This window comes from Streptomyces sp. NPDC050423, from assembly GCF_040655445.1.
Taxonomy (GTDB): domain Bacteria; phylum Actinomycetota; class Actinomycetes; order Streptomycetales; family Streptomycetaceae; genus Streptomyces.
The window spans coordinates 113752-170049 of record NZ_JBFAJY010000007.1; the positions used below are offsets into that span (position 1 = coordinate 113752).

The window sequence follows — 56298 nt, forward strand, 5'->3', positions numbered from 1 at the left end:
CTCGGCGGCGAGGTGCCGCCTGCGCAGCACCCGGCAGTCGGTCGCCCGGCTCTCGTCCCTCTCGCCCCGGGCCACGGCTTCGGCCAGATCGAGTTTCTGGCACTGTCGGCACTCGGTAGTCCCGGGCGGCTCGGCGGTGCTGTGGTCGGTCATGCCACTTCCCCCCGGCTCCTGGCGTTCTCGTACGCGGTACGGGCGCCGAGGCGTTCGGCGGGGGTCGCGAGCCGGACGTGCTCGGGGAGGGATTCCCACTCGGGACCCCCGCCGATGGGCCGCAGCGACCAGTACGGGCCGGAGGCTCCTCGGAACTCCCCGACGCGGTCGTTACGGCTGCTGTCCACCATGAGCGTGTCGGCGGGCGGGAGTTGGGCGTGCTTCTGCTCAGACATCGCCGCTCCTCTCTGTAGTCGTTTCACTACCAAGGGCGTTCAGCGTGGCTTAGAGTCAGGAGCTGTTCAACGTGTCAGTCATGAACGAAAGACTGGTGATGTCCCCTTGAACCGCAAGGATTTGGACCCGGACAGCAGTCCCCAAGCCGCCTTCGGGGCGCGTATCCGCCGTGCACGTGAGGCTCGCGGGTGGAAACAGGAAGAACTCGGCGAGCGGATGGGGTACTCCGGTACGCACATCTCGGCCGTGGAAGTTGGTCGCAAGATGCCGACTCTCCGCTTTTCGCGCAGTGCGGACCAAGTGTTCGGCACCGGAGAAACCGCTGACACGTTCGAACGCCAGTGGCGCGAGATCCGGCACGGATCGCTCCTGGAGGGCTTCCCGCAGTACGTCGGCCACGAGGGCCGGGCCGTGGAGATCCGGCTGTACAACATTGGCATCATTCCGGGGTTGTTGCAGACGCCGGAGTACGCACGGGTGTTGGCGGACAGCGCTGTGCGGAGAGGTGCCATCACGCCCGAACAGGCCGAGGAACGCGTCTCGTTTCTGGCGGAGCGACAGGCGGCGCTTGTGCGGCCCCGGCCCCCCATGGTGTTCGTCACCCTGGACGAAAGCTGCATCCGTCGGCCCATTGGCGGGGCCGCCGTGATGGACGCCCAGTTGGCGCACCTCATCGAGTTCGCCGGACTGCCGAACACCCTTCTCCAGGTGGCACCGTACGAGATTGGCGAGCGCCGCACGTTCGACCTGCCCGTCAACCTGCTGACCCTGTCGGATCGGTCCGTGCTCTGCTACGCCGAGTCTCAGGCGCAGGGACACCTGGACCGGGAAACTGCGTCCGTGGTCCCCATGTTGACGGCCTACCATCAACTACAGGGCGAAGCGATGTCACAAGCGGCGTCCGTGGCCATGATCAGTGAGTTGCGAAAGGGCATCCCGTGACGACCGAATCCCCGCGTTGGTTCAAGTCCTCGTACAGCAACAACGGCGGCGACTGCATCGAGGTCGCCGCCAATCTCGTCGCCGCGCATGGCGTCGTGCCGGTCCGTGATTCGAAGAACGTGAGCGGCCCGGTCCTGAACGTCGCCCCCGCCTCGTTCGCCACGTTTGTGGCTGGCGTCAAGGGCGGAGAGTTCGGCAGCGTCTGAGGGTCCAGCCCGGCACGTACCGATTCGGAGTGGCCCCGTAGCGCGCTGCGCGGCGGGGCTTCTCGCTGTCCGCAGCGCGTCGGGTGAACTGGCTGAGACCACCCATCTTGCGGTTGAAGCAGTTGAGATCCCCTTCACGGTCAGCGGGATCTCCTCCAGCGCGTGCTCGCCCCGGCCCTCGGCGCTGAACTCGGGCCCGGTGCGGTCTTCGAAGGGCCAGGCCGCGATGCGGGTGAGGTAGAAGTCAGCGACCTCCTTGACCGGGCCGGTCTCGAACCACCAGCGGCCCATTGACGGCCGCCCAGTGCCGGTCGTAGTGGCCGAGGGGACCGGCCGAGGTGCGGCGGAGCCCATGCGGCGGGCGAGGATTCCGGTCTGTTTCAACGCCAACCCACGCCACCGTGACGTCCTGACCGCCGAATGCTGCCTACTTCTGGGGGCATGGGCGTCGCGAGTCCACGGCGAGCCCCGGCACGAGACCTGAACCGCAGCACCGTGCAAGCAGAAACAAGGAACCTTGCACGCATGACCAACGACGTAGCCGCATGGCAGCCGGAAGACTGGTGGCAGTGCGAACCGGCGAGCAGTAGTTGGGGGCGAAGGCACGGTCGAGACAGGCAGGGCACTCATTGATACGGCGCACCGGATGCCGACGGCTGTGTAACGGCGAAACTACGGCCCGCAACCAACCCGGCCGCGCCGATGTGTCCGGAGTAACCACCCGCCCTTGGCGCAGCCCATGTCATTCGGCGCGCTGCGCTGGAAAGCGCCGACAGCACCATCGTGCACATCCCGGATGAAATGACAGAGAGGCAACACCGTGGTGAAGCAAACACCTTTCAGATCAACGAGGTTAGGCAGAGTCCTCATCGCACTGGCGATGGCGTTCTTCGTGTCTGTGACAACAATGAGCGCGGCTAGCGCCTCCGTCGGCCCCGTCAGTGCTCGCCCGGACTTCGCAGCACAGGCAAGAGGCCTCGGCCTGACCAGCTCTCAGGCCGCGAGCCTTCAGTCCAGGGCCGACACATACCTCACCAAAATGGGAGGAACCCAGGTAGCCGTCAACAAGATTCACATCAAGGCCGGAGCTGATCTGTTCCTCGCCCTGCCCGGAGAGAAATACGCCCGAAATCTGGATGGAAAGGCCAGCACGCAGCTTACCCAGGGCTACGTCTGCCCGTACGGCAGCCTGTGCGCGTACAGCAAGACTTACTACGAGGGCGACGCCTTTGACCTTCGCTGCGTCTACATCAATATGCCCTGGTTCGGTAACGGGTCATGGCACAACAATCAGAGAACCGGCGCACGGGCGTTTTTCTACGACAGTAACTACAACCTCGGCTGGACCTCACCCGGCGCCAGTAGCTGGGACGCGGACGCACCCTGGGGTTGGGTCTACAGGCTCGCCGCCGCCGCCTGCTAGCGGCTCGAACCGGCTCAGCGGCCGGGCAATCGGCATGCTGCCCAAACACGGCTACTCGAGCCAAGGCGCTGGTGCCGGCTGTGGCCGCCGGCCGTTGAACCCACCGTGAAGGGCAGTGCACCGCGAACTCCCAGACCGTCACGGACCGGGAGTTCGTGCTGCCGGCCGCCGAGAGTCAGCCGTGCCTCGACCGGGTTGATCGAAGACCAACCAGGCGTGCTCGCCCACGCGTTGAGGCTTCGGACACCTCCTCGCCGGCCCGGGTGTCTCACGTGTCGCCCCCCGCCTCCGTCACCCCATCGGTGGCCACTTCGAACGCTCGGTGTCCCAGAACGTGGCGGGTGGCGACATTGCGCGACATGACGTGGCCCTGTCATTCTGACGTTCGCACCGATCTGTCTGAGAGGCGGCGTGGTGGGGGAGCGACACCATCGTGAAGTTGTCGGGCCTGGTGGATTGCACCGGCCCTGCCCGGCCTGTGTCGCAAGGCCGGAGCGTCACGATCGGCCGGGTCGGCACCTTCCCGGCCGGCCCCCTCATTCCATCCGGTCGGGCCACACGCCCGGCGCGGGGCGCGAGGCCCTGCCCGTATCGCCCGGAAGGAATACGACTGGGCCGCGCGGCCGAAGGCGGCGAAGGGGAGCCCCATGAGCGTGAGCGCGGCCCTGGACACCACGTCCGTGGCACCACGGGATCGGGAGGAAACGGTCCGGCAGGCCGTCTGGGAATCCGTCGTGCGGATCGACATCGACCACCATCTTCCACCCAAGGACATGTCGGTCCATATCGAGCTGAATACCATCGGGTACATCAGCGTGTGCACGGCGCGGGCGAGCGCACTGACGATACGCCGGACGCAACGGCTGGCACGGGAGGAATCCGAGCCGGCCGTCTTCCTCGGTCTCCAGATGACAGGCACCAGCATGGTGGTACAGAACGACCGCCAGGCGGTGCTGAGACCAGGAGACTTCGCGCTCTACGACACGACCGTTCCCTACACACTTCTTTTCGACACGGGTGTCGACCAGCACTTTCTGCGCTTCCCCCGCACGGCGCTCGCGCTGCCCAGCCGGTCGCTGAACGAGATCACGGCTGTGACCCTCGGATCAGACAACCCCATCGCCGTTCTCGCCTCCACGTACTTCTCCCGCATGTCCATCAGCGAAAGGATGCGTCAGGGCCGTTACGCCGACGCGGTCGTGGAGCCCAGCATCGAACTGCTCCGTGCGGTCGTGGCGTCCCAGCTCGGCGACTCGGACCTGGCCCGCGCACCGTTGGAGGCAACGCTGAGTCTGCGGATCATGCAGTACGTCCGAGCCCACCTGGCTGATCGCGACCTGTCAGCCGCACGGATCGCCGCTGCACACGGCATCTCGATCCGCCGTCTCTACGCAGTACTTGCCCAGTCCGGTGTCAGCCTGGGGGACTGGATCCGCTCACATCGCCTGGAGGAATGCCGCCGAGAGCTGACCGGCCCGGAGGGCCGGTTCCGGACCATCGCGGCGATAGGACGGGGCTGGGGCTTCGTGGACGCGACCCACTTCAGCAAGGTGTTCAAGCGGGCTTACGGCGTCTCGCCCAAGGCGTGGCGGGACCAGAGCCGACCCACGGCAGCGCCTTGAGCCAGCATGTACGTCGGCAACTCCCACGGAAACCAGGCCTGCTCACCCGCGCCCCTACCTCGGGCTCACCACGGAACCGTCCACGTCCTCCGCCGGGGCCTCGCCGAAGCGGGCCAGGGCCAGGGCGCCCGCCACGGCCACCGCGAAGCCGGTGATCGCCAGCCAGCCGAGGCCCTCGCGGGTGCGGTCCCCGAGCCAGATGACGCCCACCAGCGCGGGGCCGATCGTCTCGCCCAGGACCATTCCGGCGGTCGCCGTCGTCACCGATCCGCGTTGCAGCGCCGAGGTGAGCAGGAGGAACGCCGAACCGCCGCCGACCAGCAGCGCGTACACGGCGGGGTTGGTCAGCAGCGCGGACGGTGCGACGTCGTCGATGAGCCGGACGGCGACCTCCACCACGCCGAAACCGCAGCCCGCGCCGAGCCCCAGGACCAGGGCGCGGGCCCGCTCGGGCAGCCGGCCCGCCGTCGTACCGATCAGCAGGATGGCGACGGCGATGCCGAGCATCGACCAGCGCAGCGCGTCCGAGCCGGTCAGGTGGCCCTCGCCGCCGGAGGCGAGCCCCAGCATGCCCAGGCCCGCGCAGACCACGGCGACGGCCGTCCACTCGGTGGAGCTCAGCCGTACCTGGAGCAGGCGGGCGGCGACGACGGCGGTGACGGCGAGACTCGCGGCCAGGGCCGCGCCGACCGCGTAGATGGGCAGGGAGCGCAGGGCGATGATCTGGAAGACGAAGCCGAGGCCGTCGAGCGCGAGCCCGGCGACGTAGCGCCACTGCCGCAGTGCCCGCAGCAGCAGCGCCGGATCGACCCCCGCGCTGCCGGCCCCGGGCTCGGCAGCGGCCCGCGCGGCGACGGCCTGTAGGACGGAGGCCGTACCGAAGCAGACCGCTGAACCGAGCGCGCAGATCATCCCCAGGAGCACACGGGGACTCTACTGGGCGGGCGGGGCCGTCCCCGCCGGGGGCGCCGGGTACCGAAGCGGACGCGGTCAGCCGCGCAGGACCTCGCGGAGCTGCTCCAGGCCCCAGTCCAGGTCCTCCTTGCTGATCACCAGGGGCGGGGCGATGCGGATCGTGGAGCCGTGGGTGTCCTTCACCAGGACCCTGCGGTCCATCAGCTTCTCGGAGATCTCCCGGCCCGTGCCGTGGCCGGGGGCGATGTCGACACCGGCCCACAGCCCGCGCCCCCGTACGGTGTCCACCGCGCCCCCGCCCACCAGCAGCCCCAGCTCCTGGTGGAGGTGGTCGCCCAGCTCCGTCGCCCGCTCCTGGAACTCACCGGTGCGCAGCATCGCGATGACCTCCAGCGCGACCGCGCACGCCAGCGGATTCCCGCCGAACGTCGAACCGTGCTCCCCGGGCCGGTACACCCCCAGCACCGCGGCCGAGGACACCACGGCCGACACCGGCACGACGCCGCCGCCCAGCGCCTTGCCGAGCACGTACATGTCCGGCACGACGCCCTCGTGCTCGCACGCGAACGTCTTCCCGGTCCGGCCGAGACCCGACTGGATCTCGTCCGCGATGAACAGCACGTTCCGCTCGCGGGTCAGCTCCCGGACCCCCGGGAGATAGCCGGGCGGCGGCACCAGCACCCCCGCCTCGCCCTGGATCGGCTCCAGCAGCACCGCGACGGTGTTCTCCGTCATCGCGGCCCGCAGCGCGGTCAGGTCCCCGTACGGCACGATCTCGAACCCCGGCGTGTACGGGCCGAAGTCCGCGCGGGCCTCGTGGTCCGTGGAGAAGCTGATGATCGTCGTCGTCCGGCCGTGGAAGTTGTCCGAGGCGACGATGATCTTCGCCATGCCGTCCGGGACGCCCTTGACCCGGTAGCCCCACTTGCGGGCGGTCTTCACCGCGGTCTCCACGGCCTCCGCGCCGGTGTTCATCGGCAGGACCATCTCCATGCCGCACAACTCGGCGAGCTGTGTACAGAAGTCGGCGAACCGGTCGTGGTGGAAGGCCCGCGAGGTGAGGGTCACCCGCTCCAGCTGTGCCTTGGCAGCGTCGATCAGGCGGCGGTTGCCGTGACCGAAGTTGAGCGCCGAGTAACCGGCGAGCATGTCGAGATAGCGCCGCCCCTCGACGTCGGTCATCCAGGCACCGTCCGCCGTCGCGACGACGACGGGCAGCGGATGGTAGTTGTGCGCGCTGTGCGCCTCGGCGGAGGCGATGGCGTTTTCCGTGGTCGACACGGGATCTCCGTTCGTCGTGCGGCTCGGGTTGGTGTGCCCACTTTGTATCGTCGGTCGGATCACCCGCGAGGAAACCTTCACCGCACGGCGTGCCCGCGTTTTCCGCTGCCGGGGCCCGCGCCGGCCGTCCCGTCCTCCCGCGCGCTCGAACGCGTGTCCCGCACCCCCGGCACCGGCGGCGCGGCCCGCCTCCCGGCCCGGCCGCAGGGCCCCCTCCGCGTCCTCACACCTTTCATACACCGGCTGCCCGAGATCCGTTCGGTACCTGAGACAATGATTTCCATGGCCTCTGAACGTCCCCGTGTGCTCTCCGGAATCCAGCCCACCGCAGGCTCGTTCCACCTCGGCAACTACCTCGGCGCGGTCCGCCAGTGGGTGGCCCTGCAGGAGTCCCACGACGCCTTTTACATGGTCGTCGACCTGCACGCGATCACCGTCCCGCAGGACCCCGCGGAACTGCGCTCCAACACCCGGCTCGCCGTCGCCCAGCTGCTCGCCGCAGGGGTCGACCCGGATCGCTGCACGCTCTTCGTCCAGAGCCACGTTCCCGAGCACGCCCAGCTCGGCTGGGTCATGAACTGCCTGGCCGGCTTCGGTGAGGCGGCCAGGATGACGCAGTTCAAGGACAAGTCCGGCAAGCAGGGTGCCGACCGCACCACGGTCGGGCTCTTCACCTATCCGATGCTGATGGTCGCGGACATCCTGCTCTACCAGGCCGACCAGGTCCCGGTGGGCGAGGACCAGCGCCAGCACCTGGAGCTGACCCGCAACCTCGCGGAGCGGTTCAACGGCACCTACGGCGACACCTTCACCGTGCCGGACCCGTACATCCTCAAGGAGACGGGGAAGATCTACGACCTTCAGGACCCGTCCGCGAAGATGAGCAAGTCGACGGCGAATCCCAAGGGTCTGATCAACCTCCTCGACGAGCCGAAGGTCACCGCCAAGAAGGTGAAGAGCGCGGTCACCGACACCGACACGGTGATCCGTTTCGACCCGGCAGAGAAGCCCGGTGTCAGCAACCTGCTGAGCATCTATTCCACCCTTACCGATACTTCTGTCCCGGATCTGGAGCAGAAGTACGAGGGCAAGGGCTACGGTGCGTTGAAGACCGACCTCGCCGAGGTCATGGTCGATTTCGTCACACCGTTCCGGACCCGCACCCAGGAATATCTCGACGACACCGAGACGCTTGACTCCATCCTGGCCAAGGGAGCGGAGAAGGCCCGCGCCGTCGCCGCCGAGACCCTGGCGCGGACCTATGACCGTCTGGGTCTTCTGCCCGCCAAGCACTGAGTCCAAGGACCCTGGCGGTACCCCCTCCACAGGCGGCACACTGGCGGCGTGACGCTTGCGGCCGACAATGGCTGAAAACAGACCATCGAGGATTGAGGAGAACGACGTGGGGACCGTAACGCTCGGCGTTTCGATCGCGGTCCCGGAGCCCTACGGCAGCCTGCTCCAGCAGCGGCGCGCGAGCTTCGGGGACCCTGCCGCACATGGCATTCCCACCCACGTCACCCTTCTTCCGCCGACCGAGGCGGAGGCGGCCGACCTGCCCGCGGTCGAGGCGCACCTCGCCTCGATCGCGACCGGTGGCCGCCCCTTCCCGATGCGGCTGTCCGGCACGGGCACCTTCCGCCCGCTCTCGCCGGTCGTCTTCGTCCAGGTCGTCGAGGGCGCCTCGGCGTGCTCCTGGCTGCAGAAGCGCGTCCGGGACGCGTCAGGGCCGCTGGTGCGCGAGCTCCAGTTCCCGTACCACCCGCACGTGACCGTGGCGCACGACATCTCCGAAGAGGCGATGGACCGGGCGTACGCGGAGCTCGGCGACTACGAGGCCGCCTGGACCTGCGGTTCCTTCGCGCTGTACGAGCAGGGCCCGGACAGCGTCTGGCGCAAGATCAACGAGTTCCCGTTCGAGGCGGGCGGCGGCGCCCCCGCGCTCCCCGCGCAGGGCGGCAGCTCCGTGGACGCGCCCTCGCTCCACCCCTGACCCGATCCGGGGCCCGGCCCGGCATCAGACCGGCGTCAGACCGGCAGGCGCCGGAACAGCGGCCGCGGCACATGCCGCAGCGCCGACATCACGGCCCGCAGTGCCCCGGGCACCCACACCGTCTCCGAGCGCCGGCGCAGACCTGTCACGATCGCGGCTGCGACCGCGTCCGGCGTGGTCACCAGGGGCCTCCGGGTGAACGGAATCGTCGCGAGCGGGGCCTCGGCCGCCGTACCGGCCGGGCGTACGGGACCGGGGCGCACGACCATCACGTGCACGCCCGTACCGTGCAGCGCGTCCCCGAGCCCCTGGGCGAACGCGTCCAGGCCCGCCTTGCTCGACCCGTAGATGAAGTCCGCACGCCGGGCGCGCTCCCCTGCCACCGATGACAGCACCACCAGCGAGCCGTGCCCCTGCGCCTGAAGTGCGCCCGCGCACACCAGCCCGGCGGAGACGGCCCCCGTGTAGTTCGTCTGGGCGACCCGGACCGCGGCGAGCGGTTCCTCCTCGTCGCGTTCCTGGTCGCCGGGGATGCCGAAGGCGAGGAGCACCATGTCGATGTCGCCCTCGGTGAAGATCTTGCCGAGGACGGTCTCGTGGGACTCGGTGTCCAGGGCGTCGAAGTCGACGGTACGGACATAGGCCCCGCGCCCGCGCAGCTCGGCCGCGGCGGACTCCAGGGCGGGGGAGGGGCGCCCGGCCAGCCAGACCGTGCGGGTACGGCAGGCGATCAGGCGGCGTGCGGTGGCGAGCCCGATCTCCGATGTACCGCCGAGGACGAGCAGGGACTGCGGGGCACCGAAGGCATCCTTCACGGAAACGCTCCTTAGGGAAGGCGGAGGGCGGGGAGCTGGAGGGAGAGCTGCGGCCGGCAGTCGCAGCCAGGGTGTCGGTCAGAGCGACAGTCGGCGCGAGAGGTCCGACCTGAACGCCCCTTCCGGGTCCGACCCGGCGCGCAGCGACCGGAATTCACCCAGCCGCGGGTACATCGCGGCCAGCATGTCCGGGCGCAGCCGGGAGTCGTTCGTCAGGGAGACCCGGCCGCCCGCGGCCGCCACCTCCTCGTCCAGGCCGTCGAGGAAGCGGGCCAGCCCCGGGAGGGCGGCCGGCAGGTCGAGGGAGAGGGTCCAGCCGGGCGCCGGGAACGACAGCGGGCCGGGACCGCTCTCGCCGCACCGTCCGAGCGCGGCGAGGAACGACGGGCAGCGGCGCCGCGAGATCTGCCGGACGATCCGGTGCAGCGTCTCCTCCTGCCCGTGGCCGACGGCGAACTCGTAGTTCACGAAGCCGCCGCGCCCATGGATCCGGTTCCAGCGCGGCACGGCGTCCAGCGGGTGGAAGAAGGCGGAGACCCGCTGGAGCTCGCCGGTGCGGGACCTGGGCGCCCGGCGGTGGCGGAGTTCGGCCAGGACGGCCGCGGAGGTACGGCCGAGCAGCCGTCCGGGGACGAGGTCGACGAGGTCCGGTACGAGCGAGTGGGCGGCGGGGAGTTGGGCGGGGCGGAACGAGAGCGGTGCGCGCTGGGCGTGCGCCGGGAGCGCGTCCAGGGGTGCGTGCTCCCCCCGGGTCAGGACGCCCCGGCCCGTCGCCCGGCCGCGGGCCGTCAGGTCGATCCAGGCGGACTCGTAGCGGTGGTGGTGGCCGCCCGCGGCGAGACGGGCCATCAGGTCGTCCAGATCGGCGGCCCGTTCGGTGTCGACCGACATCAGGGACGTCGCGACGGGGTGGAGCCGGAGCGTGGCCGAGAGGATCACCCCGGTCAGGCCCATGCCGCCCGCGGTCGCGTCGAAGAGCGGGGTGCCGGGGCGGACCGTGCGGATCTCGCCCTCGGCGGTGAGCAGTTCGAACTCCGTGACGTGGCGGGAGAACGAGCCCGCGGTGCGGTGGTTGCCGCCGTGGACGTCGGCGCCGATCGCGCCGCCCACCGTGACGTACCGGCTGCCGGGCGTCACCGGCGGGAACCAGCCGAGCGGAAGCAGCACCTCCAACAGCTGGTGCAGGCTCACGCCCGCCTCGCACACCACCACACCGGTCCCGGCGTCGAAGGCGCGGATCCGGTTCAGCGCCGTCATGTCGAGGACGCAACCCCCCGCGTTCTGCGCCGCGTCGCCGTGTGCCCGGCCCAGGCCGCGGGCGATCGAGCCACGGGGCCCGCAGCCGCGTACCGTCGCCGCCGCCTCCTCGTGACTACGGGGGCGAAAGCGCAGCGCGGTCGTCGGGGCGGTACGGCCCCAGCCGGTCAGGGACACGGTGTCGACAGACATAGGAGTGACCGTATCGCCCGAGAAAACACCTTTGAGGGATTTGTTACAACACTCACCGAAATGGGTGATTGAGCAGGTGTCATCTCCTACGCTCCACAACAGGCATCGGTTTTCGGTGCCGGGGAGGGTAGTCGTACGTCATGGACTGGCTGAAAAAACTCCCTGTCATCGGGCCGCTCGTCTCCCGGCTGATGGAGACGCACGCCTGGCGCAGTTACGAAACGCTGGTACGGGTCCACTGGGCGAGGCTCGCCGCGGCGATCACCTTCATCAGCTTCCTGGCGCTCTTCCCGCTGATCGCGGTCGGCGCGGCGATCGGTGCGGCGCTGCTCTCCACCAAGCAGCTGGACAAGATCGAGAACAAGGTCGCCGAGCAGGTGCCCGGCATCTCCGATCAGCTGGGCATCGACAATCTGGTGGCCCACGCGGGCACGGTCGGGCTGGTGGCGGGCGCGCTGCTGCTCTTCACCGGTATCGGCTGGGTCGGCTCGATGCGGGACTGCCTGCGCGCGGTGTGGGAGATGGACGATCTGGATCAGGGCAACCCGGTCATCCGCAAACTCAAGGACGCCGGGGTGCTGTTCGGCCTGGGTGGTGCGGCCCTGGTGACGCTGGCGATCTCCTCGGTCGGCTCCGTCGCCGTCGGCCGGATCGCCGATCTGCTCAACATTCCGGAGAACGGCGCGGGCGGTGTGCTGCTGCGGATCGCGGCCCTGGTGGTGGCGGTGTGCGCCGATTTCCTGCTGCTGCTCTACCTGCTGACCCTGCTGCCCGGTGTGGAGCCGCCGCGGCACCGGCTGGTGGCCGCCGCCCTGCTCGGCGCGGTCGGCTTCGAGCTGCTGAAACTGGCGCTCGGCAGCTACATCCAGGGCGTCGCGTCGAAGAGCATGTACGGCGCGTTCGGCGTGCCGATCGCCCTGCTGCTGTGGATCAACTTCACCGCGAAGCTGCTGCTGTTCTGCGCCGCCTGGACGGCGACACCGAGCAAGGACGCCGAGGAGCCCCTGCCCGTCGAGGACGACGGGGCCGGGGACGACAGGGCCGACGACAGCGGGGCCGAGGGCGGCGGAGCCCGGGGCGGGAGTACCCGGAGCGACCTCGCCCGGGGCGGGAGTGTCCCGGGCGGCCGGGTCAGGGGCGAGGGCGGCGGCGCACCAGGTCCGGCAGCGGCCAGCGCCGGTTGACCAGGAACGCGGCTCCGGCCAGCAGCACCAGCACCCCGCCGACGATGCCCAGCGCGACCCCGACCCCGCCGGAACCGCCCGCGGCGGCGGCCTTCGTGGTCTTCGCCGGGCCGTTCTCGCCCTTGGCCGCGGCGGATCCGTCGGCCTGGGCGCCCTTGCCCGTGCCGTTGCCGGTCTCCGCGGACTTCGGGGGGACCAGCTCGCCGACCGGAGTGACCTTGCCGCCGGCGCTGAAGCCCCAGTCGAGCAGGCTCGCCGCCTCGTTGTAGACGGCGTGCGTCTCGTTGGACGACGGGTTCATGACGGTGACGAGCAGCACCTTGCCGTTGCGCTCGGCGACACCGGTGAAGGTGTTGCCCGCGTGCGTCGTGTAGCCGTTCTTGACGCCCGCGATGCCCTTGTACGGGGTGACGCCGTCGGCCCCGGTGAGCAGCCGGTTGGTGTTCTGGATGCCGAAGCTCTCGCGCTTCTTGCCCTTCTTCTGCTCTCCGGGGAACTGCGCCTCGGCGGTCGAGCAGTACTCGCGGAAGTCCGAGTTCTGCAGCCCGCTGCGGGCGAACAGCGTCAGGTCGTACGCGCTGGAAACCTGTTCGGGCGCGTCGTAGCCGTCGGGCGACACGACCGTGGTGTCGAGGGCCTGCAGCTCCTCGGCGTGTGTCTGCATGTCACGGACGGTCTTGGGCACGCCCCCGTACATCGCGGCCAGCACGTGTACCGCGTCGTTGCCCGAACGCAGGAAGACGCCGAGCCACAGATCGTGCACCGTGTAGCTGAGGTCCTCCTTGACGCCCACCAGGCTGCTGCCCTCGCCCATGTCGGCGAGATCCTCGTCCTTCACCGTGTACTTCCGGGTCTTCGGCTGGAGGGCCGGCGACGGCAGCACGGTGTCCGCGAAGAGCATCTTCAGGGTGGAGGCCGGGGGCAGCCGCCAGTGCGGATTGTGCGAGGCGAGCACCTCACCGCTCTCGGCGTCCGCGACCATCCAGGATCTGCCGGTCAGGTCCTTGGGGAGGACCGGGGCGTCGGGGCCGAGATTGACCTGGGTGCCGGAACGGCCCAGCTGTTCGCCACCGATCCTCGACATACCGGCGGGCGGCTTCGGCCCGTCGTCGGAGGTGTCCTTGGCGACCGCCGAGGCAGGACTGACGACAAAAGCGGACAGCAGGGCGGCAGAGGTGACCGCCAACACGGTCTTCTTGAGAGCTGGCACGGTCAAAAACGTACATGCAGTTGATGTGAAAATGGACACCGGCGGTATGACCCGCCGTGCGTACCGCCAGGACAGCCCACCCCGGGCGAGCCGGCCCGAGCGAGGCGGAGATACTGAGTCCATGAAGCTCAGCCGCCCCGTCTCCTGGTTCCTGCTCGCGTTCGGGGTGTGGAGCTGGTTCATCTGGATCACTTTCGTCAAGAACCTGTGGAAGGACGGCAGCGGTCTCGCCTTCGACGACGCGGGTGACCCTACTGCGTACTTCTGGGTGCATCTGCTGCTCGCCATCACGTCCTTTCTCCTGGGGACGGCGGTTGGCGTGATCGGGTTCCGTGGCGTCAGGGCATTGCGCGACCGGACCGCGTAGCCACTCGGCACCTCGTACGGACCGGATACGGACAAACAGGGCGGGACAGTACACGTGGCAGTCATGGGATTCGCTCTGGTGGCGATCGTGGTCCTCCCGCTGTTCGTCCTCGTGCACCGCTATGTGTGGCGCCGCTTCGTCGGTGACACGACGGCCGCGGGCAGCCCGCTGCGCCGGGCGGGCACGGTCGCGGCGTACGTCCTGCCGCTGCTGAGCGTCGGCGCGCTGGTCTCCGGCCGTACGGGTGCGCCCTTCTGGCTCCAGCGGGTACTGGCCTGGCCGGGCTATCTGTGGCTGGCGGCCCTGCTCTACCTGACGCTGGCTCTGCTGGTCGGTGAGGCGGTACGGCCACTGCTCCGCGGGCTGCTCGCGCGCCGGGCGGCGGGGACGGAGACGGCGACGACGGTGGGGCCTACCGAAGCGACGGCCGGCGCATCCACCGCATCCACCGCATCCGCCACCCCCGTCACATCCGGCGCGAACACCAGGACGGCCGCCCCGCCCACCGCCCCGCCCGCTCCCGCCGCGGCCCCTTCGCGCCGGCTCTTCGTCGCGCGGGCCGTCGGGGGCGCCGCGGCCGTCGCCGGACTGGGCACGGTCGGGTACGGCACCTACGGGGTGCTGCGCGGCCCGGGGGTCAAGCGCGTCACCATCCCGCTGGCCCGGCTGCCCCGCTCCGCGCACGGTTTCCGGATCGCCGTCGTCAGCGATATCCATCTCGGCCCGATCCTGGGCCGCGCGCACACCCAGCGGATCGTCGACACGGTCAACCGGACCCAGCCCGATCTGATCGCGGTCGTCGGGGACCTGGTCGACGGATCGGTCGCCGATCTCGGTCCGGCCGCCGAACCGCTCGCGGGACTCCGCTCCCGGCACGGTGCGTTCTTTGTCACCGGCAACCACGAGTACTACTCCGGCGCGGCCCAATGGGTGGATCATGTAAGGGAATTGGGGCTGCACCCGCTGGAGAATGCCCGGGTGGAGATCAACGGCTTCGATCTGGCCGGGGTCAATGACATCGGGGGCGAGAGCGAGGGGCAGGGCCCGGACTTCGACCGTGCGCTCGGCGACCGGGACCGGTCACGGGCCGCCGTCCTCATGGCCCATCAGCCCGTCGTCATCGACGAGGCCGTCGCGCACGGCGTGGACCTGCAGCTCTCCGGGCACACCCACGGCGGACAGCTCTGGCCGGGCAACTACATCGCGGAGCTGTCCAACCCCACGGTCGCCGGGCTCGAACGCTACGGCGACACCCAGCTGTACGTCACGCGCGGCGCGGGTGCCTGGGGTCCGCCGGTGCGGGTCGGGGCCCCCTCGGACATCACTGTCGTCGAACTCGCCTCCAAGCGGGCGTAGCCCTTCCGGCCGGGCTCCCGGGGCCGTGTCGGGTGAATTCGGTGACCGGTTACCAACCCTCTGTATTCGGCCTATCCGCCCAAGGTTTCAAGTAACGAACAAAAGGCTATGTGTCTCCGATTTCCTCTTCCAGATGTGAAAATCGTGTGATTGGCTGAGCCCGAACGTGCGGTGATCTGCGTATCTGAGCGCGACGCCGAGGTGGGGCTGTTAAGGGAGAGCACGGCAATGCGGTCGATCCGACTACGGATTCTCGCGATTCTCGCGGTTTTGGTCATCGCAGGCGTCGGCGCCTGGCAGTTGCTTCCGTCGAACGGAGCGAAAGAGGACCCCGTCACCGTCGGTACGAGCGACGTGGTGACCTCGCTCGACCCGGCCGGAGCGTACGACGCCGGCTCCTGGGCGATGTACAGCAACATCTACCAGTCGCTGATGACGTTCAAGTCCGGGGCGATCGTCCCCGAGCCGGACGCGGCCGAGAGCTGCGGCTTCATCGGCGGGAAGCTCCAGACGTACCAGTGCAAGCTCCGTGACGACGTGTCGTTCTCCAACGGTCGGAAGATGACCGCCAAGGACGTCAAGTACTCCTTCGAGCGCATGATCAACATCAAGACGGACGTCGGTCCGGCGGTGCTGTTCCCGAGCCTCAAGAACGTGGTGACCGAGGGCCGGACGATCACGTTCAACCTCTCCTCGCGCGATGCGACCTTCCCGCAGAAGCTCGCCACCGGGGCCGGGTCGATCGTCGACAGCGAGGCGTACTCGGAGCGCAAGCTGCGGGACGACGGTCAGGTCAGCGGCTCGGGGCCGTACGTGCTCAAGTCGTACAAGCCGGGCGTCAGCGCCGAACTGGTGCCGAACACCAGGTACAAGGGTGCGCTGAACAAGACCGGCGGGCCGGTCACCGTGCGCTACTACAAGCAGTCGGAAGACCTGCTGGCGGCCTGGAAGTCGGGGAAGACCGACGTCACGCACCGGCAGCTCCCGCCGTCCACGCTCGCCGAGCTGAACCCCGGTGACGCCGACCAGCGGATCACCGAGGCGGACAGTGCCGAGATCCGCAACCTAGTCTTCAACGTCCGCAGCGGGTCCCCGCTCGCCGACAAGCGGGTCCGGCAGGCCATCGCGTCGATCATCGACCGCGCGCCGCTGGTGACCGACGTCTACAAGGGCACCGTCGAACCGCTCTACTCGCTGATCCCGCAGGGCTACATCGGGCACAGCACCCCGTTCTTCGACGAGTACCCCGCGCCCGATCCCAAGCGCGCCAAGAAGCTGTTGCAGGAAGCGGGCGTCCAGTTGCCGCTGCCCATCAACTTCGCCTACCGGTCCGGCGACTCGTACACGCCGGAGAGCAAGGAGATCCAGCGTCAGCTGAACGCGGACGGGCTGTTCAAGGTCACGATCAAGTCCGTGGAGTGGACGGCGTTCCAGAAGGGGTACGCGGCCGGTGACTACGACATGTACACCGTTGGCTGGCTCCCCGACTACCCGGACCCCGACACCTTCAGCCAGCCGCTCGTCGGCCGCGACACCAGCCTCCACAACGGCTACAGCAGCAAGAAGATGGACCAGCTGATCAGCGACACGCTGCAGTTCAGCGACCGCAGCCGCACCTCGGCCGACTTCAAGGAGCTCCAGAAGCTGGTGGGCGAGGACGTGCCGCTGGTGCCGCTGTGGCAGAAGAAGGACTACGTCGTCGCCAAGCCCGACGTGGCCGGTTCGCAGTACCTCTCGGACGGCACCGGCATCTGGCGGCTGTGGGAACTCGGCTGGATCTGACCGGCCGCCACTGACCAGTGGCGCGGAACACCACGGAGCGGCCGTCCCGGCGTCAACGGGGCGGCCGCTCCTCGGTGTACGCCGTCACCCGGCCGTGTACGCCGTCACTCGGTGGGGCGGGGGCCGACCGGCCGGTCCGCCGCCCGCCCCGCCGCTCCGGGCAGGAACTCCTCCAGCACCTCGTGGACCTGGCGCACGAGCGGCCGCAGCACCCGGAACCGGGACAGGGCGATGGCCCGCGCGACGATCGGGGCGGTGCGCTCGACGAGGCGGCGGCTGCGTTCGGCATCGTCCGTCCGGTCGTACACCCAGTACAGCACCAGGCCCATCTGGTTCAGCCACATCAACTGCGGCAGCAACTCGGCCAGTTCGGGGTCGACCTTGGTGCCCGCGCCCGCCAGGCAGCGTTCGTGGATGGAGATCGCCGCGTCGCGGGCCGCGACGGAGTCCTTCGAGAAGGGGCTGAGCGGGCTCTCCGGATCGGCGGCGTTCTTGAAGAACTGGGCGGCGAAGCGGTGGTACGGCTCCGCCACGTCCAGCCAGCAGAGCAGGACCCCGCGGATGCGTACCGCGAGGTCCTTGTCGCCGGCCAGAACCGGCTGGACCGCCGCCTCGTGCTCGGCGGCGATCCGGTCGTAGAAGCCCTGGACGAGGTGTTCCTTGGAAGAGAAGTAGTAGTACGCGTTCCCTACGGAGACCCCGGCCTCCTGGGCGATGGCCCGCATCGTCGTCTTGTCGTAACCGCGTTCCTGGAAGAGCCGGAGCGCGGTTTCGAGGATGAGTGTGCGGGTCTGCTCGCTCTTGGGAGCCCTGACTTCCTTCACGTCCTTCTCTTCCTTCACCACGTTCCCGAGGGTATCCGGGATCACTACGTGCCGGGCTCCGGCCCCCGCACCGCACATGCCCCGTCCCCGTCCGCCCGGCAGGGTGCTGCCGTCAGCGAGCGGTACTTCGCGGCGGCGAGGACGGTCGCCCTGGCGAACGGGCGGCCGGCCGGAGTCGTCAGCCAGTGGGACCTGGGCCGGTGCTCCGCCAGCGCCCAGAGGCAGACGATCCACGCGGACGTGCCGCGGTAGACCTGGCCCCCGTCACCGATCACCGTGATCTCCTCCAGGGTGCCGGAGTGGTCGAGGCCGGGGAAGCGGCGGTGCGCCTCCGCGGAGTCCGCCGGGACGAGGTCGAGCGGGACCAGCTGACGTTGCCTCATCAGCCACTGCCGCAGATGGACGCAGAGCGGGCACTGCGCGTCGTAGAGCACGGTGAGCCGTTCCACGGCCGGCCGCCGCCCACCGGTCCGGGGTGCCATGGCCGGCCCTCACGCCTTGGTGGCGGGCGGGGCCCACGGCCCGGTGCCCGGAGCCGTCCAGCCCTGCGGCGGTACGGGCGGGGTCTGCTCGCGCTCCATCAGGCCCCGGCGGCGGATCTTGTTGAGCACGTAGACGTTGCCCAGGTGCATGACCCCGAGGACGACCAGCACGACACCGATCTTCACCGAGAGTGCGTCGAAGAGCCCGCGGGCGTCGGCGACCTCGTCGGAGTTCTTCAGATAGAGCGTCACGAACCCCAGGTTGACCAGGTAGAAGCCGACCACCAGCAGGTGGTTGACGGCATCGGCGAGCTTCTCGTTCCCGTGCAGCACATCGGCGATGAACACCCTGCCGTTGCGGCTGAGCGTGCGGGCCACCCAGATGGTGAGCGCCACGCTGATGAGCAGGTAGATGACGTACGCGACAACAGTGAGGTCCATGCCCCACCCTCCCTTGAACGCGTTCAAATGCTGTTGTCATGGACTGTAGACCTGACTTTGAACATGTTCAAGTGAGGGTCTCGGCGTAGTCTGTGGGCCATGGAACAACGGGACTGGACCGACGGACATGTCGAGCGGTGGAAGCCGGTGCTTCCGGAACTCGACCCGGACGTCGAGGGTGCGGTGACCCGGATGAAGAAGCTCTCCGTCCATCTGCGCCGGGTGCGTGAACAGTCCCTGCACGACTTCGACCTGGACCGCCAGGAGTTCGACACCCTGCACAAGCTCGCCGGCCGCGGCGGCGAGGCGGCCCCGTCCGATCTCGCCGCCGACCTCGACCTCGCGCCCGCCTCCGTCACCGGCCGGCTGGACGCGCTGGAGCGGCGCGGATTCGTCCGCCGTACGCCCTCCACCACCGACCGACGGCGCGTGGACGTGGAGTTGACCGACCAGGGGCGCTCGACGTGGCTCGGCGCGATGGACTTCCTCGGCAACGAGGAGGAGCGGCTGCTCGGCGTCCTGGGCCAGGACGAGCGCAGGCTGCTCAACTCCATGCTGCGGCGCATCATGGTGGTCGCGGAGGACCGGGGCGGCGCGGCCTGGGACTGACGGACCGGCGGACCGGCTTACGGGCTGGCTGACCGGGGCGTACGGCAAGGGGCCCCGGTCCGCGCGGTGTTCGCGCGGGCCGGGGCCCCTGATGCCTGCGTCCGACGGGTCAGAAGCGACGCGTGATCAGCGCGCGCTTGACCTCCTGGATCGCCTTGGTGACCTCGATGCCACGCGGGCAGGCGTCCGTGCAGTTGAAGGTGGTGCGGCAACGCCACACCCCGTCACGGTCGTTGAGGATCTCCAGCCGCTGCTCGCCGCCCTCGTCGCGCGAGTCGAAGATGAAGCGGTGCGCGTTGACGATCGCCGCCGGGCCGAAGTACTGCCCGTCGTTCCAGAACACCGGGCACGAGGACGTGCACGCGGCGCACAGGATGCACTTGGTGGTGTCGTCGAAGCGCTCGCGGTCCTCGGCGGACTGAAGGCGCTCGCGGGTCGGCTCGTTCCCCTTGGTGATGAGGAAGGGCATGACGTCGCGGTAGGCCTGGAAGAACGGGTCCATGTCGACCACGAGGTCCTTGAGGACCGTGAGGCCCTTTATGGCCTCGACCGTGATCGGCTTCTCCGGACTCAGGTCCTTGATCAGCGTCTTGCAGGCGAGCCTGTTCTTGCCGTTGATCCGCATCGCGTCCGAGCCGCAGATGCCGTGCGCGCAGGAGCGGCGGAAGGTGAGCGTTCCGTCGGTCTCCCACTTGATCTTGTGAAGGGCGTCGAGAACACGCTCCTTCGGGTCGATCTCGATCTGGAAGTCCTGCCACTGGGCCTCCTCGGAGACCTCCGGGTTGAACCGGCGGATCCGGAACGTGGCAGTGATGTACGGGGAGTCGGCGAAGCCGGCCTCGGGCTCAGGGACCTGGTCGGCCTTTTCCATCGTGGGGGTAGCCATCAGTACTTACGCTCCATCGGCTGGTAGCGGGTCTGGACGACCGGCTTGTAGTCCAGCCGGATCGACTCGGTGCCGTCGTCGGCGACCTCGCGGTACGCCATGGTGTGGCGCATGAAGTTGACGTCGTCGCGGTTCGGGTAGTCCTCGCGGTAGTGACCGCCGCGGGATTCCTTGCGGGCCAGCGCGGAGGTCGCCATGACCTCGGCGAGGTCGAGCAGGTTGCCCAGCTCGACCGCTTCGAGCAGATCCGTGTTGAACCGCTTGCCCTTGTCCTGGATGGACACGTCGAGGTAGCGCCTGCGCAGCTCCGCGATCTTGTCGACCGCCGTCTTGATGGTCTGCTCGGTGCGGAACACCATCACGTTGGCGTCCATGCACTCCTGCAGCTCCAGGCGGATCGTCGAGACCCGCTCGGTGCCGGTGGAGTTGCGCAGCCGCTCGACCTGGTCGACGACCAGCTGCGCCGGGTTCTCGGGAAGCTCGACGTAGTCGTTCTTCGCGGAGTACTCGGCGGCGGCGATGCCCGACCGCTTGCCGAAGACGTTGATGTCGAGCAGCGAGTTGGTGCCGAGGCGGTTGGCGCCGTGCACGGAGACGCAGGCGACCTCGCCCGCGGCGTACAGGCCCGGGACGACGGTGGTGTTGTCGGCCAGCACCTCGCCCTGGACGTTGGTCGGGATGCCGCCCATGGCGTAGTGCGCGGTCGGCTGGATCGGGATCGGGTCCGTGTAGGGCTCGATGCCGAGGTACGTACGCGCGAACTCGGTGATGTCCGGGAGCTTGGCGTCCAGCTGCTCCGGCGGCAGGTGCGTCAGGTCCAGGTAGACGTGGTCGCCCTCGGGACCGCAGCCGCGGCCCTCGCGGATCTCCGTGTAGATGGAGCGGGAGACGACGTCACGGGACGCGAGGTCCTTCATGACGGGCGCGTACTTCTCCATGAAGCGCTCGCCGTCCTTGTTGCGGAGGATGCCGCCCTCACCGCGGGCGCCCTCCGTCAGCAGGATGCCCATGCGCCAGATGCCCGTCGGGTGGAACTGGAAGAACTCCATGTCCTCCAGCGGCAGACCGCGGCGGTACGCGGCGGCCTGGCCGTCACCGGTCAGGGTGTGCGCGTTCGACGTCACCTTGAAGAACTTGCCGGTGCCGCCGGAGGCGAAGATGATCGCCTTCGCCTGGAAGACGTGGATCTCGCCGGTCGCCAGCTCGTACGCGACGACGCCCGCGGACTTCTTGACCCCGGTCTCGGGGTCCTCCTGGAGCAGCAGGTCCAGGACGTAGAACTCGTTGAAGAACTCCACACCCTCCTTGACGCAGTTCTGGTACAGCGTCTGGAGGATCATGTGGCCGGTGCGGTCCGAGGCGTAGCAGGACCGGCGGACCGGGGCCTCGCCGTGGTTACGGCTGTGGCCGCCGAAGCGGCGCTGGTCGATCTTGCCCTCGGGCGTGCGGTTGAACGGCAGGCCCATCTTCTCCAGGTCGAGAACGGAGTCGATGGCCTCCTTCGCCAGGATCTCGGCGGCGTCCTGGTCGACCAGGTAGTCGCCGCCCTTGATCGTGTCGAAGGTGTGCCACTCCCAGTTGTCCTCCTCCACGTTGGCGAGCGCGGCGGCCATACCGCCCTGCGCGGCGCCCGTGTGGGAGCGGGTGGGGTAGAGCTTGGTCAGCACGGCGGTGCGGCTGCGCTTGGTCGACTCGATGGCCGCGCGCATGCCGGCGCCGCCGGCGCCGACGATGACGGTGTCGTACTTGTGGATCTGCATGGTTTACCTCTGGTCCTTCGGGCCCGGCGCCTAGCGGATGTTCGGGTCGAAGGTGAAGATCACCAGCGTGCCCAGCAGGACGGTGAACACCGTGGCGGTGTACAGCAGCATCTTCAGCCAGAAGCGGGTGTTGTCCCGTTCGGCGTAGTCGTTGATGACCGTACGGAGACCGTTGGCGCCGTGCAGCATGGCGAGCCACAGCATCGCCAGGTCCCACATCTGCCAGAACGGCGAGGCCCAGCGGCCGGCCACGAAGGCGAAGCCGATCTTGGACACACCGCCGTCCAGCACCAGCTGGATCAGCAGGTGGCCGATGACCAGGACGACCAGGACGACGCCCGACAGGCGCATGAAGAGCCAGGCGTACATCTCGAAGTTGGTGCGCGAACCCTTGGGTGTCTTGCCGGTCCGCGTACGCGGGGGCTCGATCACGGGGGCCGGGTTGTCGGAATCGAATCGGCTCACAGGCTGAACGCCTTCGACTGCGCCGATCGCGGAAGTCTCGGTGGACATGGGCCTCAGCTCCCGAAGATGGAACGGACGGCGTGGCCGAGGACGGGGTACAGGGCCCCGACCATGAGCACGATCCAGATGCCCAGCACGGTCCAGAGCATCTGCTTCTGGAGGCGTGGGCCCTTGGCCCAGAAGTCCACAGCGATGATGCGGAGACCGTTCAGCGCGTGAAAGAGAACCGCGGCCACGAGGCCGTATTCAAGGAGCGCGACAGGCCATGTCTTGTACGTGGCCACGACCTCGTCGTAGGCCTCGGGGGAGACACGGACGAGAGCGGTGTCCAGGACGTGTACGAACAGGAAGAAGAAAATGAGGACACCGGTGACTCGATGAGCCACCCAGGACCACATGCCTTCCCGGCCGCGGTACAGCGTTCCAGCCGGCACGGAAGAACCCTCCGGGAGCGGGGATTGGGGGTCGGCCGGCTTGACTGTCGGTCTGACCCGGCCAGGTACGGTCCACCGGCCCCGGCCATCGTAGCGACGGTTTGTCGGTTCGTTCGCGCCGGGGCCTCCGGTGTGATCAAAGCGGCAATCAATCAGGCACGGACGGGCTAGGGACTGCCGTGGCGCAGGCCTGTCCGCCGGGCCGGAACCTTCCGGACCAGGCGGCAACCCGTTACTGACTCGATACCAGGCCGATGATGCGGCCCCGGGCGAGTCGCCGCATCTCGTCGGCCGTCACCACCCGCTCCTGGTCGGAGTCGTGGCCCAGCCTCGCCCGGATGGCGGCCAGCACCTGGTCGGGGTGCTCGGCGGGCCGGACGCCGTCGAGGCAGATGACGAAGACGTGCCCGAACTTGCACTCGTACGCGGCGTGCGCGGCGGCCAGCGCGAGGTGGGCGGAGGGTGCCGCGTCGGGCGGCAGCGCCGGGGAGACCTCGGCGGCGAGCGCCTCGGCGCGGTCGGTGAGGGAGAGGTCGTAGCCCGCCTCCTCGGCGGCGGCGAGCAGCGCGTCCAGGTCCGGGTAGGGGCGGTGGGCGGTCAGCCGCTGGGCCCAGCGGTGGCTGCCGAAGCAGTCCAGCAGCGCGGCCTCGACGTCGGCGGCGGCCGCGGTGTTGAAGCGGCGCAGGCCGAAGTCGTGCGGACCGGTCCGGTCGGGTACGGTTCCGCAGTTCTGCAGGGGCACGGCGGCCCGCCGGTCGGGCCGGTGCGGTTGCCCGGGGAGGCCGGCGTGGGACTCGCTGGACCTGGACAGCGTTGGCTCCTCGAATCAGCGGCATCTGTGAACCTGGAGGGGAGGGATCGGAGAGACCAGGTGGATGCAGAGTGAAGGGAGAGACGAATGTGCCTCAAAGCTAGCGAGGCCCGGCAACGGCCGTCCGACGGATGCGCGAATTTCACCCGGACGGGAGGGTTTCAGGATGACTGATGGACGAAATAGCGAGGAGAATGCCCGGCTATCTCCTTACTTCTGCTCTCTTTCCCGCTGAAAACCGGAGGTTTCTGACCGATGTCGCTCTCACGCGGCGCCCTCGCGGCCGGAGCGGCCGTCACCGCGGCGGCCGCGGTGACGCTCACCGTCGTCCTGTGGCCCGACAGCTCCGACTCCGCACGCCGGTCCGGGGCCGAGACCTCGCCCGGGGCCTCGTCCGCCGCCCCCACGCCGTCACCGACCCGGAGCTATCCGTTGTCGAGCACGCCCCGCACGATCCCCGCCGTACGCGAACACACCGCCGCCCACGGTCCCGGCTGGCGGCCGGGCAAGGGCAGTGCGGTGGTGATCGCCGACGGCAGCAAGGGACTCGCCGACGAGGGGCGGCTGCTCGCGGGCGAGCTGAAGATCGGCTACCGGGGCGAGGTGCCGGCCCGCGCCGGTGACGTCGAACTGGCCCTGACCCCGACGGCCCAGGGCGGGCCCGAGTCGTACACCCTCAAGTCCCGCGACGGCCGCGTCACGATCAGCGGACCCGGCGAGGCGGGGGTCTTCTATGGGACCCGCACCCTCAAGCAGTCGGTGCGGGCCGACGGCGTCATGCCCGAGGGCGAGGTGCGCGACCGCCCCGACCGCCCGCAGCGCGGGTTCAACCTCGACATCGCACGCAAGTTCTACAGCGTCGCCTGGATCGAGGACCGGCTGCGCGACATGGCCGACCTCAAGCTCAACCAGCTCGGCCTGCACTTCTCCGACGACCAGGCCTTCCGCATCCAGTCCGACACCCACCCCGAGGTGGTGTCGCCCGAGCACCTGACCAAGGCGCAGGTGCGGCAGACCGTCGCCCTGGCCGACCGGCTGCACATCCAGGTCGTGCCGGAGATCGACTCCCCGGGCCACCTCGGCGCAGTCCTGCGCGCCCACCCCGACCTCCAGCTGCACAATGTGTCGGGCGTGGCCTCGGCCGGATCGATCGACATCTCCAAGCCCGGCGCGGCGAAACTCATCGACGAGCTCCTCGGCGAGTACACGGAGCTCTTCCACGGCGCGTACTGGCATCTGGGCGCCGACGAGTACCTCGCGCTGATGGCCCGGGACCCGGCCGCCTCCTATCCCCAGCTCCAGCGCGCCGCCGTACAGAAGTACGGGCCGCAGGCCGGGATCGCCGACCTCGCCACCGGCTGGCTCAACGACCGCGTGGCGGTGGTCCGCCCGCACGGCAAACAGCCCAAGGCGTGGAACGACGGCCTCTTCCGTGACGGCGTCGTCAAGGCGGACAAGGACATCGAGGTCGAGTACTGGACGGGCAAGGAGTACGGGGCCCGGCAGCCGGAGGAGTACCTCAACGAGGGCCGCAAGGTGATGAACCTCAACGACGAGTTCCTCTACTACGTGCTCGGCCAGCCCAACGACTTCGTCTACCCCACAGGCAAGCGCATCTACGAGCAGTGGACCCCCCTCGTCCTGCGCGGCACCACCCCCGTACCGGCGCGCTACTCCGACCAGATCCTCGGCGGCCGGTTCGCCGTCTGGGGCGACCTGCCGCAGGCCCAGACCACGGCACAGGTGGCGCAGGGCATCCGGATGCCGCTGCGGGCGACGTCCCAGAAGCTGTGGGACCCGGGGAAGCCGAAGCTGAGCTGGGACGGTTTCCGGAAGCTGGCGGGAGAGATCGACAAGGGCTGAGCACCGCACCGCGGCCCGCGCGCCGGGGAGACCCCGATTTGTCGTGGACACGACGGTGACCTGGGGCTGTGTTCCGGATGCCGCGCGCCCATGGGGAGGAGCGCGCGGCTTCTCTCATTCCCGCGCCCGGAATGCCTTCGCGCCCACAGCCCTGGAGGTAAACAACTTTTCCTATTTTTTCAGTAGTTGTACGGTGTTTTCTGAAAATATGCTGATGTGGTGAAGCTGCGGGCTGTCCCGCAATTTCTGGCGGGCGCGCGGCGATAGCAAGCGGTTTCGGCCGCAGGTAGTGACGATTTTCGGCCATTCGGCGCTGTATGCGGTACAGGAAGCGCTGCGTCCCCATGCGTCCTGGCACGGGGAGGGCCGACGGGAGAAGCCGATGAGCCTGCTGGAACTGATCGCCGCCGCTGATGAGCGGGGACTGACCGCGAGCGGGGCCGCCTGCCTCGACCGCTGCCTGCCGCAGCCCGCCGAGGGGGCCGGCCCCGACCCGCTGCGCCCGCTCTGGGCCGGCTGCGCGGTCGGGGCGGCCTGGCCGGACCGGCTGGCCGAGACACGTACGGCGCTGGACGCCCTGCCCGGTGCGGACGCGACCGTCCGGCGGATCCGGAAGCTGCTCGGCGAGGCGCCCGCGGACCGGGCGGGCGCGGAGCTGCGCGGCTGGGCGGACGCCTGCTCGGTGCTGGCCCTGGACGTCCACCTCGGGCACGACGCAGAACGCGCCGACCGGGCGGAACTGGTGGAGCGCTGCCGGGCGGGCGACCCACGGGGGGCGGGACCGCTGCTGGCCGGGGAGACCGCGCGCCAGATCCGCATCCTGGAGATGCTGGCCGAGATCGCGGACGAGGCCCCCGCCGGAGCCGGGCTGCGCCAGGTGATGGACGTGTCCACCGAGGGCCAGCGCGTGCTGCGTGCGGCGATCTCGCGACGCGCACGCGTCCGGGGCTGACGGGGGGCGGGCCGGCCCGGCGGATGGCGTCGGTGATGGTCATGCCGACCGGGTACGACAGCCACCGGCCCCGCTTCGGGAGTCAGGCGACGAACTCCTGGGTCCCGCCTGAGGAGCCGGTGCGAATCAAGGTCTGGCGTCCACGCCGGTACTTCTTCGGCCTTTGAGCCAGGGCGAGTCGGGCTGTGGCGATGTGGTCGGCGGGCCGTGCCGCTGCCCGCGCTCCCGGGCCTGAGCAGGCCGGCCACCGGCTCCCCGCTCCCGCCACTTCCGTGGTCGACGAAGGCCATCCGGAGCCGTGGTTCCGGCCATGTTCCAGCCGTGCTCGCGCACTTGGGCCCGCGCGGCCCGTACTGCGGAGAGGGCCTTCGGCCCGGTGGCGAGGGTGTCGATGAGGCGGGAGGCGATCGGGTCGGCGGCCTTTGAGATCGGGTGCGGGTGGTGACGTCCCGTCGGCCACGGCGTCCGGCCGCTGAGTCGGGTCCCCTGGGGGCTGTCGCGCCGGCGGTGGCCAGTGCTGTGACCGAAATGGTTCGCCGCGGTCGGGCGACGGCTCTCGGGGCGAGCGTGTTCCGCGGGGCGACTGGTATGACTGATACATGCAGGAAGAGACCGCGCGATCGGCGATTGACACGTTCATCTCCGCGTTCAACGCCTCGGACGACAGTTATGTGACTGTGCTGCTCTCCCAGGCCCTGACCTCGGACGTGGTCTTCTGGGGGCCGTTGGGCCGCTGTGAGGGGATTGAGGCGGTCGAGCGGTTCGTGCTGGACATCCGGCGCCACCCGGCAGGGGCCGGCACGATGGTGCGCTGCTCGGCGGTGGACATGCCGGACGAGTGGGCCAGGTACCAGTGGGTGTTCACGACGCCGGACGGGGGCCCCCGCCTGGCGGGTACGGACGTCGTCCATCTGCGGCGGAGCCTCATCGACCAGATCATCGTCTTCGCGGGAGAGATCGAGCCGTCCGTCTCCTGAGTCGTCCTTCTCCGACACGGTCCTTCCCCTGAACCGGTCCGTTCGGCGCTCAGTCTGTCCTGGCCGAACCGAGCCCGTGGCCAGGTTTGAGCCCACCGCCGAGGCCCGCCGGTCATTCTGCAGACGCCGGCGCGAGACATCGTCCGAAGTCACTTCGGGGCGGCTCACGCGTCCGCTGCATCCTGGACGAGAACCTCAGGAGTGGCCGGTCATCCGATCAATGGAGCGGCCCTACGCAGCCGGGAACAAACCCGACAGCAGACCTCGCCCGTTCGGGGACAGCGACCAGCGCGCTGTCCGCCATGGAGTCGTTGTCCTGACCTCCACCCGGCACCGGCTCGACGGCCGGATCGCGTGCCGTCCTGACAGGCAGAACCGCCCAGCAGCGCTTGCCGCCGGGAGTTGTCTCGGCCCCCTGAATCAGACAGAGGTCCTCGATCAAGGCGAGTCCACGCCCGCACTCGTCGTCGATCTGCGTCGGTCGAGACTGCGGAAGCTCCGGACAACTGTCAAGGACCGCGACGACAACGAGGTCACGCACCAGTGTTACCTCGGCGGTCATGGGTCCGTGCGCATGACGCAGACCGTTGGTGAGTAGTTCCGATACCACCAGTTCCAGATGGAAACACAGCTCTTCGTCGACGAGCCCTCCCCATCGCCTCACCGCAGTGGATATGCGGTGGCGGGCGAAGTGAACCGCTGCTTCGGTTGCCTCGACGGTGAAGGTGATGCGAGTGTGAGGCATGATGTCGCTCCTCAATGGCGGGGTGCTTCAGGTTCCGCAGTCGCATCTGCGGAATTGCACTGAGTTCGAGACTTGCACGATGGTCATTCCCAAACAACAGACCGGGTCATACCGTCGCATGGGACTCATCCATAACCCTCGTCGTGCGAGATGGCCGGCGGCACGGGATGGGCGCCTTCGCAGGGCGCCCATACCCTTCTTCCTGGCGCATAATGGAACTCTGTTCACCCGGAGCGAGGTGTTCCCATGGAGCTTGAGCTGCGCCACTTGCGCGTGCTGTGCGCGATAGCCGACTCGGGGGGCGTCGGCCGGGCGGCAGCTGCGCTCGGATTCACCCAACCCGCGATGAGCACACAATTGCGCCGTATCGAGGGACTGCTCGGTGAGGGAGTGTTCGTTCGCAGCAGTACAGGTATGGAGCTCACCCCCTACGGCGCGCAGATCGTGGGCCGGGCCCGGGAGGTTCTGTCGCTCGCGGACAATCTCACCCGCCTGCGGCACGCCTGCCCACCCGCAGCGGCACGTCGACTTCGTCTGGGTGTCATCAACACGCCTGTGGTGCCCGCGCTGCTGGACGCCCTCCGCGACGCCTGCCCCGATCTCGTCGTTTCTGTCAGCAGCGTGTACGCCACCGGAGAGCTCCTCAGTCTCCTGGAAGCCGGTGAACTGGACGTCGGCCTGGGGTGCGACTACCCCGGGCTGCCGATTCGCCACTCTCCGGATCTGGATCATCGTGCGATCAGAACTGTTCCGGTCTTCGTGGCCACCCATGCCGGCCACCCGCTGGCGCACCGCCTGGAGATTCCCCTGGAGGGGCTGTCCGAGGACACGTGGTTCGTCTCTTCCGATGACGGGGTGGGGTGGCCTGGCGCCTTCTACGACGCCTGCCGGGCTGCGGGTTTCACACCTGCGGTCACGCACGAGTTTCATGTGCTTGATCAATTGCAGTCGATGATCGCCAAGGGTCTTGGGGTGGCTGCGGTTCAGCCCACCGTGTGCCCCATAGGCGGGGTGCTGATCAAACCCCTGGCGGGGGATCCTCTGTGGCAGCGGCACCTGCTGCTCTGGCGCCGCAACCTGGTTGACGCGTCGGTTGTCGAGGCCGTGCACCATCATGCCGTCCGCGCGCACTGTCATCTGCTCGCTCAGGCCCCGCACTTTCAGAAGTGGGTAGCGCGCACGTACGCACCCCCTCGTCCCATGGACGGACCCAGAAAGGCGCTTCCCGGTCCGGTTCGATGAGTGACGGCGTCTCGCGGATGCCGGTGTGCTCGCCGCCCGGTGCGGCGGAGGTGAACCCCCCTACCGCCGCCCCGGACGTCGCCCGGGGCGGGGGGAGCCACCCCGGGCGACAGTGGAGCTGTGGTTCTCGGCAGTACCCTTCTGTCAGTAGCTGGTACTGACGGTGACGCCGCTGAAGCTGTTCACGGCGTGCAGGCTGATGTAGTGGGCGCCGGTCGTCGGGTTGTTGATGGTCAGGGTGTGGCTGTTGCCGGCCCCCGTGGCACGCTGCGTGTGGCTGGTGGTGCCGGGCCAGCCGCCGGCGCTGTAGTACAGGTCCGCGTCACCCGTGCCGCCGGCGGTGGTGATCTTCAGCTGGGTGGTGCCGGCCGGGACGTAGAGGTAGAGGTAGGTGTAGTTCCCGGTGGTGGCGGACTGGTTGCTGCGCTGACAGTTCTGGCCGAGCTCTCTGGTGTCGGTGCCGGTGCACTCGGTACCGGTGCCTCCGCCGCTGCTGACGGTGACCGTCCTCGTGGCAGTGGCGGTCGCTCCCTTGTCGTCGGTGACGGTCAGCTTCACCGTGTAGGCCCCTGCGGAGCTGTAGGTCTTGCTGGGGCTGGTGGCGGTGGAGGTGGTGCCGTCACCGAAGTTCCAGGACCTGGAGGCGATGGTGCCGTCGGAGTCCGCGGACTGGTCGGTGAAGGTGACGTTCAGCCCCTGGACGGCGGTGGTGAACGCGGCGGTGGGTGCCTGGTTGCCGGGCGGGTTGGTGCCCCCGCCGCAGCTGCCGGCCGCGCAGTCCGCCAGCCAGGTGTACCAGTCGTTGTCGTAGCGGGTACCGATGGTGCTGGTCAGGTAGGTACGGGCGGCGTTCCAGTTGCCGGAACGGTAGTAGCCGAGGACGGTGTCCATGTCCGTGCGGTGGTTCTCGAGCAGGTACCGGGTGGCGAGGTAGCCCCAGCGGTAGATGCGCGTGGTGTCGTTGCTGTACGTGGTGTCGAACAGGGTGCTCAGGGCGTAGGTGCGACGGCCTGCCTCCGTCATCGCCTCGGTGTAGGGAACACCGCGGTAGGAGTAGGAGACGTACTCCGCGAAGCCCTCGATCCACCAGATGGTCGGTGTCGTGATGCCGGCGTTGAAGTCGCCGGCCATGTCGAACCGGCCGTCGAGGTAGTGCGTGTACTCGTGGTTGAGGTTCCAGATCTGGAAGTCCGGGCGCACCCACTCGGCCTCGTAGGCGATGAACCGGGGCTGATTGCCGGCCGCCGCCGGGTTTCCTTCGAGGTACATGCCGCCGTTGTTGGTGTCGATCCCGTACATGGCACCGGCGTACGTCTGGTAGTCGGTGCTGGAGTCGAAGACCACGACCTCGATGGTGCTGTTGTTGTCGTTGGCGACAGGGCCGTTGTCCCGGACGATGTTGTGGAAGTACGCGTCCTGGCTGCGCAGACTGGAGCAGCTTGACGACAGCTCGCTCGAGGTCATCTGCTGGGCCTTGATGGTGATGCTGGAGCTGCACGGGTAGGTCACCGTCAGGACCGAGTTCGCCAGCTGCGACTGCAGGTCGCAGGTGCCGTAGGCGGAGCAGTTGGCCTTGTCGTAGTAGTCGGTCATCTCCGCCACGCCGACCCAGAGCGGTGCGGTGGTGCCCTTGATCGAGCTGGCGTTCAGCAGGCCGCTGACCAGGGGCCGGAGCTTGGACCGCAGTGCGGAGTGCTGCAGGAACCTGCCCAGTTCACGCCCGGCGTTGGACGTCAGGTAGGACTGGTCCGTCCCCAGCAGTGACAGGTGGCTGGAGGCGAAGTTGTACAGAGCATCGACCAGGCTGGGGTCGGACTGGACCGCGGTCACGAACGCCGGCACCTGGTGGCCGCGGAAGGTCACGGTGTAGACGTTGTTGACCGCGTTGAGCATCCACCAGGAGGTGTCCCAGGAGGAGTTGTAGTCCGCCAGCATCTGCTTGACGATGTAGATGTAGCGGGCGTTCTCCTCGGCGCTGTCGATGAGCGTGACGGCCTCGGCGAGTGTCTCACCGTTGGCGTCGTTGACGTCGCGCGAGTGCGAGCCGGCGAAGAAGGCGTCGAGGCCCGAGCGGATGGCCGTCTGCAGTGTGCTGCCGTAGGCGCCCACCGCAGTGGTGTTGTAGTAGTGGACGTAGTAGCCGGCACGCAGGTAGAGCACGAGCTGCGGCATACCGGTGCTGGAGTTGCCGGGGTAAGACGCTGAACCGTCGCGCAGGGCATAGGCGACACTGGCCATCTGCGCCTCGCGGAAGGCGTAGTAGGCGTCGTTCCCGCTCAGGTTGAACAGCGTGTTGACGCAGTCGGTCGTCGACGCCTTGATCTGCTGCACCAGCGCGCTGCCGGTGCGGCTCGTGAAGTCGGAGATGCTGCACGCGGCGACGCTCTTCTTCCCGGCCGCCCCCTTGACCGCCTTCTCCGCCGACTTGGGGGGCTGCGCGGGCGGTTTCGCGGCCTTGCCGTAGTCCTCCTTGAGCGCATCCTTGCTTGCGGCCAGGGGCGGAAGCTGAGACGCCTTCAGGCGTCCCTTCGCGACATGCTCCGTCTCGGCGGCGGCGTGTCGTGCGACGGGCGGGGGCCCAGCACGGTTCGGACCTCCCGCCTCCATGTGTGCGGCGGACTGAGTGTTCTCCGTTGCGCCGGCCGGCTGAGCCAGCAGGCCTATGCCCAGGGCCAGGGCCAGGGTCAGCGGCAGCGCCGCGCCCAGACTTCGCCGGACAAGTGACGTTCTCACTACGCCTCCCAGAGGGGGGATCCGGCCGCGCGGGACGCGGCCGAGGGAATGGGGGAGAGGGCGTGGCCGGCGGGAAGACCGAGCCGACGACGTGACGGGAGAGAGAACGGTCGCCCGACTTGGCATGACCACGCCCTGCGAGGTGGACCATTGCACAGGTGACATGTCACAGGGAAGTCACCCGAGAGAACGCAGGGTTGTCAATTTGTGCACGAGAGCCCCTGCTTCGACCCGGCATAGAGCAAGAACGCCTGGTTGGAGGGCGGCGAGTTCTGTCGAACCGATCCAGCCCCCCTTGCAGACCGGGGCATAACAGTTCCGTCGGGTCAGGCATAAGACTTCGGGTGAGGAGCACCATCGAGCCCCGGGAGGGGCGACGCATGCGCATAATTGGGCGACTCTTCGGCCATGCGGCGAGGTGTGGCGATGGCTCTGGTGCTGTGCCACAGGTGTGTGCCGTGTGCGATCGGCTTTCGGCAGCGTGGGGCGTTCAGTGGCCAAGAGCGGCATCGTTCAGCCTATGGAGGGGACGCGATTGCACCGCGCCGCGCATGCTCGATGCGGAACTCTTCGCGTGACGCGGCACGAGCGCGGAGTCGACCGATGCGAGTAGCGTGACCGGGCTCGCCGCTTTCCCCTTCGTGGCGGTACTCCAGGGCGACGTCGCGCGGTCAATGCGACATCGTTGAGTGTTGTGTTCTGACCCTCGACGCGACAGGCCAGTGGTGATGACCTGGTATGGCTTCCTCGAAGCTGACGCCTCGTTTCCCTGCCGGTTTCCCCGCTGCACTTGACACGTCATATTGGAAAACGGTCGGGGTCGGCCTCGTTCATTCGAAGCGTGTTGGGTTTGTGAATTTCGGTCCTGCTTGCGCGCACGGTTGCCGTGCAATCGACCAGGCGCAGCCGATGGCCGCCATGACTGCATGAAAGGCAGCTGTCCAGTTCGCGGTGAATCCGACGCCGTGATTCCAGTCCAGTCACTTTGTCGAACCGCTCGTGTTCGCTGACATTCCTTTCCCGAAACCCTGGCCTGAAGTAGTGGGGGATCCAATGAACTTGCCTATTCGCCTCGATCTTGCGAGGAGAAGGCTGATGGGATCGGTCCGTATCCGCACCCGTGCGATCCTGATGGTGCTCGCGGTAGTCGCGGTGGCGGCAGCAGCTTGTGTGGTGCTGCTGCCATCGGACGCGCAGGGCAGGACCATAAAGGTCGGAACAACGGAACCCGCAACGTCACTCGACCCGGCCGGCAGCTACGACTCCGGCTCCTTGGCTCTGTACAGCAATGTTTTTCAGACGCTGTTGACCCTCAAGGCCGGAGCGGTCGAGCCCGTGCCGGACGCGGCCGAGAGCTGCTCCTTCGTCACCCGTGACCTGCGCACCTATCGCTGCCGGCTCCGGAGTGACATCACCTTTCCCAGCGGACGCAGGATGACGGCCGCAGATGTGAAGTTCTCTTTCGAGCGCGTCAAGAAAATAGATTCCGAAGTGGGACCTGCATCTCTGCTGGAAACGATCGATTCGATAGAGGCCCGTGACCGGATTGTCAATTTCAGGCTGACAAGGCCGGACGCCACGTTCCCGTTCAAGGTGGCTACCGGAGCGGGCTCGATCGTCGACTCGACCAAGTACCCGAACGACGCCTTGCGCCCCGGTGATCAGATCGACGGCACAGGGCCGTACGCTCTCGCTTCGTACGTGAAAGGCGAAAAGGTGGTTCTTTCGCCCAACTCTCACTACAAGGGTGCAGTCAAAGAGACTGGCCGTCCCATCGAGCTTCGCTATTACGCTGATCCCGCCGCCCTTGCTCAGGCATGGAAGGCTCGCCGTATCGACGTCGCCACCCGGCGACTTCCACCTGAAGTGCTCGCCGATCTGAACCCGAGTGACCCCGGGCTGCACGTGTCGGAAGCGAGCAGTTCCGAAACTCGGAACCTCTACCTCAACACCCGTCGGGGCAGGCCGTTTCACGACCCTCGAATTCGGCAGGCAATGGCCTGGCTGATCGACCGTGAGCGGCTCGCGTACAACGTCTACGAGGGCACCATCGTCCCGCTCTACTCGCTGATCCCCACGGGCATTTCCGGCCACACCACCTCGTTCTTCGACAACTATCCCAATCGGGACGTCGGCAGCGCCCGCCAGTTGCTCACCGAAGCCGGTGAGGACCTGCCGTTGCATTTTACCTACAGTTATGCCGAGGGGCGCGGCTCCGCCGCCGAGGAGGCCGCGGAGATAAAAAGGCAAATCGAGGCCAGCGGGCTGTTCAAGGTGCGCCTCAAAGGCTATGAGTGGCATGATTTCCAGAAGCGCTGGGCAAGCGGAAAGCTGGACGCGTACGCCGTTGGCTGGGTCGCCGACTATCCGGATCCGGACACTTTTGGCGCACCCATCGTCGGCACGGACAGCGCCATGAAAACGGGTTACAGCAGCAAGGCCGTCGATCGGATGATCGCCGCAAGCCAGCGCTTCGCCGACCGCAGCCAAGCCGAAGGCGACCTGAAAGACCTTCAGGCGGCCATTGCTCGCGATGTTCCAGTCGTCCCCCTGTGGCAAGCCAAAGACTTCGTGGTATCCAGCGAGGATGTCGGCGGCGGCCAGTACGTGTCGGACGGTACGGGTGTTTTCCGTCTGTGGCGCCTGATCTGGATCTGACCGCACAAGGAGGCGCGAGAGTCTCTTTGAACGGCTGGTGAGACCGCGTCAACAGCCACCAGCTCTTGGGCGTCGCATCGTTCGAAGTGACGCGGTCACTACCGGGGCGGAGCGGGGAGGCCGGAACGACGACCGGGGCCGCCACCCCCGGCCGTAACCAATCGAAGAACCCATCTGAACTGCAAGTTCGTCGTCTAAGGGCTGTCCCGCAATTGCTGGTGGAACAGCGCGCGGCGTCAGATGCGGTGCATCGCAAGGCGGAGGGACGCCCGAATACTGGATGTATTCGGGCGTTCCGACAACGCAGCGAGGTGCCGTAGCTGTCGTCGTGCGCCCGCCAGGAATTGCGGGACAGCCCTTAGGCGGGGGTTCCTGGCCTCCGACTGCCTCGGCCTGCTTCCAGGCGTTTCTGTCTGTGCTCGGGCGCTGTTGGTCACGCGTTGGTCATGCGATCTGCCCAGCTTGTCCGGTGTCCGAGGAGGCTGTTCAGGCTTGGCCGTCAGCCGCTGGTGCGCGTACGAGCGCAGATCGCGAACGGCAGTTTCGCTGCTGTGGGGTTCGAGCGACCCCTGCAGGGTGCTCCGCACCAGGTCGAGGCGCCGTGAAGCACCTGTCCCCAGGGTGGTGTGCCAGTGGCTCTGCGCCGAGGCATGGCGGCCTTGGCCGAATTGGAGCAAGGTGGTGCTCTGGGCCGCCTGAGCCAGGACGGTACACAGGCGGTGGCCGGCAGGTTCGTCGTACCGGGCCGAGTCGAGCAGCTTGATGGTGACACTCATGGCTGCCCAGAGGAGGTCGGCACGCTCCTGAGACTATGGATCCGGCGGCGAGGACGAGGAAGGTGCGGCGGTCAGGCCGGTCGAGATCCACCAGTAACTCCGTGCGGCGCGTGAACAACGACTCCTGCACCAAGTCGGCGCACTTCAGCGGCCACGGAATGGCGGAGCGTGCGCGTGTGGGTCACCTGTCGAGGACCTCGAATGCAGCGTCGAGGTCCTCAACGAAAGCACGCCACGATGGAAGGCAGGTGACGGGGCCCTCAGGGTCCAGGAGTTCCAGCATGCGCAGCCGGTGCTGAGAGAAGCGCTTCTGGAACTGGGCGAGGCGGCGCCCCTTGTACTCGCTCGCCCGAGCGAGCGACTCCTTGAGGAGCTGCTTCGGGTCGGCGATATTCTCCGCCGCACCACCCTTGGGGAGATCAAGACCGACGCGGCCGCGAGGGTTCTCGGCGACTTGACGCAGACACCCTTCGTCGAGGAGGAGCCAGGCTTCCAGCATGCGGACGGGCACAACGGCGACGTGCCGAAGGCCGGGCCACTCGGCGTCCACCGCTTTTTCGATCTCGTCTTTGCGGTGCTGGGCAGGACCTCGGTCAGCATCCCGTTGCACCACTGCCAAGTCGTAGCTCCCTCCGAGTGCGCGGGCGGCCCGGAGCTTGTCTGGTACGGAGTGCCCGGTCGGCAGACGGAGCAGACCGAAGTCGGGGACTGTGACCGAGACGTCGAGTCCCTTACGAACGGCAATCGATTCGATATGTGGGACGAGGCCGTTGTCGCTGCTGCCTTCACCGATGAACAGGACGCGAGCGGTCACGCGGCGTCCCCGCTCAGCGTGAGCTGCGCTCCGACGGGCGTAGTGAGATAGGGAAGGATGTCAGCCTTCGTCACGAAACTGCCGCTCGTCACCTTATTGGCCCGCCAGGTACCGACGAGTGGACGCAGGCGCAGTGCGCGGTTCAGAGTGCCGTTCTCGCCTCTGTGCATTGCGGTGTCGGCGAACAGAAGATCCTCGTTGCCGACGAGTTGTACGACACCGGGTGAATGCGTATTGATCAGCACCTGCCGGAATGGGTTGTCCGTGCCGGGTTCTTCCGACGGATCCACGGCAAGATCCTGTACCAAGTCGACCATGGCGTTGAGGTTCGCTGGGTGGATGCCGTTTTCGGGTTCTTCCATGCAGATGAGTCCACGCACGGAGGAGTCTTCGAGCAGAACGCAAAGTGCCAGGAAGCGCAGGGTGCCTTCGGAGAGGCTGCGCGCAGGCAGTGTCATGCCAGCCACCTCGTGCACGTTGACCGTGAGGAGTTGTCGAACCTCGTCTTGATCGACTTCCAGATCGCGGACATGGATGCCGGTCAGATCCGAGAGGCGTCCCGCAACCCGGGCGTATACCTGACTGGGATCCGCACCGGGAGTGTCGTGGGCCACGCGGAAGAGGGTCGCTGGCAGATGGGAGCCGTCGGCGCCCATCACGTGCGGGTCCACGTATCGGTCGGACCGGCGTAGAGCGGATGGTTCCAGGGCAAGCCGTCGCCAGGACTGCATCTCACGGCGAGCCGAGAGAATGGTCGGGTCATCGCTGCTAGTGATCGTGGAGACCACTGTCGCTGGCGCCCGGGATGCCGCAGCCGGCTTGGGCTGGCCTCGGCTGCCACCGTCTTGGTGAATTTTGACGATCGACTCGTCGGCTTCGGTGGTCGTCGAGATGAAAGGCGCGCCGCTACGGTGGCCCTGGATGACGGTGTCGCGGAACTGCTTCGCACTGTGAGGGAAGCGAAGGTGCTGCGCAGCCTTGCCCTTGGTGATGTGTGCCAGCGTCTCGTGGAGGAGCGTGAGGCGCCCGAAGCGGTCGAGTCCGGACGGCTCCTGGTAGCCGACCTCCAGTTCGTACCGCAAGAAGGTGCTGCTGGCCTTCGCGGCCCGGCCGAAGTCGTCCTGCACGTGCAGCGGAACGATCATCTCGGCAGCGAACCGCATCCGGTGGTTGCCAGGCTCAAAGCCCTTCCAGAAGAGGTCGCGCGGGTCGCCTTGACGCTCGCCATGCACGCCCCGAACCTCCTGGGCCGCCTCCATCATCGACTGGTCGGCGAGGAGCGAGAGGAACTGGATGGCGTCGAAAACGTTCGACTTGCCGGTGCCGTTCTCCCCTGCGATGCAGGTGAAGGGTCCGAAGTCGATGGACAGGTCCAGGAGGTTCTTGAACCCGTGGACTTCGATGCGAGTCAGCATGCGGCCTCCGGAAGCTCGTCGAGCAGATCCAACAAGCCTACTGGCGGGGAGGGCTGTCATCCCCGTTAATGCGTCGGCAGCCTCTCGTGCTTGGTCGCTATCTGACAACCTCGCGTGCGGGCATGCCTGGTTCCACGGCTTGCGATGGCCCAGTAGGCAAAGCGTCTAAGGGCGGGGGCCCGGAACACGCATCCAGGGGCGGTGCGGCGCGTTGACCTGGGGCCGATCGGGTGAACGCCTGGATGCGTTGGTCACGCGTTGGTCATGGAGCGGACCCGTGACCCGCATATTGCCTGGTCAGACCGATGAAATGGAACGACGACCGGGGCCGCCACCCCCCACAGGAGAGGCCCCGGTCGTCTTCCGCGGGGCCGCAGGACGACCCCGTACTCATCTCAGCGTCGTGACTGCGTTTTCTGTCACACCGCGGCCAGGCCGCGGAATGTTGTGGGTTGTACAAGTCATGGACGTGATGCCCGCGAAGGACGTAGCGTGCTGAGTCGCGCAGGGTGGCGCGGCAGTGGTGACCAGCTGCGATTCAGGACAGCAGGGCAGGTTGAGGGAGTGCTGGGGGACGACGCGGGGCTTACTGCCGCGGTGCTCGCGGCGCAGGACGGGGACGAGGACGCCTTCCGTACTGTGTACCGCGCTGTGCAGCCGCGGTTGCTGGGCTACATAAGGACGCTGGTGGGGGAGCCGGACGCCGAGGACGTGGCGTCCGAGTCCTGGCTCCAGATAGCGCGTGACCTGGACCGGTTCAGCGGTGACGCGGACCGTTTCCGGGGCTGGGCGGCGCGGATAGCGCGTAACCGTGCCCTGGACCATCTGCGGATGCGCGGCAGACGGCCCTCGGCCGGCGGTGACGAGACGGAACTGTCCGAGAAGCCCGCCGAGTCCGACACCGCCGCCGAGGCGATCGAGGCCCTGGCCACCGGCCGCACCATGTCGCTCATCGCCCAGCTGCCGCAGGACCAGGCCGAGGCCGTGGTGCTGCGCGTGGTGGTCGGTCTCGACGCGAAGAGCGCGGCGCTGACGCTGGGCAAGCGGCCGGGCGCGGTACGCACAGCCGCCCACCGCGGGCTGAAGCGGCTCGCCGAACTGCTGCGGGCGGACAGCGCGGACAGCGCGGGCAGTCCCGACGGCGTGGGCAGTCCCGGCAGTCCCGGTGGCCCCGGCGACACGGAGCATCCGGTCGACGCGTCGCCCCCCGCACAGTCCCCGCACGGCAGCGCGGCGGGCCGGACGGCGGAACTCGGCGCCGTGCCCGCACAGCGCCCCTCCCACACCGGGCTGGTGGCGCCCGCCGGTGTGACGCATTCGCGTCCGTGGACGCAGAAGGACATGTGATGGCCGACGAGCAGTACGAATGGCTTGACAAGGAAGCGGCGGAGAGATTGCTCCGCCGCGAACCGGTCGATCCTGCCGACGGCCAGCCGGAACAGGAGGCCGAGAGGCTCGCGGCCGCGCTGGACGCCGCGGCCCGGTCCGCCCGTCCGGCCACCGGTGAACTCCCGGGCGAGGCCGCCGCGCTGGCCGCCTTCCGCGCCGTCCCCCGCGCCGCGGCCGGTACCCGCTCCGCGTCCGCGCGGGCCGGCCGGGGGACCGCCGCCGGGCTGGACGGGACCGGCGAGACCGGGATGCTCGCACCCGTGCACATAGGCCGGGCCGCCTCCGGCAGCGGGTCCGGTTCCGCGGGTTTCCGCGGCGCCCGCCCGTCGCACTGGAGCCGGCCCATCCGCTTCGGTCTGGTCGCCTCCCTCGCGTGCTGCGCGATCGGCGGGGTGGCGGTGGCCGCCGGGACCGGGGTGCTGCCCGGACCCTTCGGCCGGCACGCCCCCTCGCCGGCGACCTCGGTGTCGGCCGCCGCCTCGCCCGAGGAGCTCGGCTCCGGCCTCACCACCGACGACGGGACGCCCGAGCCGCCGTCCGGCTCGGCGAGCACGGAGAGCGTGCCGCCGAAAACCCCGGAATCGGCCCGCCCCGGCGGGAAGAGCACCGCCGGCCCCGGCAGCAGCGGCCCCACCGCCCCCGCCACCGACGGTGCGACCGGAACCGGACCGCACGACGGGACGGCCAACGGTTCCTCGGACAGCGCCGGGGGCACGGACGGTGACGGTGACGGCGCCGGGAAGCCCGACACCTCCCAGGACGGGACATCGGGCGCCTGGTACGCCAAGACCCTGAAGGCCTGCCGCGACTACCGCGACGGCAAGCTCGACGACGACCGCAGAAGCCGCCTCGAAGCGCTGGCCAAGGGCGCCCGGAACCTGGACCGGTTCTGCGACCGGATGCTCGACGAGGCCGGCGACAACCAGGGCAACGGCCAGGGCAACGGCCAGAACGGTGACGGCGGCGACTCGGACGGCGACGGCGACTCGCCGCCCGGCGGTTCCGGCTCCCTCCCGTCGATCGGGTTCACCCCGGTGTCCCCGCAGCCGTCGACCGCCTTCGCCGGAACCGACCCGGCAACAGGGCCGGTATCCGACCCCGGAAGCGGACCGGAACACGAGCCCGCGGCGGACGCCACCGCCTCGCAGCCGGCGGCGCCGGGCATCCCCGTCGCGGCCCGCTGACCCCGCCCGCCACCCGGTGTGACGTTTTTCGGGGCACGGACGCAGTACAGAGTGAGCCGACTGGTCATCGGCAGCGCCCTGAGCCGGGGTTCCCCCCGTACCTACGGCTCGGCGCGAATGGCGCGGGCGGGACACGTTCCCCCGGTCCCGCCCGCGCCCCTCACCCCCCCGGTCCTCCGGCTCCGCGGCGCTCAGCTGTAGACGACGACCTTGTCGCCGTCGTGGACCTGGGCGAACAGTGAGGCGATCCTGCCCTCGTCCCGGACGTTGACGCAGCCGTGCGAGGCGCCGTTGTACCCGCGGGCCGCGAAGTCCGACGAGTAGTGCACCGCCTGGCCGCCGCTGAAGAACATCGCGTACGGCATCGGGGAGTCGTAGATCGTCGACACATGGTGCCGGGACTTCCAGTAGACGGAGAAGGTGCCCTCGCGGGTCGGCGTGTACTGCGAGCCGAACCGCACGTCCATCGACGAGAGGACCTTGCCGTCGATCATCCAGGACAGCGACCGGCTGTTCTTGCTGATGCAGATCACCCGGCCCGTCATACAGCGCTTGTCCGGCTTCGCGACCGGACGGGTCGTCGGCGGGTTCAGCTCCGCCGCCGTCGGCTCGTGCGTCATGCCGAGCAGCTTCTGCCAGGTGAGCGTGTCCGCCTTCCCCGTACGGGACAGCCCGCGCTTGCCCTGGAACGACTGCACGGAGGCGACCGTGACGGTGCCGTAGTAGCCCGTGGGGCTGCGGTCGAAGTGGCCGATCTGGCGCAGCCGGGCCTGGAGCTCGCGCACCTGCTTGCCCTGCGCGCCGCTCGCCATCAGCACCTCGCCCTGCGGGTCGGGCGCGGGCGCGGACTCCGGCGGTGCGCTCGGTTTCGCGCTCTTCGACGGTGTCGCCGTCGCCGTCCCCGGCTTGTCCGCGACGGGCTTGGCGTCGTCGGTGGGCGTGCCGCTCGTCGGCGCGGGCGCCGGGGCGGACGGGGTGCTGCCCGCGGCCTGCGGCTCGCACCCGGCGGTCACCGCGGTCAGCGCGAGTACGGCGACGGCCGCGGTCGCCGCCGCGGCTCCCCTGCCGCCCCTGGGCGCATGGCCGCGCCCGGTCCTTCTCGTGCGTATCATCTCGGCCCCCTCGGGTCTCCGGTATCCCATGGGACGGATTCCCGCTTCGCCCGGTTGCCGAATCCTGCGGATGATGGGGAAATCGTTAGCGGGCACCGCGGGGCAGTCCGACGACAGGCCCTACGGCCTCAGGTTCCGCATCGGTGACCAGCGGGAGGCGGAGCGGATGACGCGAGAGTCGGAGTCGGGACTGCCCATCGAGCCGGTCTACGGGCCGGACGCGCTCGACGGCTGGGACCCCGCGGAGAAACTGGGGGAGCCGGGCGGCTACCCGTTCACACGCGGCGTGTACCCGTCGATGTACACCGGCCGCCCGTGGACGATGCGCCAGTACGCGGGCTTCGGTACGGCCGCCGAGTCCAACGCCCGGTACAAGCAGCTCATCGCCAACGGCACCACCGGCCTGTCCGTCGCCTTCGACCTGCCCACCCAGATGGGCCACGACTCCGACGCCTCCCTCGCGTCCGGCGAGGTCGGCAAGGTCGGCGTGGCGGTCGACTCGGTCGACGACATGCGGGTGCTGTTCGACGGGATCCCGCTGGACCGGGTCTCCACCTCGATGACGATCAACTCGCCGGCCGCGCTGCTCCTGCTGATGTACCAGCTGGTGGCCGAGGAGCAGGGGGTGTCCGCGCGGCAGCTGACCGGCACCGTGCAGAACGACGTGCTCAAGGAGTACATCGCCCGCGGCACGTACATCTTTCCGCCGGGCCCCTCGCTGCGGCTGACCGCCGACATCTTCGGCTACTGCCGGGCCGAGATGCCGAAGTGGAACACCATCTCGATCTCCGGCTACCACATGGCGGAGGCCGGGGCCTCGCCCGCGCAGGAGATCGCCTTCACGCTCGCGGACGGCATCGAGTACGTCCGTACCGCCGTCGCGGCCGGCATGGACGTCGACGACTTCGGGCCGCGGCTCTCCTTCTTCTTCGTCGCCCGTACGACGTTGCTGGAGGAGGTCGCCAAGTTCCGCGCCGCCCGCCGGATCTGGGCGAAGGTGATGAGGGAGGAGTTCGGCGCCACGGACCCCAAGTCGCTGATGCTGCGCTTCCACACCCAGACCGCGGGCGTCCAGCTCACCGCCCAGCAGCCCGAGGTCAACCTGGTGCGCGTCGCCGTGCAGGGCCTGGCCGCGGTCCTGGGCGGTACCCAGTCCCTGCACACCAACTCCTTCGACGAGGCCATCGCGCTGCCCACCGACAAGTCCGCCCGGCTCGCGCTGCGCACCCAGCAGGTCCTGGCGTACGAGACGGACGTGACGGCCACCGTCGACCCGTTCGCGGGCTCCTACGCCGTCGAACGGATGACGGACGACGTCGAGGCCGCGGCCCTGGAACTGATGCTCAGGGTCGAGGACATGGGCGGCGCCGTCAGCGCGATCGAGCGCGGCTTCCAGAAGAACGAGATCGAGCGCAGCGCCTACCGCATCGCCCTGGAGACGGACAGCGCCGAGCGGGTCGTCGTCGGCGTCAACCGCTTCCGGCTCGACGAGGAGGAGCCGTACGAGCCGCTCCGCGTCGACCCGGCGATCGAGGCCCGGCAGGCGACACGGCTGGCGGCGCTCCGTGCCGGACGGGACCGGGGCGCGGTGGACACGGCCCTGGCCGCGCTGCGGGAAGCGGCCCGGGGCACGGACAACGTGCTGTACCCGATGAAGGAGGCGCTGAGGGCGCGCGCCACCGTGGGCGAGGTCTGCGACGCGCTCCGTGAGGTGTGGGGGGCGTACGAGCCGTCGGACGCCTTCTGAGGCGGGGACGGGCCTTTGCCGCCGCGATCTCCGGGGGCGAAGAGGCGGATCGGGGTGGCTCTGTCACCGGGCCGTTACAGGGAGTGGACGACTCCGCCGCGTGGGCTGCCTACATTCGTAGAAGCAGCCCGCCCCACCTCGCGGCCCCACCCACAGAGGAAGCGGCATGCGACTCCCCCACGCCATCCGGCCCACAAGGCCCTTTCTCCACGGAGTCGTTCATGTCATTCCGCACCGCACACCACCGCACCGCACTACGGTCCGCCATCGTCACGGCAGCCCTCGCCGGCGTCGTCGTGCTCCTGCCGGCCGCCGGCGCTTTCGCCGACACGGTGCCGAGCAGCCCGGCACCGGAAACCTCGGCACCGACGAGCCCGGCGCCGACCACCTCGGCGCCCGAGGGGGACGACTACGCCGACGGGGGCACCCTGGTCCACAAGGACGTGCTCAAGGGCGGGCTGACCGCCAGGGTGTACAAGCACGGCGACGCGCACGTCTACTACACCGCCGTCATCCTTGAGCACAGCGGTCCGCTCGGTGCCCTCACCGCGGGTCCGGGCTATGTCTCCAGGGACATCAGGACCTTCCGCGGGGTATCCGTCACGCTCTACGCGGACGGCCGCGTCACCTCGGTGAACGGCGGCGGCGGCGAGGCACCGGTGTACTCCGGGAAGTGCACCGTCTCCGTGACGAAGAGCGTCGGAGCCGGCACCGGGGCCGTGCTCACCATCAGTCCTTCGGGGCCGTCCGTCTTCTTCAAGGACGCGGGGTACGGCACCGTCCTCGACGTCGGCCCGCTCGACCGCCTGCACCCGAAGCTGCCCGCGAGCGCCGGCTTCGTCGGCGAGATCATCAACCCGGACAGCAGCGCCCCGCGCTTGAAGTTCAACATGCAGGGCGGCGGAAACCCGGCGGGCTTCACCGACTTCCCGAAGCTCCCCAAGGGATGCACCTTCCTGTACGACACGGGGTCGGGCACGGGCAAGGGCAAGCACGCGCACTCCTCCCAGACCTCGGTCGTCCCGAAGGGCAGCGTCGCGGCCGGTGCGGAGCTGGAGCAGGGTGGCGGCCACCCCGCTCTGATCGCGGCCGGCGGGGCGGCGGCAGCGGTGGGCGCGGCGGGCGTCGGCTTCGTCGCCCTGCGCCGCCGCACGGCAGCGGCCGGCCGCTGAACCGGTCGGACACGCTCGTCACACGTCGGGGGAGGGGCAGTCGCGCACTGCGGCTGCCCCTCCCGGTTCTGCCTGCCGGGAGTCCCGTATGAACACACCGCCCGCGCGCCGCCCCGTGGCGGCGTCGCTCGTCGCCCTCACCCTCGCCGCCATGGCCTTACTGACGGGCTGCGCCTCGGACGACGACGCCCCCGCCACCGCGCCCGCTCACATCGCCACCTCACCGGCCCCGTCGGCTCCGCCCGTTGAGTCCGACGCCGCCACCCCGATGCCGGCGTCCGAGCCGGTCCGGGTCCGCATCCCCTCGGCCGGCGTCGACACGGGGCCGGTCCTGAGCCTGGGGCTGGCCGCCGACGGCACCGTCGAGGTCCCGACCGTGGCCCAGGCGGACCGGATCGGCTGGTACACCAAGGGCGTCACTCCGGGTGAGAGGGGCCCCGCCGTACTCATCGGCCACTTCGACACCGCCGAGGGCCCGGCCGTACTGAAGAACGTCTCGAAGATCCGGGTCGGCGACCGGATCACCGTCACGAGGGCCGACGGATCCGACGCGGTGTTCGCCGTACGCAGACTCCAGCAGGTCGGCAAGGGCGCCTTCCCGACCGACGACGTCTACGGCGACACGGCCGGCCCCGAGCTTCGGCTGATCACCTGCGGCGGGGAGCTGCGCGGCGGTCACCGGCCGGACAACATCATCGCGTTCGCGGATCTGGTGAGCTGAGAGCACATGGCGCGTGCTGAGGGCTGCTGCGACGAGGACTGACGGAGAACGTCGTCCCATGACCTGAAATCCGCGCCCGGAGTGTCGTATCCGCGTGCGACACTCCGTTTCATGCTGGGTGTCACCGACCTTCCGACCTATCTCGCCGGCCTCGTGCTGATCGTTCTGCTGCCGGGGCCGAATTCGCTGTACGTGCTGTCCGTCGCCGCCCGGCGCGGGGTGCGCACCGGTTATGTGGCCGCCGCCGGGGTGTGGACCGGGGACACCGTGCTGATGACGCTGGCCGCGCTGGGGGCCTCGTCGCTGCTGCAGACGACGCCCGTGCTCTTCGCCGTGGTGAAGTTCGCCGGTGCGGGCTATCTGACCTGGCTGGCCTTCGGGATGCTGCGGGCCGCGGTGTCCATGTGGCGCGAGCGGCACCGGCGGGTGGCCGAGCTGACGGGCGAGTCGGCGGACGGGGGCGAGGCCGCGGGCACCATGGAGCGGCCGTACCGCCGGGCGCTGGTGGTCAGCCTGTTCAACCCGAAGGCGATCCTGTTCCTGATCTCGTTCTTCGTGCAGTTCGTCGATCCGGGGTACGCCTACCCGGCGCTCTCCTTCCTGCTGCTGGGCACCCTGCTCCAGGCCGCCAGCTTCGTGTACCTGTCGATGCTGATCTTCGGCGGCACCCGGCTGTCCGCCGCGTTCCGCCGCCGTAAGCGGCTCTCGGCGGGAGCCACTTCGGCGGCGGGCGTGCTGTTCCTCGGCTTCGCCGTGAAGCTCTCGCTCAGCAGCGTCTGACCGGGCGGGCCGGCCGCGCCACGTCAGTGGTGCCAGGCGTTGCCGAACGGAGGAACTCAACCGCGCTTGAGGTCAAGGCCCAGCGGCGCGAGGTACTCGGCGAGGCCGCCGGTGTCCTCGCCCGCCCAGCCGATGTAGCCGTCCGGCCGGACCAGGAACAGCCCCTTGCCGTACGCCTCGTACGCGTCCATGCGGTGCACCAGGACCGCCGGCCCCGCGGACTCCGGCAGTTCCGCGTCGGTGCCGACCGCCAGCAGCGTGAAGTGCGGGCCCCGGAAGACGTCGAACAGCCGCCGGTCGCCGGTGGGCCCGTCGGGGGCGCGGTCGCCGGCCTCCAGGACGCCCGCCCGGCCCGCCGACAGCGGGCCGCCGCGGTAGCCGAGGCCCAGCTGCTGGGTGGCCGCGCCGCGCTCCTGCTCGCCGCGGTGGATACGGGTGGACAGGCCGAGCACCTCGGCGGCGACCGGGCGGCGCTCCTGTTCGTAGGTGTCGAGCAGGGCGGCGGGCGCTCCGTGGTTCAGCACCTGGCCGAGCTTCCAGCCGAGGTTGTACGCGTCCTGGACGCTGGTGTTGAGACCTTGCCCGCCCGCGGGGGAGTGGACGTGGGCGGCGTCCCCGGCCAGGAAGACCCGCCCCTCGCGGAAGCGGTCGGCCAGTGCGGCGCGCGGCCGGAAGTCGGAGGTCCAGAGCACCTCGGTGACGTCCCCCGCGTCCAGGTGGGTGCGTTCGGCGACGACCGCGCGCACCCCGTCCGCCGAGGTGTCGGGCTCGCCGTCCTTGTACTGGGCGACGAGCTGGAAGTCCGCGGTGCCGGGCAGCGGGCAGAGGGCGATGAACCCGGAGTCGGTGTTCAGCATGTGCCAGTTGAGCCGGTCGAGCGCGTCCTCGGCGACCCGTACGTCGGCCACCAGCATCGGTGCCGGGTCCACCGTCTCCCCGGTCATCGCGATGCCCAGCGCCCGCCGCACCGTGGAGCGCCCGCCGTCCGCCGCGACCAGGTAGGAGGCGCGGACCGGTCCGGTGGACAGCTGGGCGGTCACCCCGTCGGCGTCCTGGCCGAGGCCGGTCAGCGCGGTCGAGAAGGCGACGTCGCCGCCCAGTTCGCGCAGCCGGGCCAGCAGGATCTCCTGGGTCCGCCACTGCGGCATCATCCACGGTTCCCCGTACGGCTCGGCGTCCGTCGCGGCCGCCACCCGGAACATGCGGTGCTCGCCCGTCCGCTCGCCGTTCTGCCAGGCCATCCCGACCGGTGCCGGACCGCCGTGCTCGCGGACCGCGTCGCCGACCCCGAGATCGTCCAGGACCTCCCGTGTGCGGGGCTGGATGCCCTTGCCGCGCGAGCCGGGGAAGAGCGCGGGTGCCTGCTCCACGAGGAGGGCGGGCACGCCCCGGCGGGCCAGGTCGCAGGCGAGGGCGAGACCGGAGGGGCCGGCGCCGACGATCAGGACCCCAGCTTCCTTAACGCTGTTAAGTTTCATGGCGCGAGTGTGAGCTTAACGCTGTTAAGTTGTCAAGGAGGGGGCTGTTAACTTGACGAGGTGGGTACGACGAAGATCGACCGGTCCCGGGTGGCCGACACGGCACTGCGGCTGCTGAACGAACTGGGCCTGGACGGGCTCAGCCTGCGCGCCATCGCCAGGGAGCTGGACGTCAAGGCGCCCGCGCTCTACTGGCACTTCAAGGACAAGCAGGCGCTGCTGGACGAGATGGCCACGGTGATGTACCGCCGGATGCTCGACGAGGACCTGCCGGCACCGGCTCCGCAGGACTGGCAGGACCAGCTCGTCGCGTACAACACCGGGCTGCGCCGCGCGCTGCTGCGCTACCGCGACGGGGCGAAGGTCTACGGGGGCGCGAAGTTCACCGGCACCGACCACGCCGACGGGCTCGAAGGGCATCTGCGGACCATGGTCGACGCGGGCTTCGAGCTGTGGCAGGCGGTCCGGGCGGGCACCACCGCGTACGCGTACACGATGGGCTTCGTCAGCGAGGAGCAGGGCGTCCGCCCGATGCCGGACCAGCGGCGCGAGGGTTTCGACGTCGGTGAACGTGCGGAGCGGCTGGCCCGCTACCCGCTCGCCGCGGCGGCCGGCTCCGAGATCTTCGCCAACTACGACGAACGCTTCGAGGACGGCCTGCGGCTGATCATCGCGGGTGTCGAGGCGCGGTACGGGGTGCGCTGAGGTCTCCCGGCCGGCAGGCCCTACGGGCGGGCGCGCCGCCGCCGTGTCCGGGTCAGGACCGCCGGTGCGAACGCCGTCGCGAGCAGGCCCGCCAGCGCGGCGGCCCCGGCGAGCGTCCCGGCCCGCAGCCCCGGTGGCCGGAACGAACAGTCCACCGTCGTCCGGCCGTCGACCGGCACCGCCACGAGCCCGAGGTACGAGCCGGCCGGGCGCCCGTCGCAGCTCCAGCCCGCGATCCTGGGCGCGGCCAGCACGGCGACCCCCTCGGTGTGCGGCGGGAGTTCGGCGCGCACCCCGCTGCCGGAGACGGTGACCCGCGTCGCGCCCGTCCGCTTCAGCCCCGCCACCGCCGAGGCCAGGCGCCCCGGATCCAGGCAGCCGACGGCCTCGTGCGGAACGGTCCCGTCCCGCTCCGCCCGCAGCGTCACGGCGACCCGGCCCGCGCCCGGACCCAGCGGCAGCATCGCGGCCCGGCGCGTGGGCAGGTCGCCCCGCAGATCGGCCGGTTCACCGGCGGCCCCCAGCCGGGCGGTGCCGAACAGGTCGGGCGCCCACAGGAACACCCGGCTGCCGGCCGGACAGCTCGCACTCAGGGTGTACGTGCCGGGCCGCACCCCGTACGCGTACGGATCGCGGTCCGCGACGGCCACGCCGTCCGCCGACCGCAGCACGGTCGCCGGCAGCGTGTACACCGAGGCGCCGAGCAGCCTCTCCTGGTTGCGGAACGGCGAACGCCCCCAGGGAGCCGCGCCCCCGGACCCGGGCGGCCGGACGGTCACCAGCGGCGGGACGTCCTGCCGGGTCACGGTCACCGGCCGGTCGTCGGGGCGGTTCCAGACCTGATGCGGATCGCGCGGCACCCGGACCCGGGCGCCGACCGAGAACACCGCGTCGGTCACCGGGTTGTCCAGGCTCTGCAGGGCGCGGCCGCGCGAGGTCCAGCCGCCGCCCAGCGCGAGGAGGGTGCGGGTCGTCACGTCGGGCGTATGGCTGCTGTAGTAGGCCCCGCCCTGGCCGCCGACGACCAGCGGGTCGTTGGCGGTGGTCTGTTCCTGCCCCGGATCGGTGCGGTAGCGCGGCCAGCCGTCGGCGCGGGCCACCGCGTCGGCCTGGAGACGCTGGCGCTCGCCCCAGGGCGCGTAGTCGTCGAGCAGCGTCAGCCGCTGCCGGTCGGCGTACGCGGTGGTCGCCGCGGCCTGCCCGGCCTGCGCCCCCACCAGCAGCAGTGCCGCGAGCGCCAGGAACCTGCCGCCGCGCACCAGCGCGAGAGCGCAGAGCGCCGCCACCAGACCCGCGGCGAACAGCGGATACGTCCACCGGGTGACCAGCGCGCTGGGCGCGGCCGCGGCCGCGGTCAGCAGCAGCACCCCGCCGCCGCCCAGCAGCGCCCGCCGGTCCGGCCAGGCGCGGGCGACCGAGGTCCAGGCGGCGATCACCAGGAGACCGCAGAGCACGAACGTCTGCCGGAACGGGCTGCCGTTCGGCGTCGCGAAGGCGTGCCAGAGCAGATGGGTGGGCCCCCACTGCATCGACAGCGCGACCACCGCCACCAGCCCCGGCCACACCCACCGCTCGGCGCGCGGCACCGCCCGGTGGAAGGCCAGCGCGCAGGCCGGCAGCAGGGCGGCCGTGCCGAGGAAGACCGCCGGACTGAAGAAGCCGTACGTGGCCGGCAGCAGCCGGGCCGCGACATCCGGCCAGGCGGCCGGGGCGAACTCCCGCGTCCAGCCCGGGTAGGCGTGCTCGGTGCCGAGGAACACCGGCAGCAGGACCGGCGCGGCCAGCCCGATGCCGAGCAGCACCGTCCGCAGCGCGCGCACCAGCCCCCGCACCCGCTCCCGCGACGTCCCGTCCTCCAGCAACAGCCGTACCACCAGCACCAGCGCGGCCCCGAGCGTGGCCATGTACGCGGTGTAGAAGTTGGAGACCCAGGCGAGCGTCACCAGGAGCGTGCCCAGGACCGGCCGCCGCGCGGTCCGCGCCCACTCGCCGGCCAGGCAGAGCAGCGGGAAGGCGATCAGCCCGTCCAGCCACATCGGGTTGTACGCGGCCTCGGCGACCGACCAGCCGCACAGCGCGTACGAGGCGCCGAGCACAGCCGCCGCCCACTCCCGGCCGCGCCCCCGGCGCAACGAGGTGAGCAGCCAGGTCATCGCCGCCGCCGCCACGCCCGTCTTCACCAGCGTGACCACGTAGACGGCCAGGTCGATCCGGTCCCTCGGGAACACCCCGACGAGCAGGGCGAACGGGCTGGTCAGATACGTACCGAGGTCGGGCAGGAAGCTGGTGCCGAAGCCGGACTGCCAGTTCAGCAGCAGCCCGCCGTCCGCCCTGCCGTGCAGCAGGTCCCAGAGGTGGGCGTGGAACGGTACGAACTGGTTGCCCAGGTCGTTCACGCTGCGGGTGCGCGGGCCGAAGGGGTAGCCGCGGGCCATCGCGTCGCCGGCGCACAGGGTGACGACGGTGAGCACGGCGGCCAGGGCGGCGCCCCGGCCGCGCGGCGATCGGAGAATCGGCGGAGTCCTCATGATGGGTCGAATATGTCATCGAACATCGTGAAATCCCTTGCGGGGAAGGGCGGTTCACCTGATGGTCCGCCGCCCTTCACGCGACGGTCCCCGCCAGGTCATCCGGCCCGCCGCACGCTCCGGGAACGGGCGGGAGGCAGCAGTTTCCCCCGCCGACAGGGCGAGTTCATCCTGCGGCCGTTCAGGTTTCCTAGCGTGCCGTGGAACGCCGAACGGTTGACGAACATCCGTCCCCCTCCCTACGCCCCTTCCCCCACGGGCATCAGACGCTTTGGAGCGCCATGACGAAAGCCCGCACCCGCTGGCCGCGGCAGCGTGACGCGCAGGACCCGGGTCCGTCCGAGGGCGGCACCGGGTCCCTCGCCGCCGTCCGTCCGACGGAGCTGGAGACCTGCCTGCGCGCCTGCGCCGCCCACAGCGGGAAGCTGGTCGCCGGGCTCGACCGGCGGCGCACGGCGCTCGCGGAGGCCCTGCGCCACCTGCTGGCCACCCACGCCGCCATGGAGCAGACGCCCGCTGCCTCCCCGGCGCCCCTGCTGCGGCGCACCGCCAAGAGCGGCCCCGGCACCGCCCTGGTCCTCGGCGACCCGCTGCTCGACCCGCTGCTCGCGGTCGGCAACAAGGCGCTGGACTGCGGTTACGAGGACGAGCTGAAGCTCGCGGTCCTCGTCACGGACACCGTGCTGACCCAGCGCGCACGCTCCCGCGCGGCCTGGCGGCTGCGGGCCCGCGTCCTGGAGGCGATGGGCGCGGAGACCGACGCCGTCGAGGCGTACGAGCGCTACCTCGCCCTCACCGACGACGACGGCTTCGGGGTCGCGGCGAGGACGGCCGGGCTGCGGGCCGGGGCGGAGCGCCAGGGCGAACTGCTGCGGATGCTGGAGCGGGACTGCCCCGAGGCCGCGGGCTTCGCCGGGGAGCCGGTCACCGACACCTGGGCCGAGGGCCTGGCGCTGCACGCCCGAGGGGACCGGAACCGGGCGCGGTCCCGGCTGATCGGCGCACTCCTGGCCCAGGAGCGGTCCGGAGCGCCGGTGCCGGAGATCCAGGAGGCCCTCGCCCAGTACCTCGGCCTCGCCCTGGAGGCGGCCGGCGCGCCCGGCAGCGGCGGCGCCCCCCGCACCACTGCGGGCAGCGGCGGCACCGCCCGCCTGACGGAGCTGATCGCGCTCTACGCCGGACAGCGCCGGAGCCGGATGCGCGGCCCGGTCGCCGACCCCACCTTCGGCGGGGTCGAATGGGTCACGCTCGGGGAGTTCCGCAACCACATCGCGGGCAGGTCGATCTGCCTGATCGCCAACTCCCAGCGGGTCGGCACCGGTTCGATGGGCGCCGAGATCGACGCGTACGACCTGGTCGTCCGCTTCAACTCGTACCGGATCGACCCGGCCGCCACCGGCAGCCGCACCGACATCCACGCCACCATCCACAAGCACGGCTTCAACTGGGACCGGAAGGTCCACACCCGGCTGGTGTTCGGCGGGCTCTCCGGCGACTGGAAGTACTCGCTGCGCAACCGGCTGGTGCCGGGCGCCCAGCAGTACCTCGGGGACGAGTCGCTGCGCTGGCCGCTGCGCGACATCGGCAAGGTCGGCACGGACGTCTGGCCGGCCATCCCCACCAGCGGGTTCAACATGCTGTGGCTGCTGGACCACCTGGACGTCAGTCCGCGACTCGACCTGATCGGCTTCGACTTCTACGAGAGCGGCGCCTACCGGCTGCCCGCCGCGATGAAGATGCCGATCACCTCCGTGCACGAGTACACCAGCGAGAAGGCGTGGGTCATGGAACGCGCCCAGAGCGTCACCGATACGAGGATCCGACTGCGATGACGACGACGCCCCCCGCCGAGATGCCCGCCCCCGTACCGGAAGCCCCCGTGCAGACAGCCCCCGCACAGCCCGCCAACGCGCTCACCGGCAAGCGCCGGGTCGCCTTCGCGAGCTTCGTGGACGAGAACTACCTGCCCGGCTTCCTCGCCCTGCTGCGCAGCCTCGCCCTGTCCAACCCGGCGGTCTGCGAGGACTTCATCGTCCTGCACGACGGGCTGCGCCCCGCGTCCGTCGCCCGCATCCGGGAACTGCACCCGCGCGTCGACTTCCGCCGGGTCGACGCCGCGCACTACGACACGTACGCCAAGGGCGACCAGGACAACTACCTGGTGCGCAAGGCCTACTTCATCCTGGACGTCTTCCGGGTGCGCGACTACGACACCGTGATCACGCTGGACACCGACATGGTGGTCCTCGGTGAGCTGGACGAACTGCTGCGGCTGCGCGAGGGACTCGCCGCCGTTCCGCAGTTCTTCTACGGGCAGCACAAGCTCAACAGCGGGCTGCTGGTCATCCAGCGCGAGTACCTGAGCGACGCGTTCTGCGCACGGCTCGACGAGACCGGCCGCAGCGGCGACTACGAGCTGGACAAGCACGACCAGGGCATCCTGAACGCCGTGCTCGACGGCGACTTCGTGCAGCTCGACTCCCGCTTCAACTACGTCAAGCGGCGGCTCTCCGGTGACCTCCCGGTGCCCGAGACCACCGCGATCCTGCACTTCACCGGCCGGCACAAGCCCTGGCAGGGCGGCGAGGCCGGGTACGGTCTCGCGGAGGACCGCTGGCGCGAGTCCGAGCTGTCCGACGCCGAGTTCCACGCCGCCTACCTGGCGCTTCCCGGCGCCAAGCACCACGACCTGCTGGTGCACTACGGCACCCCGCACGTCCGCCGCACCGCCGACCCCGACAGCGCCCGCCGGGTCGCCGCCGCGCACATCGTCGCCGGTGAGTACCAGGAGGCGGCCGAGCTTCTCGGCTCGGTCCGGATCCCCGTCGACGAGGCCTGGCCGCACGAGGTGCTCGGCCACGCCCTGATGAGCGTCTCGCGCTACGAGGAGGCCCGCGCCCAGCTCCTGCTGGCCGCCGCCGCCCCCAACCGGGCCGCCACCGCCTTCTCGCGCCTCGCCCAGATCGCCTGGATCCACGGCGACGACACCGGCGCCGCGCGGTACGCCCTCGAAGGGCTCGGCGTCGACCCCACCCACCGGGCGAACCGGCTGATGTACAAGCGCACCAGGGACGTGGAGACCCCCGACGGGGGACCGGCCGCCGACCAGCTCGCACACGTCGCCTTCTACATGGACCGGCAGGGCAACGCCGGGGACAAGCTGCTCCCTTCGAGCGTCCGCCTCGCCTTCGGCCGCGACACCGGCCCGGCCCGCTGGCACTCCGTCCACGCCCACCGGCTGTTCGACGAGGCCGCGCTGGAGCGGGTCAACGCCCGCCGCGGACTGGTCATCGGCGGCGGCGGCCTCTTCATCCCGGACACCGCCCCGAACGGCAACAGCGGCTGGCAGTGGAACGTCCCCGACGAACTGCTGGAGCGGATCGACGTACCCGTCATGGTGTACGCGGTCGGCTTCAACGCCTTCGACGGCCAGGCGTACGGCCACGGCCGGGAACGGTTCCTCTCCTCGCTGCGCAAGCTGGTCGAGCGCTCCGCGTTCTTCGGGCTGCGCAACCACGGCTCGATTCGCAAGGTCCGCGAGCTGCTGCCGGCCTCGCTGCACGACAAGGTCCGCTTCCAGCCCTGTCCGACCACGGTCACCCGGCACCTGGTGGACGGCTGGACCGATCCCGAGCGGCGCGAGGAGACCGTGCTGATCAACGCCGCGTACGACCGCTCCGGGCTCCGCTTCGGCCACGACTACGGGCACTTCCTCGCGGAGATGGCCACCGCCGTGAAGGGGCTCGGCGAGCACGCCGAGGTGAAGTGCGTGGCCCACTCGCTGGACGACGAGCGGATCGCGTTCGACCTGCGGCGCGAGCACGGCATCGCGCTGCCGGTGATCCCGATGTACGACTTCGGCAACGACGAGATCCGGGACACCTACGCACGGACCAAGCTGGTCATCGGGATGCGCGGGCACGCGGGCATGATCCCGTTCGGCTGCGGCACCCCCGTCATCAGCCTGATCTCGCACCCGAAGATGGCGTACTTCCTGGCCGACATCGAGCGGCCCGAGTGGGGCATCTCCGTCCACGACCGGCACCTCGGGGCACGGCTGGTGGAGCGGGCGGCCGGGCTGCTGGACGACCACGCGGCGGCGGTGGCCGATGTGCACGGGCGCCAGCGGGAACTGTGGAAGGTCACCGAGGCGAACGCCGCCGACCTCCAGCTGATCCAGGCCGGCGTGCGCGTCTGACGGCAGGACGACAGAACGGCAGAGCGACTGAGGGGGCGGGACGCTGTTCGGCGCCCCGCCCCCTCAGCCGCTGTCACCGTTCGCCGGACCGGCTCACCGCCGCGCGCCCGGCCGCAGCGCCTTCGCCCGCCGCGCCACCCGGCGCACCGCCGCGCTCCGCGGCAGGAACGCGAGCTGCTCGGGCACCCCGCCCGGCAGCGCGAGCGCGGTCAGCCGCCGGCGCTTGAAGTACCGCCGGGTCGCGGTGGCGGGACTGCCGGCGAGATACCGCTCCGCGACCGGGCGGAGCCCCGGATAGATCTTCGGCTGCATGGCGAAGCCGACCGCGCTCACCAGGTCGTTCAGCCCGTCCGGTGCCACCGCGGGCACCGCGGCGGCCGTGTCCCGGTCCTCCAGGTCCGGCACCAGCGCGTCCACCAGCGTGACCGGAACCCGGTTGCTGTTCTCGAACGGGGTCAGCCGGTCGAGCAGCATCTCCGTACCGACCCGCGCCACCGGCAGCCCGTAGAACGCGGACGCCGTGAGCAGCGCCGTCGAGAAGCAGCCGACGACCAGGGCGGGCCGCATCCGCTGGTACAGCACCTCGGCGAGGACCGGGGCGGTGAGCACCCCCGCGTCCAGCACGGTCAGCTCCGCACCGAGCCGCTCCGCCTCCGCCTCCATCCCCCGCGACCACTGGGCCGGGGCCGTCGGATGCGGTTTGAACACCAGCCGGGTGTGGCCCAGGCGGACCGCGCCGCGCATCATCCGCAGATGCAGCTCCTCCTCCTCCGCCGCGCTGATCAGGCCGAGCGCGGACAGGTACTGGCCGAGCAGCAGCGCGGGCGCCTCCGCCGACGGCACGCCCGCCGCGACGTCGGGCGCCTCGCCCAGCTCACCGAGCACCTTGAGGAAGGCCTCGGCCGGCACGATCCGCGGCGCCACGCCGAACTCCGTGAGCAGCAGCGGACGCAGCCCCGGCACCAGGTCGAGATGGAGCAGCCGCCGCACCCGGGTGCCGATCAGCGGGTCGATCTTGTTCCGGGTCGGGCCGTAGCTCATCAGCCCGTCCGCGTACACGTCGATCGGGACGCCGGTGAAGATCTGGGCGATCGCCATGGCCGGGTCGACCTGGATCGACTCCACGGCGATCTCGATGTCGTCGTCGCCGAGTCCCCAGGCGAGCCGCAGATGCCGTTCCCACAGCGGTACGTCGTCCGGGCGCGGGGACCAGCCGCCCGGGTGGTGCGGGGCGATCGTCGCGTTCCACGACACGACGTCGTCGAACCGGCCGCGCAGCACGTCGAACCCGGGCATCGCGTCGACGGCGGACGCCGTCTCCGGGATCGCCGCGTTGTTCGAGACGAGCAGGACGCGCCGGCCCGCGTCCTCGAAGAGACCCGCGTCCAGGGCGGCGGCGAGCGTGGCCGTGCCGTAGAGGGTGGAGGCGAAGAAGATCTGCGTCGTACGGGCCCGGCTGCTG

Annotated in this window: 48 protein-coding genes and 2 pseudogenes (2 of these 50 cut by a window edge); 25 read left to right on the plus strand and 25 right to left on the minus strand. The window is 69.7% G+C overall.

Translation table 11 applies throughout. From position 1 onward, the window contains the following. Both AB0I52_RS08025 and AB0I52_RS08030 read right to left on the minus strand, forming a co-directional pair. On the minus strand, positions 1–153 hold the 5' portion of the coding sequence (locus AB0I52_RS08025) for a hypothetical protein (RefSeq protein WP_363070066.1). It extends 27 nt beyond the left edge of the window; 153 of the gene's 180 nt are visible here — the first part of the coding sequence; the start codon lies at positions 151–153; the stop codon falls past the left edge of the window. Beyond that, on the minus strand, positions 150–389 hold the full coding sequence (locus AB0I52_RS08030) for a hypothetical protein (RefSeq protein ID WP_363070068.1): 240 nt from the start codon (positions 387–389) through the stop codon (positions 150–152). The genes AB0I52_RS08025 and AB0I52_RS08030 overlap by 4 nt, the downstream gene beginning before the upstream one ends. A 106-nt stretch (positions 390–495) precedes the next feature. On the opposite strand from AB0I52_RS08030, the gene AB0I52_RS08035 reads away from it, so the two are divergent. Together AB0I52_RS08035 and AB0I52_RS08040 are read left to right on the plus strand one after the other, a co-directional pair. Beyond that, on the plus strand, positions 496–1332 hold the full coding sequence (locus AB0I52_RS08035; RefSeq protein WP_363070070.1) for a helix-turn-helix transcriptional regulator: 837 nt from the start codon (positions 496–498) through the stop codon (positions 1330–1332). Continuing rightward, the gene (locus AB0I52_RS08040) at positions 1329–1538 is read left to right on the plus strand and encodes a DUF397 domain-containing protein (RefSeq protein WP_363070072.1); all 210 of its coding nucleotides are present in this window, start codon (positions 1329–1331) and stop codon (positions 1536–1538) included. Before AB0I52_RS08035 ends, AB0I52_RS08040 begins: the two co-directional genes overlap by 4 nt. A 126-nt stretch (positions 1539–1664) precedes the next feature. Here the strand turns inward: AB0I52_RS08040 and AB0I52_RS08045 are convergent. Then, positions 1665–1781: pseudogene (locus AB0I52_RS08045) on the minus strand (NUDIX hydrolase); the annotation flags it as partial. Between the two features lie 637 nt (positions 1782–2418). On the opposite strand from AB0I52_RS08045, the gene AB0I52_RS08050 reads away from it, so the two are divergent. Both AB0I52_RS08050 and AB0I52_RS08055 read left to right on the plus strand, forming a co-directional pair. Continuing rightward, positions 2419–2961: a hypothetical protein gene (locus tag AB0I52_RS08050; protein ID WP_363070074.1), complete on the plus strand. Its 543-nt coding sequence runs from the start codon at positions 2419–2421 to the stop codon at positions 2959–2961. A 653-nt stretch (positions 2962–3614) separates the two neighbouring features. Further along, entirely contained in the window at positions 3615–4583 is a 969-nt protein-coding gene (locus AB0I52_RS08055) for a helix-turn-helix domain-containing protein (protein ID WP_363070193.1), read from the plus strand. A 54-nt stretch (positions 4584–4637) separates the two neighbouring features. On the opposite strand, the gene AB0I52_RS08060 is transcribed toward AB0I52_RS08055, so the two are convergent. Then, the gene (locus AB0I52_RS08060; RefSeq protein WP_363070195.1) at positions 4638–5495 is read right to left on the minus strand and encodes a hypothetical protein; all 858 of its coding nucleotides are present in this window, start codon (positions 5493–5495) and stop codon (positions 4638–4640) included. Between the two features lie 78 nt (positions 5496–5573). Further along, positions 5574–6779, minus strand: coding sequence for an ornithine--oxo-acid transaminase (gene rocD / locus AB0I52_RS08065; RefSeq protein WP_363070076.1), 1206 nt, complete (start codon positions 6777–6779; stop codon positions 5574–5576). Between the two features lie 282 nt (positions 6780–7061). Here rocD and trpS point away from each other — a divergent pair, with 282 nt between their 5' ends. Together trpS and AB0I52_RS08075 are read left to right on the plus strand one after the other, a co-directional pair. Then, positions 7062–8075, plus strand: a complete 1014-nt coding sequence (gene trpS, locus AB0I52_RS08070; protein WP_363070078.1) for a tryptophan--tRNA ligase — start codon at positions 7062–7064, stop codon at positions 8073–8075. Between the two features lie 106 nt (positions 8076–8181). Further along, positions 8182–8772 carry a 2'-5' RNA ligase family protein gene (locus AB0I52_RS08075; RefSeq protein ID WP_363070080.1) on the plus strand — a complete coding sequence of 197 codons (591 nt, stop codon included), beginning with the start codon at positions 8182–8184 and terminating at the stop codon, positions 8770–8772. A gap of 35 nt (positions 8773–8807) precedes the next feature. Here the strand turns inward: AB0I52_RS08075 and AB0I52_RS08080 are convergent, their stop codons facing one another. Further along, positions 8808–9587: a decaprenylphospho-beta-D-erythro-pentofuranosid-2-ulose 2-reductase gene (locus AB0I52_RS08080; protein ID WP_363070082.1), complete on the minus strand. Its 780-nt coding sequence runs from the start codon at positions 9585–9587 to the stop codon at positions 8808–8810. A 78-nt stretch (positions 9588–9665) separates the two neighbouring features. Then, positions 9666–11036, minus strand: a complete 1371-nt coding sequence (locus AB0I52_RS08085; RefSeq protein ID WP_363070084.1) for an FAD-binding oxidoreductase — start codon at positions 11034–11036, stop codon at positions 9666–9668. Positions 11037–11176: 140 nt separating this feature from the next. Between AB0I52_RS08085 and AB0I52_RS08090 the strand changes: the two genes are divergently transcribed. Then, positions 11177–12220, plus strand: a complete 1044-nt coding sequence (locus tag AB0I52_RS08090; RefSeq protein ID WP_363070086.1) for a YihY/virulence factor BrkB family protein — start codon at positions 11177–11179, stop codon at positions 12218–12220. Here AB0I52_RS08090 and AB0I52_RS08095 read toward each other — a convergent pair. Next, positions 12168–13430: a D-alanyl-D-alanine carboxypeptidase gene (locus AB0I52_RS08095; RefSeq protein ID WP_363070088.1), complete on the minus strand. Its 1263-nt coding sequence runs from the start codon at positions 13428–13430 to the stop codon at positions 12168–12170. The genes AB0I52_RS08090 and AB0I52_RS08095 overlap by 53 nt on opposite strands. A 121-nt stretch (positions 13431–13551) precedes the next feature. Here AB0I52_RS08095 and AB0I52_RS08100 point away from each other — a divergent pair, with 121 nt between their 5' ends. The 3 genes from AB0I52_RS08100 to AB0I52_RS08110 all read left to right on the plus strand — a co-directional run bounded on the left by AB0I52_RS08100 (position 13552) and on the right by AB0I52_RS08110 (position 16935). Then, positions 13552–13797, plus strand: a complete 246-nt coding sequence (locus AB0I52_RS08100) for an SCO4848 family membrane protein (RefSeq protein ID WP_241200109.1) — start codon at positions 13552–13554, stop codon at positions 13795–13797. A gap of 63 nt (positions 13798–13860) precedes the next feature. Next, positions 13861–15153 carry a metallophosphoesterase gene (locus AB0I52_RS08105; protein ID WP_363070090.1) on the plus strand — a complete coding sequence of 431 codons (1293 nt, stop codon included), beginning with the start codon at positions 13861–13863 and terminating at the stop codon, positions 15151–15153. A gap of 228 nt (positions 15154–15381) precedes the next feature. Further along, positions 15382–16935 carry an ABC transporter substrate-binding protein gene (locus tag AB0I52_RS08110; protein WP_363070197.1) on the plus strand — a complete coding sequence of 518 codons (1554 nt, stop codon included), beginning with the start codon at positions 15382–15384 and terminating at the stop codon, positions 16933–16935. A 104-nt stretch (positions 16936–17039) separates the two neighbouring features. On the opposite strand, the gene AB0I52_RS08115 is transcribed toward AB0I52_RS08110, so the two are convergent. Genes AB0I52_RS08115 through AB0I52_RS08125 form a run of 3 tightly spaced genes read right to left on the minus strand, consistent with a single transcriptional unit; the run spans position 17040 to position 18682 of the window. Further along, the gene (locus tag AB0I52_RS08115; protein ID WP_363070092.1) at positions 17040–17780 is read right to left on the minus strand and encodes a TetR family transcriptional regulator; all 741 of its coding nucleotides are present in this window, start codon (positions 17778–17780) and stop codon (positions 17040–17042) included. A gap of 23 nt (positions 17781–17803) precedes the next feature. Next, positions 17804–18241 (minus strand): DCC1-like thiol-disulfide oxidoreductase family protein, encoded by a 438-nt coding sequence (locus AB0I52_RS08120; protein WP_363070094.1) that lies wholly within the window; start codon positions 18239–18241, stop codon positions 17804–17806. A gap of 9 nt (positions 18242–18250) precedes the next feature. After that, entirely contained in the window at positions 18251–18682 is a 432-nt protein-coding gene (locus tag AB0I52_RS08125; RefSeq protein ID WP_363070096.1) for a hypothetical protein, read from the minus strand. Between the two features lie 99 nt (positions 18683–18781). On the opposite strand from AB0I52_RS08125, the gene AB0I52_RS08130 reads away from it, so the two are divergent. Next, positions 18782–19291 carry a MarR family transcriptional regulator gene (locus AB0I52_RS08130; protein ID WP_363070098.1) on the plus strand — a complete coding sequence of 170 codons (510 nt, stop codon included), beginning with the start codon at positions 18782–18784 and terminating at the stop codon, positions 19289–19291. 109 nt (positions 19292–19400) lie between these two features. On the opposite strand, the gene AB0I52_RS08135 is transcribed toward AB0I52_RS08130, so the two are convergent. From AB0I52_RS08135 to AB0I52_RS08155, 5 genes are all read right to left on the minus strand, one after another. Next, complete coding sequence (locus AB0I52_RS08135) at positions 19401–20177, minus strand: succinate dehydrogenase iron-sulfur subunit (protein ID WP_363070100.1); 777 nt, start codon at positions 20175–20177, stop codon at positions 19401–19403. Further along, positions 20177–21937: a succinate dehydrogenase flavoprotein subunit gene (sdhA, locus tag AB0I52_RS08140; protein WP_363070102.1), complete on the minus strand. Its 1761-nt coding sequence runs from the start codon at positions 21935–21937 to the stop codon at positions 20177–20179. Before sdhA ends, AB0I52_RS08135 begins: the two co-directional genes overlap by 1 nt. A 30-nt stretch (positions 21938–21967) precedes the next feature. Beyond that, positions 21968–22450, minus strand: coding sequence for a succinate dehydrogenase hydrophobic membrane anchor subunit (locus AB0I52_RS08145; protein ID WP_363070104.1), 483 nt, complete (start codon positions 22448–22450; stop codon positions 21968–21970). A gap of 5 nt (positions 22451–22455) precedes the next feature. Beyond that, positions 22456–22836 (minus strand): succinate dehydrogenase, cytochrome b556 subunit, encoded by a 381-nt coding sequence (gene sdhC / locus AB0I52_RS08150; RefSeq protein WP_363070106.1) that lies wholly within the window; start codon positions 22834–22836, stop codon positions 22456–22458. Between the two features lie 232 nt (positions 22837–23068). Beyond that, a complete protein-coding gene (locus tag AB0I52_RS08155; RefSeq protein ID WP_363070108.1) occupies positions 23069–23578 on the minus strand; it encodes a 2-oxo-4-hydroxy-4-carboxy-5-ureidoimidazoline decarboxylase in 510 nt (169 codons plus the stop codon). A gap of 324 nt (positions 23579–23902) precedes the next feature. Between AB0I52_RS08155 and AB0I52_RS08160 the strand changes: the two genes are divergently transcribed. Both AB0I52_RS08160 and AB0I52_RS08165 read left to right on the plus strand, forming a co-directional pair. Then, positions 23903–25510, plus strand: coding sequence for a glycoside hydrolase family 20 protein (locus tag AB0I52_RS08160; protein WP_363070110.1), 1608 nt, complete (start codon positions 23903–23905; stop codon positions 25508–25510). Between the two features lie 382 nt (positions 25511–25892). After that, entirely contained in the window at positions 25893–26462 is a 570-nt protein-coding gene (locus AB0I52_RS08165) for a hypothetical protein (RefSeq protein WP_363070112.1), read from the plus strand. Between the two features lie 22 nt (positions 26463–26484). Here AB0I52_RS08165 and AB0I52_RS08170 read toward each other — a convergent pair. Continuing rightward, positions 26485–26882: pseudogene (locus AB0I52_RS08170) on the minus strand (IS1380 family transposase); the annotation flags it as partial. A gap of 179 nt (positions 26883–27061) precedes the next feature. On the opposite strand from AB0I52_RS08170, the gene AB0I52_RS08175 reads away from it, so the two are divergent. After that, complete coding sequence (locus tag AB0I52_RS08175; protein ID WP_363070114.1) at positions 27062–27439, plus strand: nuclear transport factor 2 family protein; 378 nt, start codon at positions 27062–27064, stop codon at positions 27437–27439. Between the two features lie 217 nt (positions 27440–27656). Here AB0I52_RS08175 and AB0I52_RS08180 read toward each other — a convergent pair whose 3' ends face one another. Further along, complete coding sequence (locus tag AB0I52_RS08180; protein WP_363070116.1) at positions 27657–28184, minus strand: ATP-binding protein; 528 nt, start codon at positions 28182–28184, stop codon at positions 27657–27659. A 246-nt stretch (positions 28185–28430) separates the two neighbouring features. Between AB0I52_RS08180 and AB0I52_RS08185 the strand changes: the two genes are divergently transcribed. Then, the gene (locus AB0I52_RS08185; RefSeq protein ID WP_363070117.1) at positions 28431–29426 is read left to right on the plus strand and encodes a LysR family transcriptional regulator; all 996 of its coding nucleotides are present in this window, start codon (positions 28431–28433) and stop codon (positions 29424–29426) included. A 144-nt stretch (positions 29427–29570) separates the two neighbouring features. Here the strand turns inward: AB0I52_RS08185 and AB0I52_RS08190 are convergent, their stop codons facing one another. After that, complete coding sequence (locus AB0I52_RS08190) at positions 29571–32159, minus strand: collagenase (protein ID WP_363070119.1); 2589 nt, start codon at positions 32157–32159, stop codon at positions 29571–29573. A gap of 1095 nt (positions 32160–33254) precedes the next feature. Between AB0I52_RS08190 and AB0I52_RS08195 the strand changes: the two genes are divergently transcribed. Then, a complete protein-coding gene (locus tag AB0I52_RS08195; RefSeq protein WP_363070121.1) occupies positions 33255–34817 on the plus strand; it encodes an ABC transporter substrate-binding protein in 1563 nt (520 codons plus the stop codon). Positions 34818–35774: 957 nt separating this feature from the next. Here AB0I52_RS08195 and AB0I52_RS08200 read toward each other — a convergent pair. Both AB0I52_RS08200 and AB0I52_RS08205 read right to left on the minus strand, forming a co-directional pair. Then, positions 35775–36407, minus strand: coding sequence for a hypothetical protein (locus AB0I52_RS08200; RefSeq protein ID WP_363070123.1), 633 nt, complete (start codon positions 36405–36407; stop codon positions 35775–35777). Then, positions 36404–37822, minus strand: coding sequence for an AAA family ATPase (locus AB0I52_RS08205; RefSeq protein ID WP_363070125.1), 1419 nt, complete (start codon positions 37820–37822; stop codon positions 36404–36406). The genes AB0I52_RS08200 and AB0I52_RS08205 overlap by 4 nt, the downstream gene beginning before the upstream one ends. A gap of 564 nt (positions 37823–38386) precedes the next feature. On the opposite strand from AB0I52_RS08205, the gene AB0I52_RS08210 reads away from it, so the two are divergent. Both AB0I52_RS08210 and AB0I52_RS08215 read left to right on the plus strand, forming a co-directional pair. Beyond that, the gene (locus tag AB0I52_RS08210) at positions 38387–39169 is read left to right on the plus strand and encodes an RNA polymerase sigma factor (protein WP_363070199.1); all 783 of its coding nucleotides are present in this window, start codon (positions 38387–38389) and stop codon (positions 39167–39169) included. After that, positions 39169–40395, plus strand: coding sequence for a hypothetical protein (locus AB0I52_RS08215; protein WP_363070127.1), 1227 nt, complete (start codon positions 39169–39171; stop codon positions 40393–40395). Before AB0I52_RS08210 ends, AB0I52_RS08215 begins: the two co-directional genes overlap by 1 nt. Before the next feature lie 191 nt (positions 40396–40586). Here the strand turns inward: AB0I52_RS08215 and AB0I52_RS08220 are convergent, their stop codons facing one another. Continuing rightward, positions 40587–41507 carry a L,D-transpeptidase family protein gene (locus AB0I52_RS08220; protein ID WP_363070129.1) on the minus strand — a complete coding sequence of 307 codons (921 nt, stop codon included), beginning with the start codon at positions 41505–41507 and terminating at the stop codon, positions 40587–40589. Positions 41508–41673: 166 nt separating this feature from the next. Between AB0I52_RS08220 and AB0I52_RS08225 the strand changes: the two genes are divergently transcribed. The 4 genes from AB0I52_RS08225 to leuE all read left to right on the plus strand — a co-directional run bounded on the left by AB0I52_RS08225 (position 41674) and on the right by leuE (position 45927). Further along, positions 41674–43254 (plus strand): methylmalonyl-CoA mutase family protein, encoded by a 1581-nt coding sequence (locus AB0I52_RS08225; RefSeq protein ID WP_363070201.1) that lies wholly within the window; start codon positions 41674–41676, stop codon positions 43252–43254. A gap of 221 nt (positions 43255–43475) precedes the next feature. Beyond that, entirely contained in the window at positions 43476–44426 is a 951-nt protein-coding gene (locus tag AB0I52_RS08230; RefSeq protein WP_363070131.1) for a hypothetical protein, read from the plus strand. Between the two features lie 88 nt (positions 44427–44514). Next, complete coding sequence (locus AB0I52_RS08235; RefSeq protein WP_363070133.1) at positions 44515–45147, plus strand: class F sortase; 633 nt, start codon at positions 44515–44517, stop codon at positions 45145–45147. Between the two features lie 111 nt (positions 45148–45258). Further along, entirely contained in the window at positions 45259–45927 is a 669-nt protein-coding gene (leuE, locus tag AB0I52_RS08240) for a leucine efflux protein LeuE (protein ID WP_363070135.1), read from the plus strand. A gap of 56 nt (positions 45928–45983) precedes the next feature. Here the strand turns inward: leuE and AB0I52_RS08245 are convergent, their stop codons facing one another. Beyond that, entirely contained in the window at positions 45984–47405 is a 1422-nt protein-coding gene (locus tag AB0I52_RS08245) for an FAD-dependent monooxygenase (protein ID WP_363070137.1), read from the minus strand. A gap of 60 nt (positions 47406–47465) precedes the next feature. Between AB0I52_RS08245 and AB0I52_RS08250 the strand changes: the two genes are divergently transcribed. Further along, positions 47466–48110, plus strand: a complete 645-nt coding sequence (locus tag AB0I52_RS08250; RefSeq protein ID WP_363070139.1) for a TetR/AcrR family transcriptional regulator C-terminal domain-containing protein — start codon at positions 47466–47468, stop codon at positions 48108–48110. Positions 48111–48130: 20 nt separating this feature from the next. Here AB0I52_RS08250 and AB0I52_RS08255 read toward each other — a convergent pair whose 3' ends face one another. Beyond that, on the minus strand, positions 48131–50638 hold the full coding sequence (locus AB0I52_RS08255) for a YfhO family protein (RefSeq protein WP_363070141.1): 2508 nt from the start codon (positions 50636–50638) through the stop codon (positions 48131–48133). A gap of 281 nt (positions 50639–50919) precedes the next feature. Between AB0I52_RS08255 and AB0I52_RS08260 the strand changes: the two genes are divergently transcribed. Together AB0I52_RS08260 and AB0I52_RS08265 are read left to right on the plus strand one after the other, a co-directional pair. Continuing rightward, complete coding sequence (locus AB0I52_RS08260) at positions 50920–52470, plus strand: hypothetical protein (RefSeq protein WP_363070143.1); 1551 nt, start codon at positions 50920–50922, stop codon at positions 52468–52470. A gap of 20 nt (positions 52471–52490) precedes the next feature. After that, complete coding sequence (locus AB0I52_RS08265) at positions 52491–54836, plus strand: glycosyltransferase (protein WP_363070203.1); 2346 nt, start codon at positions 52491–52493, stop codon at positions 54834–54836. A gap of 93 nt (positions 54837–54929) precedes the next feature. On the opposite strand, the gene AB0I52_RS08270 is transcribed toward AB0I52_RS08265, so the two are convergent. Further along, positions 54930–56298, minus strand: partial view of a polysialyltransferase family glycosyltransferase gene (locus AB0I52_RS08270; protein WP_363070145.1) — the 3' portion only. It continues 5 nt past the right edge of the window; the window shows 1369 of its 1374 coding nt (coding positions 6–1374); the start codon falls outside the window, past its right edge; its stop codon occupies positions 54930–54932.

Bases quoted from the DNA above. Each gene is read 5' to 3' on its own strand.
- AB0I52_RS08030 (WP_363070068.1), bottom strand. From the start codon at position 389: ATGTCTGAGCAGAAGCACGCCCAACTCCCGCCCGCCGACACGCTCATG.
- AB0I52_RS08050 (WP_363070074.1), top strand. From the start codon at position 2,419: ATGGCGTTCTTCGTGTCTGTGACAACAATGAGCGCGGCTAGCGCCTCC.
- AB0I52_RS08060 (WP_363070195.1), bottom strand. From the start codon at position 5,495: ATGATCTGCGCGCTCGGTTCAGCGGTCTGCTTCGGTACGGCCTCCGTC.
- trpS (WP_363070078.1), top strand. From the start codon at position 7,062: ATGGCCTCTGAACGTCCCCGTGTGCTCTCCGGAATCCAGCCCACCGCA.
- AB0I52_RS08085 (WP_363070084.1), bottom strand. From the start codon at position 11,036: ATGTCTGTCGACACCGTGTCCCTGACCGGCTGGGGCCGTACCGCCCCG.
- AB0I52_RS08090 (WP_363070086.1), top strand. From the start codon at position 11,177: ATGGACTGGCTGAAAAAACTCCCTGTCATCGGGCCGCTCGTCTCCCGG.
- AB0I52_RS08100 (WP_241200109.1), top strand. From the start codon at position 13,552: ATGAAGCTCAGCCGCCCCGTCTCCTGGTTCCTGCTCGCGTTCGGGGTG.
- AB0I52_RS08105 (WP_363070090.1), top strand. From the start codon at position 13,861: ATGGGATTCGCTCTGGTGGCGATCGTGGTCCTCCCGCTGTTCGTCCTC.
- AB0I52_RS08110 (WP_363070197.1), top strand. From the start codon at position 15,382: ATGCGGTCGATCCGACTACGGATTCTCGCGATTCTCGCGGTTTTGGTC.
- AB0I52_RS08120 (WP_363070094.1), bottom strand. From the start codon at position 18,241: ATGGCACCCCGGACCGGTGGGCGGCGGCCGGCCGTGGAACGGCTCACC.
- AB0I52_RS08125 (WP_363070096.1), bottom strand. From the start codon at position 18,682: ATGGACCTCACTGTTGTCGCGTACGTCATCTACCTGCTCATCAGCGTG.
- AB0I52_RS08130 (WP_363070098.1), top strand. From the start codon at position 18,782: ATGGAACAACGGGACTGGACCGACGGACATGTCGAGCGGTGGAAGCCG.
- AB0I52_RS08135 (WP_363070100.1), bottom strand. From the start codon at position 20,177: ATGGCTACCCCCACGATGGAAAAGGCCGACCAGGTCCCTGAGCCCGAG.
- sdhA (WP_363070102.1), bottom strand. From the start codon at position 21,937: ATGCAGATCCACAAGTACGACACCGTCATCGTCGGCGCCGGCGGCGCC.
- AB0I52_RS08145 (WP_363070104.1), bottom strand. From the start codon at position 22,450: ATGTCCACCGAGACTTCCGCGATCGGCGCAGTCGAAGGCGTTCAGCCT.
- AB0I52_RS08160 (WP_363070110.1), top strand. From the start codon at position 23,903: ATGTCGCTCTCACGCGGCGCCCTCGCGGCCGGAGCGGCCGTCACCGCG.
- AB0I52_RS08165 (WP_363070112.1), top strand. From the start codon at position 25,893: ATGAGCCTGCTGGAACTGATCGCCGCCGCTGATGAGCGGGGACTGACC.
- AB0I52_RS08175 (WP_363070114.1), top strand. From the start codon at position 27,062: ATGCAGGAAGAGACCGCGCGATCGGCGATTGACACGTTCATCTCCGCG.
- AB0I52_RS08180 (WP_363070116.1), bottom strand. From the start codon at position 28,184: ATGCCTCACACTCGCATCACCTTCACCGTCGAGGCAACCGAAGCAGCG.
- AB0I52_RS08185 (WP_363070117.1), top strand. From the start codon at position 28,431: ATGGAGCTTGAGCTGCGCCACTTGCGCGTGCTGTGCGCGATAGCCGAC.
- AB0I52_RS08195 (WP_363070121.1), top strand. From the start codon at position 33,255: ATGGGATCGGTCCGTATCCGCACCCGTGCGATCCTGATGGTGCTCGCG.
- AB0I52_RS08205 (WP_363070125.1), bottom strand. From the start codon at position 37,822: ATGCTGACTCGCATCGAAGTCCACGGGTTCAAGAACCTCCTGGACCTG.
- AB0I52_RS08215 (WP_363070127.1), top strand. From the start codon at position 39,169: ATGGCCGACGAGCAGTACGAATGGCTTGACAAGGAAGCGGCGGAGAGA.
- AB0I52_RS08220 (WP_363070129.1), bottom strand. From the start codon at position 41,507: ATGATACGCACGAGAAGGACCGGGCGCGGCCATGCGCCCAGGGGCGGC.
- AB0I52_RS08225 (WP_363070201.1), top strand. From the start codon at position 41,674: ATGACGCGAGAGTCGGAGTCGGGACTGCCCATCGAGCCGGTCTACGGG.
- AB0I52_RS08230 (WP_363070131.1), top strand. From the start codon at position 43,476: ATGTCATTCCGCACCGCACACCACCGCACCGCACTACGGTCCGCCATC.
- AB0I52_RS08235 (WP_363070133.1), top strand. From the start codon at position 44,515: ATGAACACACCGCCCGCGCGCCGCCCCGTGGCGGCGTCGCTCGTCGCC.
- leuE (WP_363070135.1), top strand. From the start codon at position 45,259: ATGCTGGGTGTCACCGACCTTCCGACCTATCTCGCCGGCCTCGTGCTG.
- AB0I52_RS08245 (WP_363070137.1), bottom strand. From the start codon at position 47,405: ATGAAACTTAACAGCGTTAAGGAAGCTGGGGTCCTGATCGTCGGCGCC.
- AB0I52_RS08255 (WP_363070141.1), bottom strand. From the start codon at position 50,638: ATGAGGACTCCGCCGATTCTCCGATCGCCGCGCGGCCGGGGCGCCGCC.
- AB0I52_RS08260 (WP_363070143.1), top strand. From the start codon at position 50,920: ATGACGAAAGCCCGCACCCGCTGGCCGCGGCAGCGTGACGCGCAGGAC.
- AB0I52_RS08265 (WP_363070203.1), top strand. From the start codon at position 52,491: ATGCCCGCCCCCGTACCGGAAGCCCCCGTGCAGACAGCCCCCGCACAG.